Source organism: Brachybacterium phenoliresistens (genome assembly GCF_039530785.1).
In the GTDB taxonomy this organism is placed as follows: Bacteria; Actinomycetota; Actinomycetes; order Actinomycetales; family Dermabacteraceae; genus Brachybacterium; species Brachybacterium phenoliresistens.
In genome coordinates, this window is sequence record NZ_BAAAOW010000004.1 from 166866 (window position 1) to 221483 (window position 54618).

Consider the following 54618-nt stretch of genomic DNA (forward strand, 5'->3'; position numbering starts at 1 on the left):
CCTGACCATCGCCGTCGCCGAGGAGGCCGTCTACCGCGGCTACGCCCAGCCCCGCCTCGCCCGCCGCACCGGGACCCTGCTGGCCGTGCTCGCCGTCGCGGTGGTCTTCGCCCTACAGCACGCGGGCTTCGCCCTCACCTCCCCGACCGATGTCGCCGCGAAGCTCCTGGCGACCCTCTTCGCCGGGCTGATCCTCGGCGCCCTCATGCTGTGGATGCGGCGCATCGACCCGCTGATCCTGGGCCACTGGGGCCTGGACCTCCTGCTGCTGGGCCTGCCGACCCTCGCCATCGCCCTGTCCTGACCCGTCCTGTCCCGAGCCGTCCCGTCCCGACCCGGCCCGACCCGTCCCGTCCCGTCCCGTCCTGTCCCGAGCCGCCCTGCGGCATCGTCTCCGAAAGGCCCCTCATGAGCACCGACCCCGCCCCCGGCCCCGCCTCCGGCGCCGCACCCGACCGTCCGACCCGCCGCCGGCAGGCGATGACGCCCGGCGCCCGCTACGGCATGCGCTTCGGCTGGGGGATGGGCCTGTACGCCGTGACCCTTGTGCTCGCGCTGATCCTGCGCAACCACGGCGTCGAGGGATGGCTGCCGATGCTGCTGACCCTCCCCTCGGTCGGCATCATCACCTGGGCGCTGGTGGCCTACTACCGGGAGTCCGACGAGTTCGCGCAGCGCAAGCTGGGGGAGTCCTTCGTCTTCGCCTTCGCCATCGGCGTGCCGATCCTGCTGGTCCTCGGGCTGCTGGAGGCCTTCGGCGGCCCGCACCTGAGCGGCATGATCGCCTTCGTGGTCATGATGGCCGCGTGGATGATCGGCTCCATCGTCTCCGCGATCCGCTACCGCTGAGGGGCCGACCATGCGCAACGACATCAAGGCGCGCCGCACCGAGCTGCGCTGGTCCCAGGCCGAGCTCGCCGGCCGGCTCGGGGTCTCCCGGCAGACGGTCATCGCTATCGAGAACGGGAAGTACGACCCCTCGCTGCCGCTGGCCTTCAAGCTCGCCGCCACCTTCGGCGTCCCCCTCGAGGAGCTGTTCCACCCCGACCCCGAGTGACCGCGGCGCCCCGGCCGCGGTCGACGGAGTGCGCCGGACGTGCAACGATGCGAGAGCCCCCACCGACCCCCGCAAGGAGTCGCCCGATGACCGCCCCGCGCCCCGACCGCCCGAACATCGTCCTCATCCAGGCCGACCAGATGGCCCCGCAGATGCTGGGCTGCTACGGCGACGCGGCGGCGCTCACCCCGCGCATGGATGCCCTCGCCGCCGGCGGCGCCGTCTTCGACCGGGCCTACTGCACCACCCCGCTGTGCGCTCCGTCCCGGGCCTCGATGATGACGGGCCGGATGCCCTCCGCGATGGGCTGCGTCGACAACGGCGACGACTTCGCCGCCTCCACCCCCACCTTCGCGCACCGCCTGCGCATGGCGGGCTACCACACGGCGCTCGTGGGGCGGATGCACTTCATCGGCCCCGACCAGCATCACGGCTTCGAGCAGCGGCTGACCACGGACGTGTATCCCGCCGATCTCGACATGGTCCCCGACTGGGGCCGCGACCTGCACGACCGCCTGCAGTGGTACCACGACGCCGATGCCGTCCTCACGGCCGGGGTCTCCACGGCGACCGTGCAGCAGGACTTCGACGACGAGGTCGGGTTCCGCGCCCTGCGCCACCTCAACGACCGGGTCCGCGCCAACCGGGCGGCGGGGGAGGAGATCCCCTTCCTCATGGTCGCCTCCTTCATCCACCCCCACGACCCCTACGAGCCCCCGCGCGAGCACTGGGACCGGTTCGACGGGGTGGACATCCCGCCGCCCGCGCACCCCGAGGTGCCCGATCCGGCGCAGGACCCGCACTCCCATCGGCTGCGCGCCATGAGCGGCTTCGACCGCCGCGAGCCGACGGCCGAGCAGACCGCCCGCGCCCGCCGCGCCTACTACGCGGCCGTGAGCTACATCGACGACCACGTCGGGCGGATCCTCGACCGCCTCGAGCTGCTGGGCCTGGCCGAGAGCACCGTGGTGATCGTGACCAGCGACCACGGCGACATGCTCGGCGAGAAGGGCCTCTGGTACAAGATGTCGCCCTACGAGCAGTCCGCGCGGGTGCCCCTGATCATGTCCGGCCCCGAGCACCTGGTGCCGCGCGGACGCTTCGCGAACCCGGTGTCCCTGCTGGACATCGCCCCGACGCTGTGCGACCTCGCCGGCGCTCCGGGCCCCGCCGCGGACGCCTCGGCCGCCGGGCCGACGGCCGAGGTCGAGGGCCTGTCCCTGCGCGACAGCGCGGCGCGCGAACGCCGCGACGACGCCGCCCCGGAGGACCGCGACCTGTATCTCGAGTACCTGGCCGAGGGGACGTACCACCCGCAGGTCACGCTGGTGCGCGGCCGATGGAAGCTGGTGGTGTGCCCGGGCGACCCGGACCAGCTCTTCGACCTCGAGGCCGATCCGGACGAGCTGGTGAACCTCGCCCAGGACCCGGCCTGCGCCGAGCAGCTCGCCGCGCTGCGCGAGGCGGTCGATGCCCGGTACGACCTCGAGGCCCTCGAGCGCAGCGTCACCGACAGCCAGGCACGCCGGCGCCTGGTTGCCGGGGCCCTCGGTCGCGGCCGGCGCCGCCCCTGGGACCTCGTGCCCGAGGAGGAGCAGCGCTACGTGCGCGGAGACTTCTGGGGCGCCCTCGAGCACGGGAAGATCCCCGACCCCCAGCGCTGACACCGCCGGGCGCCTCCGCTCGGCGCGCCTCCGCTGGGCGCGCCTCCGCTGGGTGCGCTTCCGCTCGGCGCGCTTCCGCTGGGCGCGCTTCCGCTGGGCGCGGCGTGAGGCGGCCCGGCCGAGACGCACGGGACTAATACGGGGACATGGGCTCTATAGGGGCCTGTGTCCCCGTATTGGTCCCGCGAACATCTGCGTGGACCCGCGAGCACCTGCGTGGTCCCGCGAGCATCTGCAGCACCAGACGTCCCATTCCGCCCGGTACTCACTATTGCCGAGTACCGGTACTCAGTGTTACGGTCTAGCGGTAGTCAACGTCACCGAGTAGCGACCCCTGCTCGGGCCGGCCGCAGCGCACGCAGAGGAGGGCCGCCCATGCCCAGCCCCATGACCGAGATGCTCAAGGGCACGCTCGAAGGGATCGTGCTGGCGATCCTCGCCGCAGGCCCCGCCTACGGGTACGAGATCACCGCTCGCCTGCGGGAGCAGGGCTTCGAGGACCTCGCCGAGGGCACCATCTACGCCCTGCTGGTGCGCATCGAGCAGAAGGGCCTGGTGGACGTCGAGAAGGTCCCCTCCCAGAAGGGCCCGCCCCGCAAGGTCTTCACCCTCAACCCCCAGGGCTCCGCCTCCCTCGCGGAGTTCTGGACCACCTGGGACTTCCTCGCCGGCAGCATCGAGCGCCTGCGAGAGCCCGCCCCGGCCCCCATCGGCCCCGAGACCGCCCTCGGCTCCGAGACCGCCATCGGCCCCAAGGCCGCCCTCGGCGGGGCCTCCGAGAACCCGCAGGCCCCTCACCCCCGCGACGACAGGACACGATCATGACCGCCAAGTGGATCGAAGCGATCACCGGCTCTCTCGAGCAGAAGAAGCAGTACCGCCAGGACATGGCCCGCATCGCGGCCCTCCCGCCCGCCTATCGGGAGGCCGCCACGGCCGTGAACCGCTACCTCACCTACTCCAGCGGCTTCACCGACGGGGAGACGCTGGCCCGCATGGTCACCGACCACGCCGACCTGTGGGAGCGCGCCGCGCTGGACGGCACCCCCGTGCGGGACGTCGTGGGGGAGGACCCCGTGGCCTTCGCCGAGGACTTCGCCCGCGCCTACGCCGGCAAGGAGTGGATCGACAAGGAGCGCGCCCGCCTGCGCGCCGCCATCGACGACGCCTCCCGCAGGGGCGGCACGTCATGACCGCGGCGCCCGCCCTCGCCCCACCGGCTCTCCGCGTGCGCGGGGTGACCAAGTCCTTCGGGGACCTCGCGGTGCTGCGCGGAGTCGACCTCGAGGTCGCCCGCGGCAGCATCCTCGCCCTGCTCGGCTCCAACGGCGCCGGCAAGACGACGCTGGTGCGGATCCTCGCCACCCTGCTCGCGGCCGATGCCGGCACCGCCGAGGTCGACGGCCACGACGTCGCGGCCGAGGCCCCGCAGGTGCGGGAGTCCCTCAGCCTGACCGGCCAGTTCGCCGCGGTCGACGAGGTGCTCACCGGGCGGGAGAACCTGATCCTCGTCGCCCGGCTGCGGCACCTGCCCCGTCCCGCGGCCGTGGCCGATGCGATGCTCGAGCGCTTCGCGCTGGCCGCGGCGGGCCGGCGCCGCGCCGGCACCTACTCCGGCGGCATGCGGCGCCGGCTGGACATCGCCATGAGCCTGGTCGGCGACCCGCCGGTGATCGTCCTGGACGAGCCGACCACGGGACTGGACCCGCAGTCCCGCCTGGAGGTGTGGCGGACCATCCGCGAGCTCGCCACCGGCGGGACGACCGTGCTGCTGACCACCCAGTACCTCGACGAGGCCGAGCAGCTCGCCGACCGCATCGCGATCCTCCACGAGGGCCGCATCGTGCACACCGGCACCCTCGCCGAGCTGCGCGCCCTGCTCCCCGCCGCCCCCGTAGAGATGGTGCAGAAGCAGCCCTCCCTCGAGGACGTGTTCCTCGCCCTCATCGGCCATGACGGCCCGCCCGCCACGGCCCCGTCCGGCCCCGCCGCGCAGGAGACCGCGTCATGACCGCCGCCGCCCATGCCCTCGCCGACACCCGCATCCTCGCCGGCCGCTCGCTGAAGCACATCCTGCGCAGCCCCGACACCATCATCACCACCGCGATCACCCCGATCGCCCTGCTGCTGCTGTTCGTCTTCGTGCTCGGCGGCGCGATCGACACCGGATCCGGCGGCTCATACATCGCGTACATGCTCCCCGGGATCCTGCTGATCACCATCGCCTCCGGGATCGCCTACACGGCCTACCGGCTGTTCATGGACAAGCAGGGCGGCGTCTTCGAGCGGCTGCGCTCGATGCCCATCGCCCGCTCCTCGGTGCTGTGGGCGCACGTGCTCACCTCCGTCGTCGCGAACCTCGCCTCCGTCGCGGTGGTCCTCGCCGTGGCGCTGCTGCTGGGCTTCCGCAGCGGCGCGGGGATCGGGGCATGGCTCGCGGTCGCCGGCATCCTCGCCCTGTTCACCCTGGCCCTGACCTGGGTCGCCGTGATCGCCGGGCTCACCGCCGGCAGCGTCGAGGGGGCCAGCGCCTTCAGCTACCCGCTCATCTTCCTGCCGTTCATCAGCTCCGCCTTCGTGCCCACGCAGTCGATGCCCGGCCCGGTCGCCTGGTTCGCGGAGCACCAGCCGGTGACCGCGATCGTCGACACGATCCGCGCGTTGCTGGCCCGGCAGAGCGTGGGCGGGGACATCTGGGTGGCCCTGGCCTGGATGGTGGGCGTGCTGGTCCTCGCCTGGATCGGCGCCGCCGCCGTCCAGCGCCGCGCGGCCCGCTGACGCGTCCGCGATCGCCGGCCCGCGCGCCGTCCGAGACCCGGATCCGGCGCGTCGGCCGGCGATCGTCAGGCCCGCTCCGCAATGCCGGGCGATGGCCCGGGCGAGGGGGGGGAGCGGGGTCGCCGCCTCCCCGGCCGCCGCGCAGCAGCGCGATGCCGAGGCCGATGAACCCGACGTGCACGATCACCTCGAGCCAGAGGGGCCCCGCGTAGTCACTCATGATGATCGTGAAGTCCGAGGCGGCATGGGTGAGCATGAGGGGCCAGATCCAGGAGAAGCGTGCCTGGTAGGCGGCCATCGCGAAGCCGGCGATCCCCGACAGCAGGACGTTGACCAGCACGTCGTCCACGGTGCGCGAGGTCGTCGCCAGGGCGGAGAGATGCTGCAGCCCGAACAGGGCCGCCGTGCCCAGCACCGCGCCGGTGCGGCCGAAGCCCCGGCGCAGCGTCCCCAGCACCGCGACCCGGCTGGTGAGCTCCTCGTTGATCCCCACCAGCAGCAGGGTCAGGCTCCACAGGCCCAGGCCCGGCGGCGGCACCGCGAGCCCGCCCGGGATCAGCGCCCAGATCCCCGCCTCGGCCACGAAGGGGATCAGCCACAGCGCCGCCCAGGGCGAGCGCCACAGCCGGCCGATGCCCGAGGACGACCACATGCGCAGCGCCGTGACCAGGACGATCGCGAAGACGACGCAGGCGAGGTTCGCGAACAGCCCCAGGTACCAGCCGCTGATCCCCAGCAGCGGCCCCAGCGCCAGGGCACCGAGGATCACGCCGAACCGGGCCGCATGGATCGCTGCGGCGATGGCCAGCGCAGCCGCGGGCGAGAGCGGCGCGGCGGGGTCTCGGGGCGCGGCAGGGTGCGGGGATCGGCTCACGCCTCGACCGTAGATCCCGGCCGGCGGCGCCGGAATCGGGAAAACCCGAGAGGCGACCCCCTGCTACCGTCGCAGCCATGGCCACGATCTTCGAGCATCTGCGCAGCGACGACGGCGAGCACGTCGGCTACATCGAGATCACCGAGGACGACGCGTTCATCCCCTACGACCTGCTGCGACGCCGCCGCGGCGAGCCGATGGACCTCGACGAGGCGGAGGCGGTGCTGGACGCCATCGGCCTGCGGCTGCTCGCCGAGGACTGGCTGCTGCTGGTGCCCGGCGAGGGCGAGGTGCCCGTGCGCATCCAGGAGGTCACCCGGGACGCGGTGACGGTGGCCCGCACCCTCGACGGCGGCTCGATCCACGTCGCGAAGACCGTCGACCTCACCACGACCACCCGCCTGGACCTGCCGACGGACCGCCTGCAGCCGCGTCTCTGACGGGGGCCGCTGCAGGCTCGTCGCTCAGCGCCCGCGGTTGCGGGGGTGCTGGCGGGCCTGCCGCTCGTTGCCATGCCGGTAGTTCCCGGTCAGGCGCGCCATCAGCTCCTGCGGATCCTCGGTCTCGACGTCCTCGAGGAAGTCGGCGGCACGGCGCCCGCGCAGGGTGGTGGCGGGGCGGCCGTGATGGGTGATCACCACGGCGTCCCCGCGCTCGACGTACTCGAACCCCTCCGGCGATCGCATGGGGCGAGGCTAGCCCGGCCCTCCCGCCGCCGCACCCGGATTTCCGGGCGGGACCGGACCCTCGCTCGCGTCCGCCGGCTCGACCGGCTGAGCGGGCTCGACGGGGTCGGCCGGGTCGGTGCGACGGGTGGAGTCGCCGGGGGCGGTGAGCTGGGTCGCCGCGTTCACGTGCCCGAGCTTCTCGGGGCTCATCACCCAGTGGATCTGCGCGATCCCTTCCTCGGAGGCCGTCACCGTGACCAGGGTCGTCACCCGGTCTCCCTCGCTCAGGGTGGCGGCGGCCTGGCCGTTCACCGTGATCCATCCGATCGCCTTGCCGGTCCAGAAGTGATGGGAGAACGCCGCCACGAACCGGGCGACGCGGGCGCGCCCGTGGACAGGGATCCTCGCGGCGAGCTTCACCCCGTTGCCGTCGGTGCGGCTGGCGACGTCCCGGGCCAGGAGGCCCTCCAGCTCCTGGACGTCGCCGCGGCGGGCCGCGGCGAGGAAGGCGTCGAGCAGCCGCCGCTGCTGCGCCGGCGCGACCGATGCCGGCCGCCCCGACGTCAGGTGCGCGCGGGCCCGGCGCACGAGCTGGCGGGCGTTCACCGCGCTCGTGGAGATGATCTCGGCGATGCGCGCGTAGGGGTAGTCGAACGCCTCCCGCAGGATGTACGCCGCCCGTTCCGTCGGCGTGAGCCGCTCCAGGGTGAGCAGCAGGGCGAGGTCGAGCGCCTCGCCGCGCTCGGCCCCGAGCGCGGGGTCGTCCTGCGTGGACACCGGTTCGGGGAGCCAGGGGCCGATGTACGTCTCCCGGCGGACCCGGGCGGACTGCAGCTGGGTGATCGCGAGCCGGGTGGTGATCGTCGCGAGGAAGGCCGGCGGGTCCTGCACCTGCGTGCGATCCGCGCCCTGCCAGCGGATCCACGTCTCCTGGAGGATGTCCTCGGCATCGGCCGCCGTGCCCAGCATCCGGTAGGCGATGCCGAACAGCCGCCGCCGCTGCGCGGCGAAGACCGCCGCCGCCGTCCCGAGATCGCCGTCCTCGCCCATCGTCGCCGCACCGCCCCTTCCGTGCTGCTGCGAACGTACCAGCATCCTCATCACCGTCCTTCCTGTCCGCGCGCCCTCCGGCCTCGCCCTCAGGGGGTGACCGGACCGGGCCCCGATCCGTGACAGGACGTGGCCGTTCTCACCGCGCTGTCACGGCAGCGGTCGCCGTCCGGTCCTTCCTCGTGGACGCCACCACCGGCATCCCCTCACGAAAGGCAGGGATATGGCACGGATCATCGTCATCGGAGGCACCGGCCTCATCGGATCGAAGGTCGTCGAGAAGCTGGCCGCGCACGGCCACGAGGCGGTCGCCGCATCGCCGCGCACCGGGGTCGACGCGTTCACCGGCGCGGGGCTGCGCGACGCGCTCGCCGGAGCGGACACCGTCGTGGACGTCTCGAACTCCCCCTCCTTCGCCCCGGCGGACGTGATGGAGTTCTTCACGACCTCGACCCGCCACCTCCTCGAGGCCGAGGCCGATGCGGGAGTGGCGCACCACGTCGCGCTCACCATCGTCGGCACGGACCGGCCGCAGGACATCGCGTACTTCGCGGCGAAGTCCGCGCAGGAGGCGCTGATCCGCGCCTCGGGCATCGGCTTCTCGCTCGTGCACGCCACGCAGTTCTTCGAGTTCGTCGGCGCGATCGCCGACATCGCGACCGAGGGGGACACGGTCACGCTCCCCGGCGCCCTCGTCCAGCCCATCGCCGCGGAGGACGTCGCCACCGCGGTCGCCCGCGCGGCCGCCGGCGCCCCCACGGGAGACCGGGAGATCGCAGGACCGGAGGCCTTCGGGATGGACGAGTTCGCGCGGCGCGCCCTCGCCTTCCGCGGGGACCGCCGCACGGTCGTCCGCGACGACAGCGCCCCGTACTACGGAGCGCAGATCGCCGAGCGCACCCTCGTCCCGGTAGAAGGGGCCGAGATCTTCCCGACCACCCTCGAGGAGTGGCTTCCGCGCAACCCCGCCCGCCCCTGAGGGGGACGGGGCGGGGCGCGGCCGAGCCACCGCGCCCCGCCCTGCCCTGCCCCGACCAGCCCCACCTCGCCTCGACCTGCCCCGCCCCGCCGGGCGGGAGCATCGGGGCCCGCTACCCTGCCAGGGTGAGCACTCCGCGCCCTCGCCGTCACGACCCGGACCGCCGGGACCGGATCATCGACGCCTGCCTGGACGTGATCGCCGAGCACGGCGTCGCCGGCACCTCGCACCGTCGCGTGGCCGCCGCGGCCGATGTCCCGCTGGGGTCGATGACCTACCACTTCGACGGCATGGACGCGCTGCTGCGGGAGGCGTTCACCCGCTTCGCCGACCAGGTCGCCACCCTCGCCGAGCGGCGCATGGCCGCCGCCGGCTCCCTCGAGGAGGCGCTGGACGCCTTCGCCGCGAACATCGAGGAGGACGTCTTCGGCACCCAGCGCGACCTCGTCATCACCCACGAGCTCTACACGCTGGCCGCACGGCGCCCCGAGTACCGCGACATCACCACCGCCTGGATGGCCCGCACCCGCGCCACCCTCGAGCCCTTCGTCGACAGCACCACCGCCGTGCTGCTGGACGCGATGAACGAGGGCCTCAGCATCCATCGGGCGCTGCATCAGCACAGCCCCCGCCCCGGCCTGGCCCGCGAGGCGATCGCCCGCCTGGTGCGGCCCGCCCCCTGACCTGCAGCCCCGACGCCCCCGCCCCGTTCTGGCCGGCGCGCCCGACCCACGCGGGTTGCCCGATGCGCCTGATGCGCACGGCGGCACCGGCTCGGCCGCGGCTGACCCGTCCTCCGCACTGCCCAGGGCCGGTCGACACCGGCTACCGTTCGCGGGCGCGCCGGCCCCTCGACCGCAGGGCCAGGACGAGCGCCGTCGCGGCGAGGTAGACGGATCCCGTGAGCACCCAGTCGGCCGGTCCGAACGAGCCGGAGAGCTCGGAAGGCAGCAGCGCGGATGCCAGGGCGATGGCGATGTGGAACCCGCCGTGCACACCGGCGGCCACCCACATCGAGCCCGTGACCAGGACGAGCGCGCCCGCGAACGCGCCGAAGCCGAGCGGGATCGTCAGGTACAGGACGAAGTCCAGCGCGCTCTGCTGCCCGCCGGAGGACACGAGGTGGATGATCGTGAAGGCGAGCGTCGTCCACAGCAGCGTCACCATCGGCCGGGCGCGGGTGACCGAGAACAGCCACCCGCGGTACAGCACCTCCTCCGGGATGCCCTGCAGCAGGTAGGCCTGTGCCACGGTGACCAGCACCAGGAGCCACGCGGCCGTGCGGGGCGCCGCGCCGCCGTCGGCGCCGGCCGCGCCGGGGTCGGGGTCGGAGCCGGGCGAGCCGCCCAGGAGCAGCGCGCCGATGCCGAGCACCACGGCCATCACGACCACGCTCGCGAGCGTCCCCGCGGCGAGGCCCCGCACCGCCGCAGCCCATCGCGCACCGCGCCGCGCCCGGGACGCAGGGGCGCCGGCCGCCGCGGGCTCGTCGGGGTCCAGCGGCCGCAGCACCACGTGCAGCGGGCGGCGCTCGACAGTCCGCATCCACAGCCCGACCAGCAGCACGACGCCGAGGCAGACCAGGGCGCACATCGCGACGGCCAGCAGACCCTGCGGCATGCTGTTCGGCGCGAAGCGCAGGGCGAGCGGGGTCAGCGCCGCCGCGGCGGCGAGGTTGGCGCCCAGCAGGATCGCGAGCGCCGCGACCGCCCGCACGAGCAGACCCCACCAGGCGATCGGGATCCGGGGCGCGGTGCGGCCGGGGCGGGACCCCTGGTCAGGGCCATCCCCGGCCCGTTCGGCGCGCGGCGGGCCGGAGTCGTCGGCGGACGGGGAGCGGGGCGGGGTCGGCGAGGCGGAGCCGGCGGCGGTATCCATGTCGTCGACGCTAGGGTCCGGTCCCGGCGGCCCCCAGCACCCGGGGTCATGACCGCCATGACGCAGGGCATCGGTGGGGCCGCGGGAGTCATGACCCCGGTCACGCGCGGCGGCCGCCGACCGCGGATACGGTGGGCGCATGCCAGTCCCGGCCCCGATCCCGACGCGCGTGCCCGCCGGACCGTCCCGGCCCGAAGCGGCCGTGACCCGGCGGCGCGTGCATCACCCGGCCCTGCTGGACGTGGTCCTCGGGATGGCCGTCGTGCTGTTCCTGAGCCGGTTCCTCCTCGACCTCTCCGGGAGGACGCCTCCGGGGGTGGCGGCGCTCGGGTGCGTGACGGCTGCGGCGATCATCGGCACGTGGATGCTCTGGCGGCGTCGACGCGAAGCGGGCACGGCCTCGTCCCGCCGGGTGGCGATCGCCTTCGCCGTGGTCGCGGCCGCGGCATACCTGCTGTCCAACAGCCTCTCGAGCATCGGCGTGCAGTGGGTCGCCACGCTCGTGCTCACCCTCGAGCTCGGGGTGCTGGCCAGCCTCGCCTACGCCGCGCTGATCGCGACGACGACCGTGGCGATCCACGCCCTCCTCGGCACGGGCCTCGCCCAGGGCATGCTCGAGGGTATCGGGGTGACGCTGCTGCTCGTGGTCGGCATCGAGTTCGCGGTGCTGCTGCGCAGCGCCGAACGGCTGGATGCCGACCGTCTGGCGGCGCTCGATGCCGCCGAGCGGGCCAATGCCGATCTGGCCGCGGCGAACGCCCAGCTGCGGGAGGCCAACGCCGATCTCGAGGACGCCAACATGCAGCTGCGCCGCGAACGGGGGCATGCGCAGGATCTCGCCCTCGCGGAGGAGCGGGCCCGCATCGCGACCGCGCTGCACGACGGCCTGGGCCATCGGCTCACCGCCATCGGGCTGAGCCTGGACTACAGCGCCCGGATGCGCGAGCGCGAGCCCGAGCGGGCGGCTGCCGAGGTCCGCCTCGCCCGGGCGACCGCCTCCGACGCCCTCGAGGAGATGCGGCGCGTCGTGCGTGCCATGCACCCCGTCACGACCGACGCGGACGACATCGCGGGGTCCCTCGCCGCCCTCGCCCAGTCCTTCGCCTCCACCGGGCTCGAGGTCGCGTTCCGGCGCGAGGGGACCGGGGGCATCGGCCGGGAGCAGGGCCTGCTCCTGCTGCGCGTCGCGCAGGAGGGGCTCACGAACGTCGTACGGCACGCGGGCGCCTCGCGCGCCGAGCTGCGGCTCGAGCACGAGGGTCCTGCCGTGCGGCTCCTCGTGCTCGACGACGGGAGGGGCGCGGACGTCCCCGGCGGCCCGGACGCCCCGCCCGGCATCACCCGGGGGTTCGGCCTGCGCTCGATGGGGGAGCGGGCCCAGCTCCACGGAGGTCAGGTCGGGATCGCCGTCGGCGCGGGCCTGGAGCGGGCCGATGGCGGCGCCGGCGTCGCGCTGCGCCTCGACCTGCCCGCCGCCGCGGACCGCGAGCGCGCGGCATGAGCAGCGCGGAGGGCCCGGCCCCGTGGCGCGTCGTGGTCGTCGACGACCATGAGCTGCTGCGGCGCGGACTGCGTCTCGTGCTCGAGACGATCGACGACCTCGCCGTCGTGGGCGAGGCCGCCGACGGGCACGAGGCGCTCGCCGTCATCGCGGCCCGGGCGCCGGACGTCGTGATCACCGATGCGCGCATGCCGGGTCTCGACGGACTGGGGCTGGTGCGGGCCTGCACGACGGCGCATCCCGGGCTGCCGCTGCTCGTCCTGACGACCTTCGAGGACGCCGCGCTCGTGCGGGCCCTCGTCGACGCCGGCGCCGCCGGGTACCTGCTCAAGGACATCGCCCCGGACCGGCTGGCCGAGTCGGTGCGCGCCGTCGCCGAGGGCGGTCTCGTGCTCGACCCCCGCATCGCCCGGCACGCCCGCTCCCCGGGACCGGAGGACGATGCCGCTGCCGCGCCGCTCGCGATCCTCACCCGCAGCGAGCGCGCGGTCGCCGGCGGCGTCGCGCAGGGTCGCACCAACGGCGAGATCGCGGCGTCCCTGCACCTGGCCGAGGGCACGGTGAAGAACCACGTGTCCGCGCTGCTGCGCAAGCTCGAGGCCCGGGACCGGACGGCGCTCGCGCTGCAGCTGGCGAAGGCGCTCGGCCGCGAGCTGCCCTGACGCCGGGACCGGCACCGTCCCGGTGCCATCCGCCGGGCCGGGGCGGACGGCCGCGCCGGCTCGCGCCGCAGGTGAGCCCCGATACCTGCACGGGTAGCCACATGTTGGGCGGGTGCGTCCCGCGGGGCGGACCCGTCGCTACCGTGGGCGGGCAACCCCCGCCACGGAAAGGGCCCCCTATGTCGGATTCCCATCTCACGTCCACCTTCGAGCAGGTGCTCCGGCGGAACCCCGGCGAGCCCGAGTTCCACCAGGCCGTGCGCGAGGTCTTCGACTCCCTCGAGGTCCTCGAGGAGGCCGGCAGCGAGTACGCCGACCTCAGCATCCTGTCCCGCCTGTGCGAGCCCGAGCGGCAGATCATCTTCCGCGTCCCGTGGGTGGACGACACCGGCACGGTCCGCGTCAACCGCGGCTTCCGCGTCGAGTACAACTCGGCGCTCGGCCCGTACAAGGGCGGCCTGCGCTTCCACCCGAGCGTGAACCTCGGCATCGTGAAGTTCCTCGGCTTCGAGCAGATCTTCAAGAACTCCCTGACCGGCCTGCCCATCGGCGGCGGCAAGGGCGGCTCCGACTTCAACCCGCGCGGCCGCAGCGACGGCGAGGTCATGCGCTTCTGCCAGTCGTTCATGACCGAGCTGCACCGCCACATCGGCGAGTACACCGACGTCCCCGCCGGCGACATCGGCGTGGGCGGCCGCGAGATCGGCTTCCTCTTCGGCCAGTACAAGCGCCTGACCAACCGCTACGAGGCGGGCGTCCTCACCGGCAAGGGCCTCAGCTGGGGCGGCTCCCTGGTGCGCACCGAGGCCACCGGCTACGGCGCGACCATCTTCGCCGACGAAATGCTCAAGGCCCGTGGCTCCTCCCTCGAGGGCCGCCGCGTCGCCGTCTCCGGCTCCGGCAACGTCGCGATCTACGCGATCGAGAAGACCCACCAGCTGGGCGGCACCGCGATCACCGCCTCCGACTCGAGCGGCTACGTCGTGGACGAGGCCGGCATCGACCTGGAGCTGCTCAAGCAGATCAAGGAGGTCGAGCGCGGCCGCATCGCCGAGTACGCCGAGCGCCGCGGCGACTCCGCGCGCTTCGTGGCCGGCGGCAGCGTCTGGGACGTGCCGGTGGACATCGCCCTGCCCTCGGCCACCCAGAACGAGCTCGACGCCGAGGCCGCGCGCACCCTCGTGCGCAACGGCGTCCAGGCGGTCTCCGAGGGCGCCAACATGCCCGCGACCCCCGAGGCGATCGGCATCTTCCGCGAGGCCGGCGTCGCCTTCGGCCCGGGCAAGGCGGCCAACGCCGGCGGCGTGGCGACCTCCGCGCTGGAGATGCAGCAGAACGCCGCCCGCGACGCGTGGAGCTTCGAGCACACCGAGGAGCGTCTCACGCAGATCATGCGCGACATCCACGCCACCTGCCTGGAGACCGCCGAGCTCGTCGGCCGGCCGGGCGACTACGTCGTCGGCGCCAACGTCGCCGGCTTCAAGAAGGTGGCCGATGCGATGGCCGCCTTCGGCGTGATCTGATCCGCTGCCGGCCCGAGGGTCGATGACGCGAAGGGCCGATGACCGTGCTGGTCATCGGCCCTTCCGTGTTCCGAGCTATGCGGATGCGGCATCGATGCGGGCGTAGGTCGTCCCCCGACGCCCTTGGCCTCCGTCGCGCCGGACCAGTCCTCGCTCCATCAGGCTCGTCAGGGCGTAGCGGACCTGCCGGACGGAAAGCCCTGTCGTGGCTTCGAGCTCCCGGACCGTGAGAGCGTCTTGTCCCAAGGCGTCGAGGATCAATGGACCGTTGTGCACGGGGATCGGTCCGGAGGCCAGTTCGAGCGGCATTGGCGAAGCCTGAGCCGTCCCGTCGGGTGCGAGGGTCATCGGCGGCGACGCCTCGATGTCCACATCCGCCAGATTCCAGCGGCTGAGCTGAGAGATCTGGTCGACGGCCTCCTGAGCCGACATCGGCGAGAACGCGTCTCGGAGCGAATCGATGTCCCACGGTTCGCCATCGCGAGTCATGATCAGCACTTGTTTCTGCAGGTGGGTGAGTGCGCGGTCTCCAGCGGCGCGGCGGAGCCAGGCGCGGTCCTCCGTCGAGAAGGCAGAGCCTCTCCAGAGCAAGGCTCTGAACTGGACCCCGGTGTCGACGAGCTTCGGCCGATGCAGGTCCGATTCGACGGCAGAACGGAGGATCTCGGAGACCCCGCCCCCCTCGCCCTCGATGATGTTCTGTCCGTCGTCCGTGCGAAGGAGCCGGGCGATCGCGTACAGGCGTTGGTTCACGGCCGCGCGGGCGAAGCCTCCACTGGTGATCTGCGACAGCGTCACGCCTCGGAGGCCTCCTGGGCTTGCGATGATCAGGGCCTGATCGGTGATCCGGACGTCGACCGACAGCCCGGCCCCCAGCGAGTCCGGACCCAGGTCTCGATGCACGAGGGCATTGGCGAGTGCTTCACGCACGGCGCGCAACGGCAGCTCGGGGACATTGCGCATATGACCGTCCGGTTGATACTCCTGCCGGGTCGTCAGATTCGATGAGACCCAGCTCAGGAGTCCCTCCAGCAGATCTGGAAGCGGGCCGTCGAAATGCCGCAGGTTCTGGGTGCGAGCAGGTCCTCCGTCGCGTGGGAGCCTTACGGCCGCCGTCACCTCGAAGGCGGGGAACTTGCCCTGTGGGTAGTTGCCCAGGGCGTACAAGCCGGCCACTGTCAGATCCGCCGCTGAAGTGGCGACTCCCATCTGCCGCAGGATCGCCAGGTCCGTCTGGTCGCGCAGTCGTCTCGATGAAGCTCGCGCCCTGCGGAGAAAGGCGTGCAGCAGGTCCTCGTCCAGGTCGTCGAGGCTGCTCCCTGGCACCGCTGCCAGGTCGTACTGGGTGCGTTCTGTCGTATGGAGCTTCTCCACCTCGAGCATGTGCAGTGCTGCAGGGCTCATCGCATAGTCGCCGTCGGCCTGCCGGAGGTAGGCGATCCCGCGGTACCGAGCGGGCTTCATCGACGGGGGAAGGCCGGTGACGCGGACGGTGACGACCTGGATCCCGTCATAGTCGATCGTCGCTGTCCTCAGATGGGGTGATGGAACGACCGCGTTCTGAGCCACGCTGGCGAGGCCGGATTCGATGGCCGCGGAGTCAGGGACGCCGGTGATCGAGAAGTCCCCTGCTTCACTGACGCCGAGTACGACGAGTCCGCCATCAGGCATGTTCGCGAAGGCGCAGAGAGTCTCGCCGATGCTCTCCGGCAGTCCTCCTGCGGCACGCTTCACCTCGACATCGGTGCTGTCGCCACGATGTATCCGCAGCTCGTCCAGGACGGCGTCCAACTGCTCACGCGTGATCGACATACATACAAACATACAGAGTGACATTGGCAGCGTGCAAGTGATGGATGTATGTGTGTGTCAGATGCGCAGGGACACCTCCCGTGCCCTTGTCGGGGCGGCAGGGGTGCCGCCTCTGCGAGCTCGCGTCCACGGGCGCGTCCATCGGGGCGCGAGTCGGTGGATGCTCCCGATGCTGGCGGCTCGACTCGATCCGGTCTCGCTGACGCGTCGATCGCGGCTCACGCCACCCCCAGCATCGCGGCGAGCGTGCCGCGCAGCTGCGGCAGCACCCGCGCGTGCAGCGCGCTGTGCTCGGCGCGCCCGGCCACGTGCACGAGCATGGCGGTGCGCTCGTAGGCGGTCCAGGCCCGCATCCGCGAGCGCAGGGCCGAGGTCTCCTCCACGAGGCCGCCCAGCTTGGCGCAGCGGGCGCGGTACTCCTGGACGAAGCCGGCCGCCTGCTCCTCGGTCATCGGCACGTACCAGGGGCCGGCATGGACGGGCCCGCCGATGATCGCGAGGTCGCGGGCCGGGTCGTCGGCCATCGCCCATTCGAAGTCGATGTACGCGCAGCGCCCGTCCTCCCAGACGATGTTGGTCGCGCACAGGTCCCCGTGGCAGAGCGTCCACCGCGGGGCGGCGTCGATCTCCTCCGCGGCGGCGGCGCACTCCTGACCGGCGGCCGCGATCAGCGGGGCCAGGCCGTGCGGATCGCCGGGCGCGAGCTGCGCGGGCCACTGCGCGAACAGCGCCCCGGTCTCCTCGGCCCAGGACGGCGCCCGCCACGGCTCATCGGTGCGGTGCAGCTCCGCCAGGCGCCGGGCGTGCGCGCGCAGGTGCGCCGGCGTCCACACCTCGGGCGCGAGGATGCGTCCGGGCATGTGGGTGGTGACCAGGCACGGGCGGCCGATGGGGCTGCGGGCGGCGTCCTCGTGCAGCGCCAGCGGCTGGGGGCCTAGGCCCTCGGGGATGCGCTCGAGGGCGAGGACCTCGCCCGCCATCGCCGGGGCGTGGAGGGCCTCGTCCTGCCAGGGGATGCGGACGGTGAGCACGGGCCCGGCCTCGGGGCGGATCTCCCAGGCCTCGAAGGACTCGCCCCGTCCCATCCGGGTGACGTGGACGACGGCGGCGGGGTCGGGGGCCGGTGCGGCGGGGACGAGGGCGCCGCAGCGCCAGGCCTCCGCGAGGCGGTGCCCGAGCGCGGCATGCTCGGCGTCGGTCGCCGCTGCGGTGCTGATCACCGGCTCATCCTACGGCCGCCGGGGCGGATGTTGCAGTGGTCACATCTGCGGCGTCGAGGACCGTCGGCGCGGTCGGTGGGAGCCGGCAAAAGGCCTGTGACCTGCGATGACGGGCGGCGAACGCTTAATGCAGATGATTCTCAGTACATGCTAGGTTCTTCCTATGCATCTGATGAGAACCGTTGTCACGAAACGATCGGCCCTGATCCTCACGGGCGTCCTCGCGCTCGCCGCCTGCGGAGGGCCCTCGACCGACGCGGGGACCACCACGGGAGCCTCCGACGCGGGCGGCGCCACGGCGACCGCCGAGCGCGCGGATCCCGTCGAGGTCGGCGCCCTCACTCCCCGCATCACGCTCGCCCACGACGGCGGCGTGACCACCATCGACTCCGCCGACGGCGCGGTCCTCGGCAGCGCCGAGCTCGAGGGCTACCTGCGCCTGGGCCCGGCCGGCGACGGCCGCCACGTCATGGTCGCCGGCAGCGGAGGCTTCAGCGCCTTCGACACCGGCCTGTACGAGCAGGCCCACGGCGACCACTCGCACTTCTACACCGTGGAGCCGGCGCTGACCGGGCTCCAGGTCGAGGCCTCCGAGCCCGGCCACGTCGTCCCCCACGGCGACCGCACCGCCCTGTTCGCCGACGGCACCGGCGAGATCACGATCTTCGACCCGGCGGGCCTGGCCGAGGGCACCCTCGGCGACGTCGTCACCGTCGAGTCCGACGCCCCGCACCACGGCGTCGCCGTGCCGCTGTCCGACGGCGGCGTGCTGCGCACCGAGGGCACCGCCGACGCCCGCACCACCGTCCTCGTCGAGGACGCCGACGGCCACGAGATCGCCCGCACCGACGACTGCCCCGGCGTCCACGGCGAGGCCACCGCCCAGCCCACCGACTCCGGCGACGTCGTCACCCTGGGCTGCGAGAACGGGCCGGTCGTCTACCGCGACGGCGCCTTCCACAAGGTCCCGGTCACCACCGACTACCAGCGCTCGGGCAACCAGAAGGGCTCCGAGGCCTCGCCGATCGTCCTGGCCGACAACAAGGTCGAGGCCGAGCCCGCCGGCGGCACCGAGCACCCCACCTCGATCGCCCTGATCGACACCCGCACCGACACCATGAAGACCGTCGAGCTCGGCTCGACCTACTGGTTCCGGTCCATCGACCGCGGCGAGAACGGCGAGGCCCTGGTCCTCACCGCCGACGGCGAGCTCAACATCATCGACCCCGAGTCCGGCGAGATGCTGCACGAGGTCCCCGTGATCGGCGAGTGGTCCGAGCCGGAGGAGTGGCAGACCGCCGGCCCGATGATGGCCGTCGCCGACGGCACCGCCTTCGTCGTGGACCCGCAGGCCAAGAAGCTGCACATGGTCGACATCGCCAGCGGCGAGATCTACCGCGAGCTGGACCTGCCCGTCATCCCCCACGAGATCCAGGTGACCACCGGCACCCCCTCCGGCGAGGTCCACGTCGCCGGGGCCGGCTCCGAGGACTCCCATGAGGGCCACGATCACGCCGAGGGCGAGCACGAGGACCACGCCTCCGACGCCGGCGGCGCCGAGGACTCCCACGAGGGCCACGACCACGCCGAGGGCGAGGGCCACTGATCCGGTCCGCCTGACGCGCTGCGTCCCACCCCGCACCGCCGCCCCGGTCCTGATCGGGGCAGCACTCCCTGCCCGCCGCCCCGGTCCCCATCGGGGCGGCGCGTGCACGGAAGGGTCTGTGAGGGCCGCCGACATGGTCACCGCCCAGTCGGCGGCCCTCGCGGGCCCTCTTCTGCATGCCCGGGCCCTTCTGCATGCCCGGGCCGCGCCCGTCAGGCGGTGCGGACCTCCCACTCCTCGACGTCCCCGGGCACCACCGTCAGCAGCGGATGCGCCGGGATCGCACCGCCGCCCTCGTCCTCGCCGGGCGGCAGCTGCGGCAGCCATTCCGGGGCCCGCGCCGCGACCTTCCTCCGCAGGTGCTCGAGCTCGTAGGCCAGCTGGCCTGCGGTGACGGGGATCGGATCGAGATCCGATACGGGGGCCGGCCGCAGGATCCGGCTCGCGTCGAAGCGGTAGCCGCGCGCCGTCGCCTCCTCCTGCAGGCCGCGCAGGTACGCCCCGATCGCCGACTCCGGATCCGGGTGCGCCCGCAGCCGCGTCAGCTGCGGGTGCCGGGTGTAGCCGCGGGTGCCGCCGGCCAGCACCTTCTGCGCGAGCAGCCCCTCGCGCCAGCACGCGACCAGGGCCGCGCGGTCGAGGATCGAGGGGTGCAGGCTCCACAGTCGCATGCGCCGATCATGCCCGATGGCGCCGCCGCGGGCGTCGTCGCTGTCGCCTCCATCGCTCCCGCTCTCGAGGCCGAGCCCTCTCGCCGTCGCCCCCGTCGGCGGCGCTGTGACCTGCATCGCGGCCTGGGCGCTTCGGCATCGGATGCCGCCGGAGGTTCATGACGAGTTCATCGGACCTGTCTAGGCTGTGGGAAAGCCCTATCCGCCGTCGGTCCGTCCCCGGGGCCGACCCCTTCCCGAAAGGCTGCGATGTCCCCTCGCACCCGCCTGTACTCCGTGCTGACCAGCGGCACCCTCCTCGGCGTCTCCTGCATGGGTGCGGCGATGCCCGCCCTGGCCGATCCCGGACGGAACCTCCTGGACGAGTCCGCGATCGCCCCGCACGCCGGCGCCTACGGCTACTACGTCGACGTGTGGGACACCAACACCGACGCGGACCTGGACCCCACCCGCAACGCCGCCGTCGGGGTGCTCTCGCCGATGCTCGAGGTGTGGCAGCCGGGCACGGAGTGGGACAACGGCACGAAGATCGACCCGGGGATCGCCGACTCCAACATCGCCCAGGCCATCGAGATCTCCCAGGACGCCAGCGACCCCGAGCAGCAGCGGGCGTACGTGATCGACCGCCGCCACCAGAACTACACGGCCACCGAGGGCCTGGGCCCGTACACCGGGGCCTACCGCGAGAGCGTCAACGCCGGCACCACCATCCCCGACGAGATCCCGGCCGATGCCACCACGGTCAAGTACTCCGACGGCAGCAACGAGAATGGCGTCTGGGCGGATCGCGACGGAGAGCTGGGGGCGACGGTCCAGCTCGTCGACGACATCCGCAACCATTCGGCGACCTCGAACAACGCCAAGAAGTACTACCAGTACCCGCGCCCCTACCGCTGGTCCGACGAGGTCGACGTGCCCGAGTACGCGGATCCGCTGCGCAAGCCCGTCGAGGAGGCCGCCAACGACGGCGGGTTCCCCTCGGGGCACACCAACGCCGGCGGCATGGCCACGCTCGGCCTGGCGTACTCCTTCCCGCAGGAGTACGACGACATGCTGCTGACCGCGAGCGAGATCGGGACCAGCCGGATCCAGCTGGGCATGCACTCGCCGCTGGACGTGATGGGCGGGCGCACCCTGTCCACCGCGATCACGGCCGGCGCGCTGAACGACCCCGCGCTCGCGGACGTGAAGCAGGAGGCCTCGGAGCAGGGCACCGCATGGCTCTCCCAGCAGCAGGAGGCCGGGGTCCTCGACGAGGACGACGACTACGACGCGGACCTCGCGCAGTACACGGAGTACATGACCTTCGGCTTCGAGCAGACGGGGGACCCGGATCAGGCGATGCGCGTGCCCAAGGGCGCCGAGGTCCTCCTCGAGACCCGCTTCCCCTACCTCGACGCCGAGCAGCGCCGCTGGGTCCTGCACTCCACCGGCCTCGCCTCCGGCTATCCGGTGCTGGACGATGCGGAGGGCTGGGGCCGCCTGAACCTGTTCGCCGCCCAGGGCGGCTACGGCGCCTTCGACACCGACGTGGCCGTGAGCATGGACGCCGAGGCCGGAGGGTTCTCCGCCGAGGACGACTGGCGCAACGACATCGCGGGCGCCGGGGCGCTGACTCTCTCCGGCTCCGGCGAGCTGACCCTGTCCGGGGACAACGCCTACACCGGCGGCACCCGGATCGAGGGCGGCACGCTCCGGGCCGCGACGGACAGCGCCCTCGGCACGGGCGACGTCGTCCTCACGAGCGGAACCCTGGCCGTGCCGGAGAAGCTCGAGATCGGCGGCGGCTTCGTGCAGGAGGACGGCGGCGTCCTCGCCCTGCAGGCCGGCGACTCCGGCCGGCCGGTCCTCGAGGTGCAGGGCACCGCGGTGCTGGGCGGGACCCTGCAGGTCACGCTGCCCGAGGGCACGCAGTTGGGCGAGGAGCTGACCCTGCTCGAGGCGAGGTCGATCTCCGGCGGATTCTCCACGGTGCAGGTCGAGGGCCTGCCGGCGGGCGTCGAGGCCGAGGTCCAGGTCGAGGGCGGCGAGCTCCGCCTCGTCCCCGCCGAGCAGGACGCGCCCGCCCCCTCCGAGCCCACCGCCCCGGCGGAGCCGACCGCTCCGGCCGAGCCGCCCGCCCCCTCCGAGCCCACCGCTCCGGCCGAGCCGACCGCTCCGGCGGAGCCGGGTGCGCCCACGGAGCCGACGGTCCCCGCCGAGCCCAGCGTCCCCGCGGCACAGCCGGAGCCCAGCTCTGCTCCCACCGCAGGAGCTCCCGTGGATCCGGCAGACTCCCAGGTCACGGGCGCGGGCGGCCCCGGCTCGGACGGCGGCGACGCGCTGGCGCGGACCGGTGTGGAGGCCACCACGATCGCCGTGGTCGCCGCCGGCTTCCTGGCGCTGGGTCTGGCCGCGCTGCAGGTGGCACGCCGCCGCGGCTGAGCCCGCCGCGGGCCGCGCAGCCGGCCGGCCCCGCGGCTGGTCGGACGTCCCCCTGCCCGACCTGCGGTCGATGGGTCGATCGCCCCGGGGACCGTTCCTGCCGGACGGGGGCGTGCACGAAGGGCTGTCCCACGTCCTCGAGCCAGGCAATCGCCTGGCTCGAGGACCTCAGGCAGCCGTTCGTACTCGCCCCGCCGACGTCGGTGCCCGGCGATCCCGGGGCCCGTCCCCGCCCGTCGGCCCGCCTCGCGGTGCTGCCCGGAACGCTCTCAGAGCGCCGGTGTCGCGAATCCGCCGTTGGAGTAGAGCAGCTGTCCGCGGATCCAGGCGCCCTGCGCGGAGACGAGGAACCGCACCAGGTCGGCGACCGTCTCGGTGCCGCCGAGGCGACCGCCGGGGGTCTGCGCCGCGCCGGCCTCCCGGATCGCGTCGTCCATCCAGCCGGTGTCGATGGGGCCGGGGTTGATGACGTTGGTGCGGATGCCGCGGCCGGCGAGCTCGTGCGTGCCGGCCAGGACGAGGCGGTCCAGGGCGCCCTTCGTCGCGCCGTAGGGCAGGTTGTGCACGGTGTGGTCGCTGGTCAGTGCGATGGCGCTGCCGCCGGGGGTGTCCGTGCCCTCCTCCACCTGCTCGGCGAAGGCCTTCAGCAGCAGCCAGGTCGCGCGCACGTTCACGGCGTAGTGCGCATCGAAGCTCTCGACGGTGGTGTCCAGGATCGAGGAGTCCACCGATTCGCAGTGCGCCATCACCAGCGCGCCGAGCGGGCCGAGGGCCTCGCGGGCCTGGCCGGTCAGCTGGGCGGGGACGGCGGGGTCGGCGAGGTCCCCGGGCAGCAGCTCGACGCGGCGGCCCAGGCCGCGCAGCTCCTCGGCGAGCTGCTCGACGTCGGAGGTCTCCCCGTTGACCCGCTCGTCGTAGGCGGGGGAATAGGACAGGGCGAGGTCGAAGCCGTCCTCGGCGAGGCCGCGGGCGATCGCGGCGCCGATCCCGCGGCGTCGGCCCACGCCGGTGAGCAGGGCGGCGCGGGGCAGGGTGGTGTCTGGGTGCATGGCCTCGACCGTAGGCGGCGCCCTCCCGGCGGGCAACGGAATACTCCGGCGCCCTCGCCCGGCGGCCCGTCCGGGCGAGGGCGCTACCCTGCCGGGGGCGGCGGCGCATCGGGCGCGGACCGCCGCAGAGAAGGAGTCCGTGATGCCGAGCGCCCCCGCCCCCCTCTGGTCCGGCCCGCTGGACGTCGACGGCCTCGCCCAGGGATCGGTCCGGGCCGCGGCCGATGCCGTCGTGCGCCTCGCCGCCGCCCGCGGCGCCCGCATCGCGGTGACGACATCGCCGCGCGCGGTGGGCCTGGCCTTCGCCGCGGTCGACCATCTGCGCATCGACGGGGAGCCCACGCATCCGTGGGCGCCGCTGTCGGGGTTCTTCGCGGCGGCCGACGGATGGGTGCGCCTGCACGGCAACTACCCCCATCACGCCGCGGCGATCCGGGGCGTCTTCGACCTGCCCGATGCCGAAGGCGACGCCCAGCAGGAGCGGCAGCGGATCGCGGAGCGGATCGGCTCCCTCCCGGCGCAGGAGGTCGAGGACCGCGTCGTCGCCGCCGGCGGGATCGCTGCGGCGGTCCGCACCCCGCAGCAGTGGCGCGAGCACCCGCAGTCCCGCGCCATGGCGGGCACGCCCTGGGTGGGCGTCGAGCCCGGAGGCCCCGCCCGGCCCCTGCCGTCGCTGCCCGTCGCCGCCGGCGGCCGCCCGCTCGCGGGACTGCGCGTGCTGGACCTGACCCGCGTGATCGCGGGCCCCACCGCCTCCCAGCTGCTGGGCTGCCTCGGGGCCGATGTGCTGCGCCTGGACCCGCCGCATCGGCCCGAGCTGCTGGATGCGCACCTGTCCACCGGTATGGGCAAGCGCTCGGGGCTGCTGGACCTGCGCCGCGATGCCGCCGTCCTCCACGAGGAGCTGCTGCCGGCGGCCGATGTGCTGCTGCTGGGATATCGGCCCGGCGCCCTGGACCGCTTCGGGCTCGAGCCTGCGGCGCTCGCCGCCGCGCATCCGGGGCTCGTGGTCGGGGCGCTGTCGGCATGGGGGAGCGTCGGCCCGTGGGGCGGGCGCGCCGGATTCGACTCGATCGTGCAGGCCGCGACGGGCATCGCCGTCGCCTCGGCCGCCGATCCGGCCCGGCCGGGCGCCCTGCCCGTCCAGGCGCTCGACCATGCGACCGGATTCCGGCTGGCCGCCGCGGTGATGGACCTGCTCGCCCAGGGGCGTGGCGGTCTGGTCCGCGCCAGCCTGCTGGGCGCCGCGCAGGAGCTGCTGAGCGCTCCTGCGGCCGATGACGGGCCCGGCTCGCCGTCCGGCATCGCGGCCGATGGTCCGCTCGGCACCCCGGCCGCGGCCGGCTCGCCGTCCGGCTCGACCGCCGCACCGGTCTTCGCGCCCGGCCCCGAGCCGGTCGAGGACGATCTGATCGAGCAGGGCACCCCGCACGGCCGCGTGCGCGCGGTCCCGCCGCCGCTGCGGGTCGACGGCGCCCGCGTCCACGGGCACATCGGCCGCAGCGGAGGGGCGGATATTCGCTGGTCGCAGCGCTGAGCGGCGGGCACACTGGCCCGATGGACACCACCACGCCCGTGCTCGCGCACCACGAGGACACCCGCCCGATGGGCCCGATGGTCGCCTCCGAGCGCGCCACCTGCGAGCGCTGGCTCGAGACGTACCGCGAGAGCGTGCTGCTGAAGGTCGCCGGCCTCACCGCCGAGCAGCTGTGCAGCCGCCCGATCCCGCCCTCGACCCTGAGCCTGATGGGCATCGTCCGTCACCTCACCGAGGTCGAGGCGTACTGGCTGCGCGAGGTCCTGCTCACGGAGGTGGTGCCGGAGTACTACTGCACGCCGGAGAGCCGCGACGGCGACTTCGACGACGCCTCCCCGCAGACGGCCGCGGCCGATCTCGCCGCCTACCGTGCCGAGATCGCCGTGACGCGGGAGGCCGCCGCGAGCTGGAGCGACCTCGACGGCCCGGTGCGCGGCCTGCGCCGCGGCGAACCGGTGAACCTGCGCTGGATCCTCACCCACCTCATCGAGGAGTACGCCCGCCACCTCGGGCACATGGACCTGCTGCGCGAGGCGATCGACGGGCGCACCGGGTACTGACGACCGGTCCCGCCCGGCAGCTCCGCGCCGTTGCACCGGCCGATGCCGTTGCGCCGGCCGATGCCGCAGCTCGAGGGGCGGCGGGAACGTCCTGAGCTGGACCGCGCAGCAGCCGGAGGGCTGGGGGAGCGCCGTCAGCCGGGCTCGCCGTGTCGCGCGGCGGCCTCGCGGGCCCGTTCGCCGAGGACGCCCGGCAGCTCCGCGACCGGCACCCAGCGAGGATCGGAGACCTCGTCCTCCTGCGGCCGGATCTCCAGCGGGCCCGCGGCGACCGCCGCGAACCGCAGGTCGTAGTGGAAGTGCGCGGGCTCGTGCCGCTCGGGCCGCGCCGCGATGTCGTGCACGTCCACGTGGAGGATCCGGAACCGGCCGGGCAGCAGCCGCACGGACCGGGGCGGGACGCCGACCTCCTCGTGCAGCTCGCGCAGGGCGGCCGCCTCGAGGCTCTGGTCCTCGGCGTCGATGTGGCCCCCGGGGAAGAGGTACCGCTGGTGCACCCGGTGGTGGATCTGCAGGACGTTCCTCCAGCCGGCGTCGAAGAGGACGACGCTGCCGGTGAGGTGCCCCGCGAGGGTCCCGCGGCTGGTCGGGTCGCCGTCCAGGGCGAGGCCGCGCAGCAGGGGGAGCAGATGGCGCTCGCCGTCCCACGCCGCGGAGTAATCCGCGATGGCCTGCTCGATGCGGGGGAGGGGGATGGTCATGCGCGGGCGTCCTCTGCTCGGGGCGTCGTCGTCGTCGCGGCGCCGGCGCCCATCATCCCCCGCGCACGGCGAGGATCGCCGCATGCGGGCGCGCGCCGGGATCGGTGCGCTGCTCGGAATGCTCGAGGGTGAAGCCGGCCCGCTGCAGCAGGTCGGCCATCGTCTCGGCAGGCCAGCGGTATGCCGTCGCGACCGCATGGGGGAACGGCTCGGGGCCCGGGGGTTCCGGGTCGTGCGCCGCTCCGCCCGCGGCGCGCTCGACCCGGGTCGCTCCGGCTACGGCCCGTTCGGCCCGGGCCGCTCCATCCGCGGCGCGCTCGGCCCGCGCCCGCGCGCTGTCATCGGCCGCGAAGAACCCGATCAGCGCCCGGCCGCCCGGCGCCAGGCAGGCGTGCATCCGTGCCAGGGCCGCCGGCACATCGGCCGGGTCCAGATGGATCAGCGAGTACCAGGCGAGGATCCCGCCCCAGGGCTCGGCGGGGTCGAGGTCCTCGACGCCCCCGTCGCGGAAGCGCACCGCAGGGTGCGCCCGCCGGGCGATCTCCAGGAACCCCGTCGCCGGGTCCATGCCCACCACGTCGTGGCCGCGCCCGGCCAGGTGCGCCGTCCACTGGCCGGGGCCGCAGCCCAGGTCCAGCAGCGGCCCGGCCGTCTGCGCCGCCCAGCGCTCCACGAGCGCCCGATCCGGCGGGGCGGTGGCCTCCATGGTGCCGACGGCCTGCACGTACTCGGCGGCGCGGGCCCCGTAGGCCGCGGCCGCCCGCGCTGTTCCCCGCCATGGCGCTCCCGGACCTGTCGTTCCCTGCCCCGCCCTTCCCTGCCCCGCGCTTCCCTGCCCTGCCGTCATGCGATCTCCTCCGCGCGGCGCACGATCCGCTGCGCGGTGCGGATCGCATCGGCCGCATAGCCGGTGCCGAACAGGTCCAGGTGCGCGAGCAGCGCGAAGAACAGGTGCGCGGGCAGGTCCTCGCGCCAACCCTCGGGCATCGGGTGCGCCTGCTCGTAGCCGGCGAGGATCTCCTCGAGGTGCGGCGCCCCGAACAGGGTCAGCAGCGCCAGGTCCTCGAGCCGATGCCCGCCATGGGCGGCCGGGTCGATGAGGGTCCCGCCCGCCGCCGTCCACAGGACGTTGCCCGACCACAGGTCCCCGTGCACCCGCGCCGGCTCCTCGCGGCCCTGGCCGGCGATGCCGTCGAAGACCCCTGCCGCGATCGCCGCGATCGCCGCCTCCACGGCGTCGGCGCCCTCATCGCCCAGCAGCGGGGCGGTCCGCTGGGCCAGCGGGCGCAGCCGGTCCTCCGCCCAGAAGACGGAGAACTCCGCGCGCGGCGCGGTCGGCACCGCGAACGGTGCCTCCAGCGGCCCGAACCAGGCCCGCGGCGCGGGCGCCCAGCCGAAGGCCGGCGCCCCGGCATCGTGCAGCCGCGCGAGCTGGCCGCCCAGACGGCGGGCCGCGGCGGCATCGGCCGGAACGGGCTCGAGGCGCTCGAGGTCCAGGCCGTGCTCATCGGCCGCGAGCACGCGGACCACCGGGACGGCATCCGGCTCCGCCAGCCAGGCCAGCCCGCGGCCTCCGCGGCGAAGAACCCGGGCGGGGCGCCGGGACGGGACTTGCGGTGGGTGCGCATGCCCCCACCGTCTCATCCCGCCCCGGCCGCTCCGCTCAGCGCACGCCGGCGGGGAAGGCGGCGGGCTCGCCGGGCTGGTAGCCGTCGGTGAGGTCGATGCCGTAGTCCCCGGCGAACACGGGCGCGGTGTCGACGGTGACGTCGCCATCCGCCTCGGCCAGGCGGAACACGCGGGCGCCGCGCAGGCGGTGGTTCTCCGCACCGCCCAGGCCGTAGGTGCCGAAGCCCGTGCCCGGGCCGTAGCCCAGCGTGATGCCGTAGTAGTCGCCCTGGTAGGTGTTCGTGTGGTCGTGGCCGACGAACAGCCCGCGGATGTCCCCGCGGTGGAGCATCGCGCTGAACAGGCCGGAGTTGAACGGCCCCGGGCACTCGTCCTCGTTGCGCTCGCCGATGATCCCGTGCTTCGCGACCGCCCGCTCGTGGTCGGCGTCGGTGCGCGAGTCGACGCTCGCGAACCACATGAAGCGGTGCTCCCACAGGGCGATGTGCTGGAACACCAGGCCCGGGACCAGGCCCTTGTTCTTCTTCTCGAGCTCCCGGGAGGTGCGGGCGTACCACTCGACCTGGTCGAAGCGCAGCCAGTCCCAGTGCGGGTAGCCCTCGAAGTCCTGGCCGGCGATCTCGGCCGGCGCGTAGCGGCCCGAGTCCAGCAGCCACAGGGCGAAGGCGTCGCGCTTCCCATCGGCCGAGCGCACGGGCAGGACCTGGTTGGCGGTGCCGGTGACGTCCGCCCCGAGGGTGGTGATCGAGTGCTCGTACTGGGACAGGAAGGCGACGTAGTCCGCCTCGGCCATGCCGGTCTTCTCGGTGGAGTCCTCGTCGTGGTTGCCGAAGGTGACCGCGAAGGGGATGCCGCGCCGCTCCATCGGCAGCACCACGTTGTTCAGGGCCTGCTTGACCTCGAGCTCGGTGGAGGGGCCGCCGTTGATGACGTCGCCGTTGATGATGACGACGTCCGGGGAGGCGTCATCCAGGACGGCCTCCTGCAGGGCGGTGGTGCGGACGTCGGTGGTGTGGCTGTCCTGCGTGTCGTTGAACTGCACGACGGTGAACGAGCCGTCGTCGCGGAAGGCGAGCGGGTTCTTCACGATGCCGTCCTTCGTGGTGGGGGTGGGGCCGGCCTGGGCGGGCGCGGGGCCGAGGCCGACCGCGGCGAGCCCTGCGGCGGCGGCTCCGGAGGCGGCGAGGACGCCGCGGCGGCTGGGGGCAGGGGTGTCGGAGGAGGGGAACATCGGGAGCTCCTGTCGTCGGGGGCGCCGGGAGGCGCGGGTCGGCGATGACCCTAGGCGGCGGTCGCGACCGCCAGGAGCACGCTATGCCAACACCGGTCGACGAGCAGGTCAACACGCCGTGAATGGATTTGCAATGCGCTCGTGGCCGACGCCGGCCGGGGCGCCCGGGTCACCGGTCCCGGGAGGTGTTGACGGTGTCGCCGTCCCACGTCAGGTCGGCATCGGCGTCCACCTCGAAGGCCTCGACGCGGTCGTCGGCGAGCACCGCGTCCACGAGCGCCCGCGGGCCCGCGACGATCGTCGAGTCCCAGTCGATCTCCGAGGCGAGAACCCATTCGTGCCCGGCGGGCCACAGCAGCTGCGGCGTGACCGGCGCCGGATCGCCCTCCCATCCGCCGAGCCCGGAGGTCTCGCCCCAGCCGGGGTCGGACAGCTCGGTGGCCCCGGTTTCCAGCAGGACCATCTCCCGGCCGGGCCAGAGGAAGTACGGGCCCCGATCCACCAGCGCGCGGACCGCCGCGCTGACCGGGTGCCGTCGCGGGGGCCGCGGCGGCGCCTCCCACCCCTCGCCGGATTCCTCCTCGGAGCTCAGCAGGATGTATGCAGTGCTGCTGTCGTTCAGCTCCCCGTGGCCGACCCAGAACGCGGCGACGAGATCCTCCGGCGTCGCGGTCGCCGCTGCCAGATGCCCGGTCAGGGCCGCCAGGAGGTCCGGGGCCAGCCGCCCCTCCTCCGACTGGCCGGCCTGCCAGCCGTCCGCGAACTCCAGGGACCGCTCCTGATCGGTGATCGCCTGCCACTGCACCAGCGGGTGCATCACGCGGTCATTGCGCCGGGCGACCTCGGCCCAGGTCCATCGGGCGGTCTCCCGCTCCGGGTGGATCCCCCACTCGTCCTGGACCGAGAGGTCCACCCGGCGGGCGGCGACGGGATGCAGGATCCGGGCGTAGGCCTCGAACCCGGTCCCGGCGACGCCGCCCACCCGCGCCCACGCGCCGGCGCGGCGCAGCAGCCAGTCGCCGCAGCCGACGTCGTGCAGGGGCCTCACGCGCGCGCGGTCGGGAACATCGCGGCGCGGGCGTCGTCGGAGGAGACGACCTCCTTGCCGAAGGGGAAGCAGGTCACGGGGATCAGCTTGAGGTTCGCCCACGCCAGCGGGAGGCCGATGATCGTGACCGCCTGGGCGAGCGCGGTGACCACATGGCCCAGCGCCAGCCACCAGCCCGCGACCACGAACCAGATGACGTTGCCGATCGTGCCCACGGCGGTGGGCCGGCCCACGTCGATGACCTCGCGGCCGAAGGGCCACAGCACGAAGCCGGCGATGCGGAAGGAGGCCACGCCGAAGGGGATCGTGACGATGAAGATGCAGGCCAGGATGCCGGCGATGACGTAGGCCAGGAACAGCGACCAGCCCGCGGTCACCAGCCAGATGATGTTCAGGATCAGGGTGATGAGGGAGCGCATGCCTCGATGCTAGGACGGCGCGCGCCCCGGCTCCATGCAGGTTTCCCCCGGATCCGGCCCGGGGCGGGCGCCCGCGCGCGTCCGTCCGAGATTCCTCCGCCCGGCTGTCGATCCGGCGGGGCGGGGTTCGTCATAGTGGTGACCGGGCGCTCCGGCCCGGTCGCCACCGAGAAGCTGGACGAGGAGCTGAGGACGATGAAGTACGTGCTGCTGATGATGGGGGCCGTGGACGGCCCGAGCTGCGGGGAGGACGACGCGCCCGGCGTGGAGGATTTCATGGCCTTCGATGCCGAGCTGGAGAAGGCGGGGGTGCTCGCCGGCGGGTTCGCGCTCGAGGACCCGGAGACCGGCACCAGCGTCACCCGCGCCGGCCGGGACGCCGAGCCGGTGGTGACCGCGGGCCCGTACGTGGAGAGCCGGGAGTTCGTGGGCGGGACGATCGTGATCGACGTGCCAGACATCGACGAGGCCATCCGCTGGGCGGGCCGCTGCCCGGGGGCGATCGGCGGCCGGGTCGAGGTGCGGCCGATCGCGGAGTTCTGATCCGCCATGTCCGCCTCCGACGCCGGGGCCGCTCCCGCGGGCGCGGCCCCGGCCGACGAGCTCCTCGCCCGCCTGCACCGCGAGGAGCACACCCGCCTGATCGCGATCCTGGTGCGGCGCTTCGGGGACCTGGACCTCGCCGAGGACGCGGCCCAGGAGGCGATGGAGGCGGCGCTGCGCACCTGGCCGCGCGACGGCGTGCCGGATCGTCCGCTGGCCTGGCTGGTCCAGGCCGCGAAGAACCGCGCCCTGGATCGGGTGCGCGGCGATGCGGCCGCGGCGCGGCGCCTGGCCCGGCTGCGCATCGAGGAGGGGGAGCGCACGGCGCCCCCGGCCGATGCCGCCGCGCTCGAGGCCGGCGACCTGCCCGACGACCGCCTGGCCATGCTCATGGGCACCTGCCATCCGGCGATCGCCCCGGCGGACCGGATCGCGCTCATGCTGCGCTTCGTCGGCGGGCTGAGCAGCGCGGAGGTCGCCGAGGCCCTGCTGCTGCCCCTGCCCACGCTGCAGGCGCGCATCACCCGCGCCAAGAAGCGGATCCGCGTCAGCGGGATCCCGCTGCGCGTCCCCGAGGACGAGGGCGAGCGCCGCGCCCGCCTGCCGCTCGTGCTCACGGCGATCTCCCTGGTGTTCACCGAGGGCTACGCCGCGACCTCCGGTGCGTCGCCGCTGCGGGCCGAGCTCACCGTGGAGGCGATCCGCCTGGGCCGCATCCTGCACCGGCTGGACCCGGCATCGGCCGAGGCCACCGGCCTGCTGGCGCTCATGCTGCTGACCCAGTCCCGGGCCCCGGCACGCCTGGAGGACGGCGTGCCCGTCCCCCTCGAGCAGCAGGACCGCGGCCGATGGGACGCGGATCTGCGCACCGAGGGCATCGCCCTGGCCGAGCAGGCGGCCGCCGCGCCCGGCGCGGGCCGATGGGCGATCCAGGCCGCGATCGCCGCCGTCCACGCCGAGGCGCCCGCCTTCGAGGCCACCGACTGGCCGCAGATCGCCGCGCTGTACGACCTGCTGCTGCGCCACGATCCGGGGCCGGTGGTGCGGATGAACCGCGCCATCGCCGTGGGGCGCCGTGACGGCCTCGAGCACGGCCTCGCGCTGCTGGACGGCCTCGCCGGGGAGGCGGAGCTCGCCGCGCACCAGCCGTACCATCTGGCACGGGCGATCACCCTCGAGGAGCTGGGCCGTCCGGCCGAGGCCCGCGCCGCCTACGCCCGGGCGCTCGAGCTCACCGGCACGGCGGGGGAGAGGCGGTTCGTCGCGCGGCGGCTGCGCGGCGTCGAGGACCCCTGAGCGATGAGACGCTGGTCACATCGGCCGCGGAGTGGGATCATCGGGAGGTATGAGACCACGGCTGCGATGGAGCGACCTGCCCGAGTCCGTCCGCCTGCGCGTCCAGCACCGGCTGGGCGCGGAGGTGTCCTGGACCATCCCCTGCACGGGGGGATTCTCCCCGTCCACCGCGGAGATCGTCGCCGCGGACACCGGCAGACGCCTGTTCGTGAAGGCGGTCCGCGCCGAGGACAATCCCGACTCCCCGCGCATGAACCGCGCCGAGGCCCACGCCCTCGCGCACATCCCCAGCAGCGCCCCGGTGCCCGCCTTCGTCGACGCCTTCACGGACGGCGACTGGTTCGTGCTGGTCACCGAGGTCGGGCCGGGTCAGACCCCCGCCCAGCCCTGGACGGGCGATGACCTCGACCATGTGCTCGACGCCCTGGATCACCTGCAGTCGGTCTGCACCCCGAACCCGGTGCCGGACCTCCCGCGGGCGGCCGATGCGCTCGCCGAGGACTTCCTGGGCTTCTCCCGCATCGCTGAGGACCGGCCGCCGGGGCTGGACCCATGGATCCTCGAGCACCTGCGCGACCTCGAGCTGGCCGAGGAGCGGGGCCTGGCGGCCATCGACGGGGAGACCCTGTGCCACCTCGACGTGCGGGCCGACAACCTCCTCATCGCCCCCGGCGGCGGGGTGAGCGTCGTGGACTGGGCCCATGCCTGCCGCGGCCCGCGCTGGCTGGACGCCCTGCTGTTCCTCGGCACGGTCGAGGACCGGCACGGGGAGCTGGCGGTCTCCGCCCGGATCGACGAGCTGATGACCCATCACGGGCTGCCGCGGCGCACCGGCACCGATGTGCTGTGCGCGTTCCTCGGCTTCTTCGTCGACGCCGCCCGGCGCCCCGACCCGGAGTCCGTCCCGGGCCTGGGGGCGCACCGCGCCCGCTACGCCGAGTGGCTGGTGCCGCTCATCCGCCTGCGCCGGCGCACGGAGATGCGCGCCTGACCCTCAGCCCCGCCTCAGCCCCGCCTCCGCCCCGCCTCCGCCCCGCCCGTCGAGTGCCGGTCTACGAGCCAATTTGCTGCGGATTCGGCTCGTAGATCGGCACTCGCCGGGTTCGCGCCTCAGCGGTGCTGGTCTGCTGAGCTCGTCGGCACGGGCCTGCGGCGCCGCTCGTTCCTCGCCGCGCCTGCGGCCCGAGCCTTCCTCGCCTCAGCGGAAGCGCGCGACGGCGATCGGGGCGGCGGAGGCGAGCTCCGCGAGCTCGGGGTGCTCGGGATCGCGCAGCACCTCGCGCAGCGGCGCCGCCGGCAGCACCGTGCCGCCGACCAGGGCGTGCACGGTCGGGCACAGGCGCTCGACGAGCTCGAGGTCGTGGGAGGCCAGCAGCACGCCGACGCCCAGACGCTCGATGAGCTCGCGAAGGTGCGCGGTCATGGCGCTGCGGCTGTGCGGGTCCAGGGCGGTCAGCGGCTCGTCCAGCAGCAGGATCTCGGGCCGGGTCGCCAGCGCCGTGGCCAGCGCGACCCGCTGGCGCTCCCCGCCGGACAGCGTGGCCATCGGCCGGGTGCCCGCGCTCATGTCCAGGCCGACGGCGTCGAGCATCGTCTCGATGCTGGTGCCGTGGCTGCGACCGCCCTTGCGCGCCACCTTCAGGGCCTCGCGCAGGCGGATCTGCGCGGTCACCCGCGGATCCGAGATGGTCATGGAGTACTGGGAGACCGCCCGCACCCGCGCCGAGAACTCGCTCTTGGAGCGCAGCCGCAGCCGCGAGACCGGCCGCCCGTCGAAGGTCACCGTGCCGCGCAGCACCTTCTGCGCCCCGGAGAGCACGCCCACCAGCGTCGTCTTGCCGCCGCCGGAGGGGCCGACGAGGCCCACGGGAGCGGAGCCGCTGGTCACCTCGATGTCGAGGTCGGAGAGCACATCGGGCCCTCCGTAGGAGAGGGAGACTCCGCTGGCCTTCAGGATCGACACGCTGGCTCCTCGGGGACGATGGGCGGTCCGGGCGGCGGCCCGGGATGCGGGACCACGGTACCGGCGAAGCCTGGGGGATCGCGGCTCAGATCATCCCGAGGCGCTCGAAGGCGGCGACGATGCCGTGGCCCGACGGTCCCGGGACCACGAAGGTCGCGGCCTCGAGCACAGCGGGGGCCGCGCCCTCGATGCCGACCGCGGTGCCGGTCGCCCGCAGCATGCCCACGTCGTTCATGCCGTCGCCGATGCCGACGGTCGCCTCGATCCCGAAGCCCAGGTGCGCCGCGACCTGCCGCACCCCGTCGGCCTTGTCGATCGCGGCCAGGTGCAGCTCCCCGGAATGCAGGCCATCGGCCGAGATCGAGTTGGGCAGCGCCCCGATCGCCGCGCCCAGCTGCGCGGCCACCTGCTCCACGGGCACCGGCGACTCCCACACGGACACCTTCGCGAACGAACGGTCCGGCAGGTCATCGGGGGTGCGGACGGCGTCGAGGATGTCCTGCGGGCCGCGGCCGATGCTCCCGGACGCGGGCGCCTCGGCGGCGCGGACGTGCTCGCGGATGCTCTCGGCGAGGCCGGGCGTGCAGTACATCGCCTCGGGGGCCTCGAGGGCGAAGACCGCCCGGGCCTCCAGCAGCAGCTCCGTGGTGCGGCGGGCGAGGTCCTCGGGGAAGCGGTCATCGCGCAGCACCTCCTCGCCCACCCGCACGTGGGCGCCGGCGGAGGTGACCACGCCGTCGAACAGCGCCGCGACCTCGGGGGCGACGATGGAGGCGGGCCGGCCCGTGCACAGCAGCACCACGTGCCCGTTCTCCCGCGCCCGGCGCACCGCCTCCGCGTGGGCGCCCGGGGCGATCCCGTGGTCGGCGAAGGTGCCGTCGAAGTCGATGAACACGCAGCGGCGGCCGGTCTCGGGGCGAACAGTCACAGGGGCCTCTTTCCTGGGGCGGACGACCGGCCCAGCCTATCGGCCGCGTCGCGTCCCGGCCCGCCGCCGGGTGGGACGATGGGCCGATGAGCACGCCCCCGTCCCGTCCCCGGCCCGAGTCCGTGTCCCTGCGCCCGCTGCGCCGCGAGGACGCCGCCCGCCTCGCCGAGCTCGAGCTGCGCAACCGGGAGGAGCTGCTGGTCGGGGCCCCGCTGCGGGAGGACGCCTGGTTCACCGAGGAGGCCCAGCGGGCGATGCTCGACGAGGCCCTCGCCGCGGCGGAGGAGGGGCGCGGCGTCCCGCTGGGGATCGTCCTCGGCGGGGAGCAGCTGGTGGGCCGCCTCAGCATCAACGGCATCGTCCGCGGGGCCTTCGAATCGGCGTCGCTGGGCTACTGGGTGGACCGCGAGGCGACGGGGCAGGGCGTGGCGACCCGGGCGGTGCGCGCCGCGATCGGCGTCGCCTTCGGGGCGCTGCGCCTGCACCGCCTGCAGGCGGAGGTGCAGGTCGGCAACGACGCCTCCGCGCGCGTGCTCGAGAACTGCGGCTTCGTCGAGTACGGCCTCGCCCCGCAGTACCTGCGCCTGGGCGGAGACTGGCGCGACTGCCGGCTGTTCCAGCTCGTCCACGCCGACTGGACCCCGCCGGGCCCGTGACCGGCGACCCCTGGTCCCGCGCGGCCGATGGGCATAGCGTGGCGGCCATGGACATCGCGGTGCTGGGATCGACGGGGACCATCGGCCGGTCCCTCAGCGGGAAGCTCGAGGAGGCCGGGCACACGGTGCGGCGCCTGAGCCGGTCCGCGGGGGTGGATGCGCGCAGCGGCGGGGGACTGGATGCGGCGCTCGAGGGGGCCGAGGTGGTGGTCGATGCCGTGAACGTGCAGGCGATCCGCGGGGACCGGGCCGTCTCCTTCTTCACCCGGGCCGCGCAGAACATCGCCCGCTCGGCGGAGCGCGCCGGGGCGCGGCGGGTGGTGTGCGTGTCGATCGCCGGGGCCGCCCGGCCGGAGGTCCGCGGGGCCTTCGGCTACTACCGGGGCAAGGCCGCGCAGGAGCGCGCCTATCAGGACGCCCGGATCCCGGCGACGATCATCCGGTCCACCCAGTGGTTCGAGCTGGCCGAGCAGATGGCCGCGCAGGCGAGCATCGGCCCGCTGGCCGTGCTGCCGACGATGCGCATGGCGCCGCTCTCGGCGCACCGCGCGGCCCGGCACATCGTCCCCGAGGTCGTGCGCGAGGACGTCGCCGGCGACCGGATCCTGGCGATCCGCGGCCCCGAGGAGATGACCACGGCGCAGCTGGTGCGCCGCATCCTCGCCGCGCGCGGGGAGATCGGCGGGCGCCGCCTGCGCGTCGTCACGGAGCTGCCCTACCTGGGGCGCGGCCTCGCCGGCGGCGGGCTGATCCCCCGCGACGGGATCGTCGACGACCTCACCCTGGGGGCCTGGCTCGACGGCGGCGGGGCGGCGGCTGCCGCCCGCTGACCTCAGGCCCCGGCGTCCAGAGCGACCCGGGCGGCCGTGTCGATGAGCCGGGCGGCGGTGCGGGCGGTGCGGGAATCGACGTCCAGCTGCGGGTTCAGCTCGACCACGTCCAGCAGGCCCAGCTTCCCGGTGTCGGCGGCGGCGCGCACGGCCGCCTCGATCAGCGGCACGGGAACTCCGTAGGCCGCGGGGGCGGAGACCCCGGGGGCCGCCGCGGCGGGCAGCACGTCCAGGTCGATGGTCAGGTACAGCACCTCGAGGTCCGCGGCGAACTCCTCGACGGCGGCGCGGATCCCCGCGGCGCCCGCCTCGATGCACTCCACGTCCGTCCACCAGCGCACGCCCAGCTGACGGGCGCGCTCGAACAGGACTCCCGTGTTGGAGGGCTCGGCGATCCCGAGCACCAGGTAGGCGAGCTCGCGCCCGGCCGCGGCCTCCGCCGCCGCCATCTGCGCGAAGGGCGTGCCGGAGGTGGGGCGCGGCTCCTCGCGCAGGTCGAAGTGCGCATCGAGGTTCAGCACCCCCCAGCGCTTGCCGGACAGGGACTGCGAGGCGACCAGCCCCTGGTAGGAGGCCCAGGCGGTCTCGTGCCCGCCGCCGAGGACCACGCCCAGCGCGCTGCCGGGGCGGTCGAGGGCCTCGGCGATCAGCGCCCCGGCCTCGGCCTGCCCGCGCTCGAGGTCCGTGCCCACGGTGACGGCGTCGCCGAGGTCGTGGATGCCGACCTCGCCGCGGGCGAGCGGGCCGTGCAGCGCCATCGGCGCCAGGGCGCGGCGCAGCGCGGCGGGGGCATCGGCCGCCCCGACCCGGCCGCGGTTGCGGCGCACGCCCTCGTCGGAGCGGAAGCCCAGCAGGGCCAGGTGCGCGGCGGAGGCATCGGCCTCCCCGGCGGGACGCACCACCTGGTGCCAGCGAGCATGCTCGGGGTCGTCGCCGTCGTGGCGGCCGGTCCAGGCGGCAGGGGCGGGAGCGGTCATGGGGCACCTCCGAGGAGCGGGCGGGTCTGCATCGGACCCTACGGCTCCACTCTCCCCGATCGGGGCGCGAGGCAGGCCCGCTGTCCGGTGCTCCGGACAGCGGGTGAGCTCAGCCCTCCCGGGCGATCAGCAGCCCGCCCGCGGAGATCGCGATGCAGCAGGTCATGACCAGGACCATGGGCAGGGCGCTGACGCCCCCGCCGAGGCTCACCAGCGGCGAGACCAGCGCGCCGAGGCCGAACTGCAGCGCGCCCAGCAGCGCCGAGGCGGTCCCGGCGGCCTGCGGCACGGCGCCCAGCGCGAGCGCGGTGGCGTTGCCGAAGATCAGCCCCATCGCGCCGACGGTCGTGAAGATCGGCAACATCAGCCAGATCGCGGGGGCCCCGGTCGCGGCGAGGACCAGGGCTGCGAGCACGGAGACGCCCGCGGCCGCCACGCCGGTCCGCAGCATGCGCTCGGGCGCGACCGTCGCCGCCCGCTGCGCGGAGACGGCGCTGACGACCATGAGCGCCAGGGCGTTCACGCCGAAGGCGATGCCGTAGCCGCCCGCGCCGAAGCCCATCAGCTCCTGGTAGAGGAACGGCGAGGCGGAGATGTACGCCATCATCACCGCGAAGGCGAAGCCGAAGGTCACGGTGCGGCCCACGAACGTGCGCGAGGAGAGCGGCCCGGGGGCGGCCCGGCGGGAGCGGCGCTCGGCGGCGAGCTCGGCGCGGCGCGCCGGGGAGAGGGTCTCGCGGGTCAGCGCGAGGACGGAGACGACCATGACGATCGCGAGGACCAGGATGATGCCGAGCAGGCCGCGCCAGCCCAGCGGGCCGGTGAGCGCGCCGCCGGCGACGGGCGCGATCACCGGGGCGACGCCGCCGACGATCATCATCAGGCTGAACGCCCGCGCCGCGGCGGGGCCGTGCGCGAGGTCGGAGATCATCGCGCGGCCGATGACCATCCCGGCGGCCCCGGCGAGGCCCTGCAGCATGCGGGCGGCGATGAGCACGCCGATGCTCGGTGCGAGGGCGGCGGCGGCCGATGCCAGCACGAACAGGACCGCGCCGACCAGCAGCGGGCCGCGGCGACCCAGGCGGTCCGAGAGCGGCCCGAAGGCGAGCTGACCGAGGGTCAGGCCGGCGAGGAAGGCGGTCAGCGTCAGCTGCACCTGCGTGGAGCCGGTGCCGAGGTCCGCGGCCATGGCGGGGAAGGCGGGCAGGTAGAGGTCGGTCGCCAGCGGGGCGACGGCGCTCAGCAGGCCCAGCACGAGCAGCAGGGGCACGGTGACGGGGGAGCGGAGGTCCGCGTCGGGCGCGGCGGTCGTGGGGGAGGCGGGGATGCTCATGATGGTTATGCAAACATAACGAAAGCGGCGTGTCGATAGGATCCGTGCGTGACCTCCCCGACGTCGACGCCGCCCTCGGACGCGCAGGATCCCGACGATCCCCTGCTCGCCCAGCTCGGCGACGCCGTCGTGACCCTCGCCCGGGCGCTGCAGCACGGCGTCCACGAACGGGACGACGTGGTCCCTCTGACCGGCACCGAGGTGATGGTGCTGCGCTGGGTGGACCGCCATCCCGGCGCCACGCCCAGCAGCACGGCCGAGGGCGTGGGCCTGCGCCGCTCGAACCTCTCCGCCGCGGTGCGGGGACTGGTCGCCAAGGGGATGCTCACCCGCGAGGCCGATCCCGCCGACTCCCGCAGCGTCCACCTCGCCCCGACCGACCGCGCCCGCGAGTCCAGCCGCGCGATCCGCGCCCACTGGGGCCGCGAGCTCGCCGCCCGCCTCCCGGACCTCACCGCCGCGGACCGCGAGGTCCTCGCCCGGGCCGTCCGGCTCCTCGACCGCGACGAGGGGTCCGCGCCATGAGCGGGCGGGCGAAGGTCCCCGCGGCCGATGCCACGCTGCGCCTGCTCACCTTCCTCGCCGCGCAGCGCGCCCCGGTCGCCGCGGCCCGCATCGCCGAGGCCCTCGAGCTGCCCCGCTCGAGCGTGTACGACCTGCTGGCGACCCTGGTCGCCCACGGCTACGCCCTGCACCTGCCCGAGGAGCGCCGCTACGCGCTGGGCCCGGCGGCCTACGAGCTCGCCGCCGGCTACGCCCGCCACGACCCCCTGGCACGGATCGGCCGCCGGGCGATCGCCCGGATGGTCGACGCCGTCGGGGAGTCCGGCCATCTCGCCGTGCTGCACGGGCGCGATGCGCTGTACCTCGTCGAGGAGCGCGCCCGTATGCGCCCCAGCCTCGTCACCGACGCGGGCGTGCGCCTGCCCGCGCACCTCACCGCGAGCGGGCGGGCGATGCTCGCCGTGCTCACCCCGGTCCAGCTGCGCAGCCTCTACCCCTCCCGCACCCCGTTCGAGCGCCGCACCGAGGCGCCCTCGGTGACCTCCCGCGCGGACCTCGTGGCCGAGCTCGCCCGGGTGCGCCGCGAGGGCGTGGCCTGGGAGGACGGCGAGGTCACCGAGGGCTTCGCCTCCGTCGCCGCGGCGGTCGTGGACCGCGCCGGGTGGCCCGTCGCCGGGGTGGCGCTCACCTGGCCCGAGGTCGGCTCGACCCCCGAGCTCGCCGAGCGCTGCGCCCGCGCCGTGCGCGAGGTCGCCGCCGAGATCACCCGCGCCCTCCGCTGAGTGCCCCGGGGAGGAGGGCAGATCCGAAGGGCGCGCTGCGGTAGCGTCGAGCGGGTGGACTTCGTGGAGATGAGCGACGGCGCACGCCTGGCGACGCGGACCGTGCCCGGACCGGCGGGCGCCCCCGCCGTGATCCTCGTGCACGGCGGCCCCGGCCTGTGGGACTACCTGGCACCGCTCGGCGAGCTGCTCTCCGGCCGATGCACGGTGCACAGCTACGACCAGCGCGGATGCGGGGACTCCACCGCTGCTCTCGAGACACCGGCGGATCTCACCCTCGAGCGCTCCGTCGCCGACCTCGAGGAGCTGCGCATCGCCTTCGGGCACGAGCACGTGGTGCTGGTGGGCCATTCCTTCGGGGCGACCCTCGCCCTCGCCTACGCCGGCGCGCACCCGGACCGGGTGATCGGCCTGGGGTACCTCGACGGGGTCGGCATCGGCGACTGGCGCAGCGCCTACCGGCCCGAGCGGGCCCGGCGCCTGGAGCCCTGGGCGCAGCGGCTCGCCGCGCTCGACGCCCGGGAGCGCACCCGCGAGGAGGAGACGGAGTGGCGCCGCATCCAGTGGGCGGCCGACTACGCCGACCCGGCCGCCGGCTACGACCTGGCGCTGCCGATGGCCTCCAGCCCGCACGCCATCAACCTCGCGGCCAACCGCTCCCTCATGGCCTTCGACGACATGGACCAGATCACCTGGGCCACCGCCGCGCGCTGCCCCATCACCTTCATCCACGGCACCGCCGACCCGCGGCCCGTCGGCCCCGTGATGGCGCTCGCCGCCCACGCCCGAGCTCCCCGCAAGCGCGCCGTCACCGGCGCCGGGCACCTGCCGTGGGTCGAGCAGCCCGAGCAGATGCGCGAGATCCTCGCCGAGATCGTGGTCTCCGCCCGCACGCGCGACTGAGCGCATCGTCCGGAATCCGCATCGTCCGGTATCCCGGACGCCGATGCGCGGCGGCCCGTTCCCCGCGGCGGACGGGCGTGGTGTCCTGGCATCACGTCGCGGTCATGGCCGAGCGCGACGGACCACCCCAGCAGAGCAGGAGCCCTCGATGACCCTCCCCGGAGCCCGCCCCGTCCGCGCCGCGCGCGGCACCGACCTCAGCGCCAAGTCCTGGCAGACCGAGGCGCCGCTGCGCATGCTCATGAACAACCTCGACCCCGAGGTCGCCGAGCGCCCCGACGACCTCGTCGTCTACGGCGGCACCGGCCGCGCCGCCCGCTCCTGGGAGGCCTTCGACGCGATCGTCGAGACCCTGCAGGACCTCGAGGACGACGAGACGCTGCTGGTCCAGTCCGGCAAGCCCGTCGGCGTGCTGCGCACGAACGAGTGGGCTCCGCGCGTGCTCATCGCCAACTCCAACCTCGTCGGCGACTGGGCGACCTGGCCCGAGTTCCGCAAGCTCGAGGCCGAGGGCCTGACCATGTACGGGCAGATGACCGCCGGCTCCTGGATCTACATCGCCACCCAGGGCATCCTCCAGGGCACCTTCGAGACCTTCGCGGCCGTGGCCCGCAAGCGCTTCGGCGGCACCCTGAAGGGCACCATCACCCTCACCGGCGGCTGCGGCGGCATGGGCGGCGCCCAGCCCCTGGCCGTCACCCTCAACGACGGCGTGTGCCTCATCGCGGACGTGGACCGCACCCGCCTCGAGCGCCGCGTCGCCAAGCGCTACCTCACCGAGATCGCCGAGGACCTCGAGGACGCGATCACCCGCGCCAACGCCGCCAAGGAGGAGGGCCGCGCCGTCTCCATCGGCATCGTCGGCAACGCCGCCGAGGTCTTCCCGGCGCTGCTGGATCGCCACCGCGCCGGCGACATCACCATCGACGTCGTCACCGACCAGACCAGCGCCCACGACCCGCTGTCCTACCTCCCGCTCGAGCACACCATGGAGGACTGGCACGCCGAGGCGGAGGCCGACGCCGAGGGCTTCACCAAGAAGTCCCGCGAGTCCATGGCCGCGCAGGTCCGCGCCATGGTCGAGTTCCAGGACGAGGGCGCCGAGGTCTTCGACTACGGCAACTCGATCCGCGACGAGGCCCGCCACGCCGGCTACGAGCGCGCCTTCGCGTTCCCCGGCTTCGTGCCCGCCTACATCCGCCCCCTGTTCTGCGAGGGCCTCGGCCCGTTCCGCTGGGTCGCGCTCTCGGGCGACCCGGAGGACATCGCCGTCACCGACGCCGCGCTGAAGGAGCTCTTCCCCGAGAACGAGCACCTGCACCGCTGGCTGGACGCCGCCGGCGAGCACGTCGAGTTCGAGGGCCTGCCCGCGCGCATCTGCTGGCTCGGCTACGGCGAGCGCCACCAGGCCGGCCTGCTGTTCAACCGCCTCGTCGCCGAGGGCAAGGTCAAGGCCCCCATCGTCATCGGCCGCGACCACCTCGACTCCGGCTCCGTGGCCTCGCCCTACCGCGAGACCGAGGCGATGCTCGACGGCTCCGACGCGATCGCCGACTGGCCGCTGCTGAACGCCCTCACCGCGACCTCCTCCGGCGCGACCTGGGTGTCCATCCACCACGGCGGCGGCGTCGGCATCGGCCGCTCGATCCACGCCGGCCAGGTGGGCCTGGCCGACGGCACCGAGCTCGCGGCCCGCAAGCTCGAGCGCCTGCTCACCAACGACCCGGGCATGGGCGTGATCCGTCACGTCGACGCCGGCTACTCCCGGGCCGATGAGGTCGCGCGCGAGCGCGGCGTCCGGATCCCCGTCGCGCCCACCCTGCGCGACGGTCAGGGCGCATGACGAGCGCCCCGCACGCGGCGGCCGCGGGAGCCCATCCGGCTCCTGCGGCCGCCGCCGCATCCCCGGCGAGCACGCTGATCACCGACATCGGCGAGCTGTGGACGCTGGACCCGGCTCTGGACGACGCCCCCGAGCGGCAGGTGCTGCACGACGCCGCCCTGGTCCTCGAGGGCGGGCGCGTGGCCTGGTACGGCCCGGCCGCCGACGCTCCCGCCGCCGATGAGCGGGTGGACGCCGCCGGCCGCGCCGTGCTGCCCGGCTGGGTCGACTCCCACTCCCACCTCATCTTCGACGGCGACCGCTCCGCCGAGTTCGAGGCCCGCATGGCCGGCCGCGCCTACGCCGCCGGCGGCATCCAGGTCACCACCGACGCCACCCGGGCGGCCTTGGACGCCTCCGACGGCGACCGCCTCGAGCAGCTGGTCCGCGCCCGCATCGCCGAGGCCGTCGCCGGCGGCACCACCTGCCTGGAGACGAAGACCGGATACGGCCTCACCCTCGAGGACGAGGCCCGCTCCGCCGCGCTCGCCGCCCGCCTCGTCGCCGACGGCACCCTGGACGAGGCCACCTACCTCGGAGCCCACCTGGTGCCGCTCGAGTTCGACGGCGCGCACGGCCGCCCCGGCGCCGGCGCATACGTGGACCTCGCCGCCGGGCCGATGCTCGAGGCCGTCCGCGAGCAGGCCGGCGACCTCCTGCGCTGGGCCGATGTCTTCTGCGAGGACGGCGCCTTCGACGTCGCGCAGTCCCGCCGGGTGCTCCGCGCCGCCCGCGCGGCGGGCCTGGGCCTGCGCGTGCACGGCCACCAGCTGGCCCGCAGCGGGGGAGTGGCCCTCGCCGTCGAGCTGGGCGCCGCGAGCGTGGACCACCTCAACCACATGTCCGCCGAGGACGTCGACGCGCTCGCCGCGACCGCCGCCCTCCCGGTGCGCGAGGACGCCGACGGCCGGCTCGCCATGGACGCCGGCCCCACGGTCGCGACGGTCCTGCCGGCCTGCGACCTGTCCACCCGCGCCCCGCTCGCCCCCGCCCGGGCCCTGCTGGACGCGGGCGCCGTCGTGGCCCTGGCCAGCAACTGCAACCCCGGCACCAGCTACACCAGCTCCATGAGCTTCTGCGTGGCCACCGCCGTGCTGCAGATGCGCCTCAGCCTCGCCGAGGCGATCCGCGCCGCCACCCGCGGCGGGGCGCTCGCCCTGCGCCGCGCGGACGTCGGCCACCTGGCCGTCGGCGCCCGCGCCGACGTGCACCTGCTGGCCGCCCCGGCGGCGATCCACCTGGCCTACCGGCCGGGCATGCCCATGACGGCGGCGGTGTGGCGGCGCGGGCAGCGCCTCCACCCGGCCGCCTGACCGCCGCCCCGGCCCCGGGGCGACCCGCCGTCCCACTCCGGCCGGGGAGCCGCCCGTTCCTCCGGCCGGAGGAGACCTCACCCCTCCGTGCGGCGTCCCGCCGCCCTACCCCTGGAGCGCATCGATGACGACCCGCGCCGACTCCGTCCCCACCACCGCGCCGCACCCGCCGGCCCGCTGGCGCTTCTTCGTGTACAGCGCCATCGGCCTGGCGATGTTCTTCGTCTCCGTCGAGATCGGCGGGAAGAGCACCATCGGCGTGGACCACGTCCTCACCCTGGTGCGCACCCTCCTGGGGCCGGCCGTGCCCTTCGTGGTGCTCGCCCTGGTGGCCTTCGGCACCGCCCGGCCCTTCGTCACCGGCACCTGGCGCCGCAGCCCGCTGCGCACCGCCTTCGCGATCCTCAACGTGCTGGGCCTGCTCGTCGCCGCCTGCGCCGCCTTCGGCTCCTACCCGGGCCCGCTCGCGAACCCGGACATCGGCCCCTTCCTGTGGGAGAAGCTCGCCATCCCCGTCGGCCTGATCGTGCCCGTCGGCGCGATCTTCCTGGCGCTGCTCATCGGCTACGGGCTGATGGAGTTCATCGGCGTGCTGGTGCGGCCGATCATGCGGCCCGTGTGGCGGGTGCCCGGCCGGGCCGCCGTCGACGCCGTCGCGAGCTTCGTGGGCTTCTACTCGCTGGCGCTGCTGATCACCGACCGCGTCTACCGCGAGGGCCGGTACACCGGCCGGGAGGCCGCGATCATCGCGACCGGCTTCTCCACGGTCTCGGCCACCTTCATGGTCATCGTCGCCTCGACCCTGGACCTCATGGACCGCTGGGCGCTCTACTTCGTCGTGACCCTCGTGGTGACGTTCCTGGTCACCGCCATCACGGTGCGGATCCCGCCGCTGCGCGGCATCCCCGAGGAGACCTTCGAGGGCGTGGCCCACCAGCCCGAGCCCACCGGCGGCGGCCGCCTGCTGCCCACCGCCTGGGCCGAGGCGATGCGCGCCCTCGCGGCGGCCCCTGGCCTGGCCCGCGGCACCTGGTCCACGCTCAAGGACGGGGTGCTGATGGCCTCCGCGATCGTCCCCTCGATCCTCTCGGTCGGGCTCATCGGCCTGCTGGTGGCGACCTACACCCCGCTGTTCGACCTGTTCGGCTACGTGTTCGCGCCCGTCGCCCTGCTGGTGGGCCTGCCGGAGCCCCTGCTCGCCGGCAAGGCGTTCTCGATGGGCATCGCCGAGATGTTCCTGCCGGCGACCGTCGTCGCCGGCCACCCCTCGGAGGTTCTGCGCTTCACCGTCGGCGTCACCGCGATCTCGCAGATCGTGTTCTTCTCCGCCCTGGTGCCCTCGATCCTCGCGACCTCGATCCCGATCAGCGTGCCGCGCCTGATCGTGCTCTGGTTCGAGCGGGTCGTCCTCACCGTGCTGATCGCCGCACCGATCGCGCACCTCGTCCTCTGAGGCGTTCCCGCTCGGGCGGGGCGCCCAGATCGCGGCCCGGGAGGAATTGTCACCCTGTATGTCATCGAAGGCCCCGAGACGACATACAGGGTGACGATTCTCTGTCGCGAGGCGAGGCGAGGCGAGGCGACGCGGGGCGAGGCGAGGCGACGCGAGGCGACGCGGGGCGAGGCGGGGCCGGCTCCGGGACGCCCCCGCTTGTCCGGGATCCCGGACGGCGACCGCTCCGACCCCCTGGGAGCGGGGCCGCCCGATCCGTAGCCTCGAGGTCATGACCACCACCGTCACCCTCTCCAGCTCCGGCCTCACCCCGGCCGATGTCCTCGCCGTCGCCCGCGGCGGCGCACCGCTGCGCCTGGATCCCGCGGCCCGCGAGGAGATCGCCCGCGTGCGCGCCCACATCGATGCGCTCGCCGGCGGCAGCACCCCGGTCTACGGCGTCTCCACCGGCTTCGGCGCCCTCGCCGACACCTCCATCCCGCCGAGCATGCGCCACGCCCTGCAGCGCTCCCTGATCCGCTCGCACGCCGCCGGCGCGGGCCCCGAGGTCGAGCCCGAGGTGGTGCGCGCCCTCATGCTGCTGCGCGCGAAGACCCTCGCCTCCGGCCGCACGGGCGTGCGCCCCCTGGTCGTCGAGACGATGATCGCGCTGCTGAACGCGGGCATCACCCCGATCGTCCACGAGTTCGGCTCGCTGGGCTGCTCCGGCGACCTCGCGCCGCTGTCCCACTGCGCGATCGTGCTGATGGGCGAGGGCCGGGCCCGCGACCGCGACGGCGTCGAGCGCCCCGTGCCGGAGCTGCTGGCCGAGGCGGGCATCGAGCCCGTGCTGCTGGAGGAGAAGGAGGGCCTGGCCCTCATCAACGGCACCGACGGCATGCTGGGCATGCTGCTCATCGCGCTCGCCGACCTCGAGCAGCTGGTCCGCGTCGCCGACCTCACCACCGCCCTGACGGTGCAGGGCCTGCGCGGCCGCGACAGCGTGTTCCGCCCCGAGCTGCACATGCCGCTGCGCCCGCACCCCGGCCAGGCGGACTCCGCCGCGAACATCTTCGCCCTGCTCGAGGGCTCCGCCATCGTGGCCGATGTCGCCGCGGAGGGCTCCCGCGTCCAGGACGCCTACTCGCTGCGCTGCGCCCCGCAGGTCGCCGGCGGCGTGCGCGACACCATCGCCCACGCCCGCACCGTCGCCGAGCGCGAGCTCGCCGCGGCCATCGACAACCCCGTCGTCCTGGAGGACGGCACCGTCACCTCCAACGGCAACTTCCACGGCGCGCCGGTCGCCTACGTGCTGGACTTCCTCGCGGTGGTCGCCGCGGACCTCGCCTCCATCGCCGAGCGCCGCACCGACCGCATGCTCGACAAGTCCCGCTCCCACGGCCTGCCGCCGTTCCTGGCCGACGACCCGGGCGTCGACTCCGGCTTCATGATCGCCCAGTACACCCAGGCCGGCCTGGTCTCGGAGATGAAGCGCCTGGCCGCTCCCGCGAGCGTCGACTCGATCCCCTCGAGCGCCATGCAGGAGGACCACGTGTCCATGGGCTGGCACGCCGCCCGCAAGCTGCGCACCGCCGTGGACTGCCTGCGCCGCGTCCTGGCGATCGAGCTGATCACCTCCACCCGGGCGATCGACCTGCGGGCGCCGCTGGCGCCGTCGGCCGCGAGCGCTGCCGCGATCGCCGTGCTGCGCGAGCGGGTCGAGGGCCCCGGGCCGGACCGCTTCCTGGCCCCGGACATCGCCGCCGCCGAGGAGCTGCTGCGCGACGGCACGATCCTCGCCGCCGTCGAGGAGGTCGCCGGGCCGCTCGCCTGAGCCGTCCGCGTCGCCCGAGACGCCCGGGGCGCCCGAGGTGCACGCGTCGCCCGGGGCGCCGGCATCGGCCGCGACGCCCGCGTCGTCTGAGACGCCCGCGACCGGTCCTGCGCCGGGCTCGTAGGCTCGGTGGATGATCCCCCTGAGCGCGACGGCCCGGCGCATGACCTCCAGCGCCATCCGCGAGATCCTCAAGGTCACGCAGCAGCCCGAGGTGATCTCCTTCGCCGGCGGGCTGCCCGCCCCGGAGCTGTTCCCCCTCGAGGAGGTCCGTGCCGCGAGCGACCGGATCCTCGCCGCCCGCGGGCGGGAGGCGCTGCAGTACTCCACCACCGAGGGCGACCCGGGGCTGCGGGAGTGGATCGGCGCCCGCGCGGGCATCGGCGCGGACCACGTGCAGATCACCAGCGGCAGCCAGCAGGGCCTGGACCTGCTGGCCCGCGTGCTGCTGGATCCCGGCGACGTGGTGCTCGTCGAGCAGCCCACCTACCTCGGGGCCCTGCAGGCGATGGCGCCGTACGGGGCGCGCTTCGTCGAGGTCCTCACCGACGAGGACGGCATCGTCCCCGAGGCCCTGGCCGAGCAGCTCGCGCACACGGAGGCCCGGGCGCTGTACACCACGCCGTCCTTCCAGAACCCCACGGGCCGCACCCTGCCCCGGGAGCGCCGCCGCGCCCTGCTCGAGGTGACGCGGCGCCACGGCGTCACCGTGATCGAGGACGGCCCCTACAACGACCTGCGCTTCCGCGGCGAGACCCTGCCCACCCTGTTCGACCTGGCCCTGGCGCAGGCCGATGATCCCGAGGAGGTGCACGTCGTCCACCTCGGCAGCTTCTCGAAGGTCCTCGCCCCCGGGCTGCGGGACGCCTGGGTGCAGGCCCCGCGGCACGTCATCGAGCGTCTCGTGCTCGCCAAGCAGGCGGCCGATCTCCACTCCCCGACCCTGAACCAGATGATCGTCCTCGCCCTCGTGGAGGATGTGCTGCCGCGACAGGTGGAGCGGCTGCGGGAGGTCTACGGCCATCGCGCCGGGGTGATGGGCCGGGCCCTGCGGGAGCATCTGCCCGCGGGGGCGCGCGTGAGCGATCCCGACGGCGGCATGTTCTGCTGGGTCGAGCTGCCCGGCGACGTGGACACCGGCGCCCTGCTGCCGGCGGCCGTCGCGCGGAAGGTCGCCTACGTCCCCGGTCAGCCGTTCTTCGCCCACGGCGACGGGCGCCGCACGCTCCGTCTGAGCTTCACCAGCGCGACCGATGCGCAGATCCGCAGCGGCGTCGCCGCCCTCGGGGAGGTCCTCGCCGCCGCCGTCGGCTGAGGCGTCGGTGCGCCGGCGCATGCTGGGGGCATGGACACCACACGCATGCACGCCGGGATCGTCCCGCCCCATCTGCTCGAGCAGATCGCCCGCCTCGCCTCCGACGGGCCGGCCGATGCGGCGCAACGCACCCTCGCCATCGGCCGGCGGGTCGCCGGCTCCCGCGAGGTGCGCGCGGCCCGCAGCAGCCGCCCCGGGTACTCCGGGACGGCGACCGGTCTCATCCCTCCCCACCTGCAGGAACGCGTCCCCGAGACGCGGCCGCCGCGGACCGCCGCTGCGATGGAGGCGGCCGTCCTGCGCCGCCGGATCCACGACGCGCAGCACGGCACCGCCCTGCCCGGGGTGCTGGTCCGCGCCGAGGGCGCCCCGGCGACCGGGGACGAGTCCGCCGACGAGGCCTACACCGGCCTCGGCGCCACCTGGACGCTGTTCCGGGAGGTCTTCGGGCGGGACTCGCTGGACGATGCGGGCATGGAGCTGGTGGCCACCGTCCATTACGGCCAGGACTTCGAGAACGCCTTCTGGGACGGCGAGCAGATGATCTTCGGCGACGGGGACGGCGTGTACTTCCAGTCCTTCACCAACGCCGTCGACGTGATCGGCCACGAGCTCACCCACGGGGTCGTCCAGTTCACCGCCGGGTTCGTGTACGTCGGCCAGTCCGGGGCGCTGCACGAGTCCGTCGCCGATGCCTTCGGGTCGATGACCAAGCAGCGCATGCTGGGCCAGAGCGCCGCGGAGGCGGACTGGCTGATCGGCGAGGGCGTCTTCACCGACGCCGTCCGGGGCCGGGCCCTGCGGTCGATGATGGATCCCGGCACCGCCTACGACGACCCGGTCCTGGGCCGCGACCCCCAGCCCGGATCGATGGCCGACTACCAGGACCTCCCGCACGACGAGCAGCACGACAACGGCGGCGTCCACATCAACTCCGGCATCCCCAACCGGGCGTTCGTGCTGGCCGCGACCGGGATCGGCGGAGCGTCCTGGGAGGGCGCCGGGCCGATCTGGTACCGCGCCCTCACCCGGGGCGGCCTGCCCAAGGACGCCGGCTTCGCGGCCTTCGCCCGCGCCACCCTCGCGGCCGCCGAGCAGCTCCACGGCCCCGGGTCGTCGCAGCGGGTCGCCGTTCAGGAGGCGTGGCGCAGCGTCGGAGTGACCCCTGAGCAGGCGTGAGAAGCTGGGGCGATGACGACCTCCGAGGACTATTTCGAGATCCAGGATGCATGGGAGGCCGAGAGGATCCGCGATCTGGTGGCGCGACGGGATTGGGCGACGCTGCTCCCGGAGACGACCGTGCCGGTCTGGATCCACGCCCCTGGTGCGGGTCCGGCCCGGGCCGGGGCGGCTCTGGACCGCATCCGCCGCGCGAGCGAGACCGTGGGCACCGCCCCCGAGCCCGAGCACGGGCTGCTCGTGCGGATCCTCAGCGCCCGGGCGCGCCGCGAGCACCGCGAGCGCATCGCGGCGTGGACGGCCCCGTACACCGAGGCCTGCGAGCAGGCGCGGAGCGTCGTGCGGCCCGTGGCGGAGGCCGACGACCTCGTCACGGCCGCCGTGATCCTCGACCTCGACCCGGCCTGCGAGGCCCGGATCCATGAGCTGCTGTGGCGGATGGCCGACCATGACGACGCCCGCCGGGACCAGGACGGCGGGGAGGGCGACGTGGCGCATTCGCAGTGGCTCGAGCTCGCCCTCTCCTACGAGGAGAGCGATCCCGACGCCTTCGACGCGCACGCCGGGCGATGAGCCCCGCACCTGAGGCAGAATGCAGGATGGCCACCTCCGCGCGCATCGCCTATCTCCGGGACTCCTCGGCCGGTCTGGACCTCGCCCGTCAGCGCGAGCTGATCGGTCCGGCCGATCGCACCTGGACGGAGCTGCAGCCGCCGGGCACCTCGCACGACCGCCCCGTGCTGCGCGAGGCCCTCGACGCCCTGCGAAGCGGGGACACGCTGGCCGTCGCCTCCGCGGATCGCCTCGCCCGGTCCCTGCGCGACCTGCAGGACCTCGTCGAGCAGATCATCGGCGCCGGGGCGCGCCTCGAGCTGTGCGCGGCCGGCATCACCCTGGGCCCGGAGGACGCGCGCCTGGTCGCCGCCGTCGTCGCGGCCGATGCGGCGATGGCGGCGGAACGGCAGGCCGAGGCCGTCGTGCACGTGCCCGCCTACGCCCGGGTGAGCATCGAGCGCCCCCGCGAGCTGTCCGACGGCGAGCTGCACGACGTCCGCCTGCAGCTCGAGGCCGGGATGCCCTCGCGGCAGGTCGCACGGGAGCACGGCGTCCCCTGGGAGATGCTGCGGCGGCTGCTCGAGCAGCCCGAGCTGCCGTTGGACTGACGGCGGACCGACGCCGCTTCAGCGCCGCTTCAGCGCGGCGCGGGCAGACTGGGGTCATGCGGATCCTGCTCGTGGACGATGAGGTGCGGCTGGCCGACGGCGTGCGCCGCGGCCTGGAGGCCGAGGGGATGGTCGTCGACGTCGCCCATGACGGGCTGCGCGGCCTGGCGCTGGCCGAGGACCACGACTACGACGTGATCGTCCTGGACATCATGATGCCGGGGATGAACGGCTACCGGGTGTGCCGTGAGCTGCGGGCGCACGGCGATGCGACCCCCGTCCTGTTCCTCACCGCGAAGGACGGCGAATGGGACGAGGTCGAGGGGCTGGACACCGGCGGCGACGACTGGATGACCAAGCCGTTCTCCTCCGCGGTGCTCGTGGCGCGGCTGCGGGCGCTGGCGCGCCGCGGCGGCCGGGAACGCCCGGCCCTCCTCGAAGCCGGGGACCTGCGGCTGGACCCGGCCGCGCGCCGCGTCCTGCGCGGCGACACGGAGATCACGCTCACCGCCCGGGAGATGTCCGTGCTCGACTTCCTGCTGCGCCGGCGCGGCGAGGTCGTCACCAAGCGCGAGGTGATCGCGAACGTGTGGGGCGAGGACTTCGAGGGCGACCCCAACATCGTCGAGGTCTACATCGGGCACCTGCGCCGGAAGATCGACCGGCCCTTCGGGCGCGCGGCCCTCGAGACGGTGCGCGGCACCGGCTATCGCCTGTCCGCCACGGGCGGCTGAGATGCCCCGCGCCGTGTTCTCCCGATCGATCCGCGCCCGCATCACCGCCGGAGCGCTGCTCGTGCTGGCCCTCGCCCTGGGCCTCGGCTCCGTGGCCGCCGTGCAGATCCTCTCCCGCACCCTGACCGCCGGGATCGCGACCTCCCTCGAACAGGACCTCGACTTCTACGCCGACCTGGCCGAGTCCGATCCGGCCGCGATCCGCGACGTCGACGACGACGTCCTCGTCCAGCTCGAGGGCTCCGGATCGAACCTCGAGGACGGAACCGCCCTCCCGGCCGTCCCCGAGGACAGCACCGCCCGGATCGTGGTGGACGGCGAGGCCTACCTCGCCGCCTCGGAGAGCACCGATTCCGGCATGCTCACCGTCGCCCGTCCGCTCGAGGGGGCCGATGAGGCGACCCGCGCGGCAGGCGTCCTGCTCGCGGTCGCCGTGCCGATCGTGCTCCTGCTCATCGGCGTCGTCCTCTGGGTGGTGACGGGTCGGGCCCTCGCCCCGGTCGAACGCCTGCGACGGCAGGTCGAGACGGTCGACGCCGCGGATCCCGCCCAGCGGGTCGATGCGGGCCAGGACGAGCTCGGGGACCTCGCCGCGACCATGAACGACCTCCTGGACCGCATCCAGCAGGCGCAGGTCCTGCAGAGGCGCTTCGTCAGCGACGCGTCCCACGAGCTGCGTTCGCCGCTGGCGACCCTGCACCAGCACGCCGAGCTCGCCCGCGACCACCCGCAGGCGACCTCCCTCGCCGCGCTCGGCGATGTCGTCCTGGGCGAGGGCGCGAGGATGCAGGAGCTGGTCGAGTCGCTGCTGCTGATGGCGCGCCTGGACGAGGGACAGGGCCGCGTCACGGCCGAGGTCGACCTCGACGACCTGGCCCTGGAGGAGGCCGCGCGGCTCCGCGGTCTGGGCGTGGCGGTCGATGCGCGCGGGATCGGCCCGGCGCGGGTGCAGGGGGACCCGGCGATGCTGGCGCGTGCCCTGCGCAACCTCACGGACAACGCCGCCCGCCACGCCGCGGGGACCGTGACCCTGCGCGTGGCCGAGCATGCCGGCCGCGTGCGCGTCCAGGTCGAGGACGACGGCGCGGGGATCCCGGCCGACCAGCGCGAGCTGGTCTTCGAGCGCTTCGCCCGTCTCGACGAGGGCCGTGCCCGGGACGCGGGGGGCAGCGGGCTGGGACTGGCCATCGTCCGGCAGATCGCGCGGGCGCACGGCGGCACCGTCACCGCCGGTCAGGGGACCGCAGGGGGTGCGCTGTTCACCCTCGACCTCCCGGCGGCGGACCGCGGCGCATGAGGCGTCGCGGCTGATCGGACCGGCGCGTCCGCGGCCGGGTCGCCGGGCGGCGGGCGGCGGGCGGCGGCTGCCACGCCGTGCGCCCACAGGCAGATCGGGCACGGTGGCGGACACGGAAGGCGGGCCCAGGTCCTCGAGCCAGGCGATTGCCCGGTTCGCGGCCCTCCGGCGGCCGTTCGTGTCCGCCGCGATCGGCCGCCGCACCGCCCCGCGCAGCACGCCGGCGCCTGCCGCCGCACCGCCCCGCTCCGGGAGAACCCTTCGACTCGCCTCCCTGAATAATCCTTCAGCTCGCTTCAGGGCCGCTTCAGCGCCTGCTCGGCATGGTGGAGACATGACCGAGAACATGAACCCCAGCACCCCTGAGACCTCCGAGACCACCGGGGCCGCCGCGTCCGCCGTCGGCACCCGCCCCCGCCGCGGCCGCGCCCTCATGATGGGTTCGGCCGCCGCGGCCGTGCTGATCCTGGGCGGCGGCACCGCCTACGCCCTGGGTGGCCCGGGCATGGACGGCGACGACCTCGGTGGCGTCACCGCCGAGAGCGGCTCCGATGACGGGGACCGCGATGCGGACGACCAGGACGGCACGGATGACCGGGATGATGCCGATGACGCGGACGACCGGGACGATGCAGACGACCGGGATGATGCCGATGACGCGGACGACCGGGATGATGCGGATGACGCGGACGATCGGGATGATGCGGATGACGCGGACGCCCGGCCCGCCGACCTCCCCGCGCGCGATGCCGCCTCGATGCGGACCGTCGCCGACCAGGCCATCGCCGAGACCGGCGCCGAGGGCGTCACGACGATCGAGGTCGTCAGCGGCGGCTACGAGATCGAGGTGCGCCTGAGCGACGGCACCGAGAGCGACGTGCACATCGCCGCCGACGGCACCGTCACGGTCCGCGCCGAGGACGACACCGAGGCGGACGACGACGCCGAGCCGCTGCTCGACCTCGCCCAGCTGCCGGCGATCGAGACCGCCGCCCTGGACGCGGCCTCCGCCGAGGGCGTCGCGGACGGCGTCGTCACCGAGATCTCCAGCTCCGACGATCCCGGGACCGCGATCGAGGCCGAGGTCCTGGCCGGGGACGGCACCGGGGCGGACGTCGAGCTCGACGCGGCCCTCACCGTCCTCTCCACGGACGTCGACGAGGACTGACACCATCACGAGAACGCGGGGCGCTCGTCTTCGGACGGGCGCCCC

The 54618-nt window shown here is 74.4% G+C and carries 53 protein-coding genes and 2 pseudogenes (1 of these 55 cut by a window edge); 37 read left to right on the top strand and 18 right to left on the bottom strand.

The window, feature by feature from the left end; all coding sequences use genetic code 11:
* From ABD234_RS11070 to ABD234_RS11105, 8 genes and pseudogenes are all read left to right on the top strand, one after another.
* On the top strand, positions 1 to 304 hold the end of the coding sequence (locus ABD234_RS11070; protein ID WP_344356108.1) for a CPBP family glutamic-type intramembrane protease. It extends 431 nt beyond the left edge of the window; the window shows 304 of its 735 coding nt (coding positions 432–735); its start codon lies beyond the left edge, outside the window; its stop codon occupies positions 302 to 304.
* 104 nt (positions 305 to 408) lie between these two features.
* Positions 409 to 849 carry a hypothetical protein gene (locus ABD234_RS11075; protein WP_344356110.1) on the top strand — a complete coding sequence of 147 codons (441 nt, stop codon included), beginning with the start codon at positions 409 to 411 and terminating at the stop codon, positions 847 to 849.
* 10 nt (positions 850 to 859) lie between these two features.
* Positions 860 to 1057: a helix-turn-helix transcriptional regulator gene (locus ABD234_RS11080; RefSeq protein ID WP_344356112.1), complete on the top strand. Its 198-nt coding sequence runs from the start codon at positions 860 to 862 to the stop codon at positions 1055 to 1057.
* A gap of 86 nt (positions 1058 to 1143) precedes the next feature.
* The gene (gene betC, locus ABD234_RS11085; protein ID WP_344356115.1) at positions 1144 to 2721 is read left to right on the top strand and encodes a choline-sulfatase; all 1578 of its coding nucleotides are present in this window, start codon (positions 1144 to 1146) and stop codon (positions 2719 to 2721) included.
* A 375-nt stretch (positions 2722 to 3096) separates the two neighbouring features.
* Positions 3097 to 3414, top strand: a pseudogene (locus tag ABD234_RS11090) (PadR family transcriptional regulator); the annotation flags it as partial.
* A 128-nt stretch (positions 3415 to 3542) separates the two neighbouring features.
* Complete coding sequence (locus ABD234_RS11095; RefSeq protein ID WP_344356117.1) at positions 3543 to 3914, top strand: DUF1048 domain-containing protein; 372 nt, start codon at positions 3543 to 3545, stop codon at positions 3912 to 3914.
* Complete coding sequence (locus ABD234_RS11100; protein WP_344356119.1) at positions 3911 to 4732, top strand: ABC transporter ATP-binding protein; 822 nt, start codon at positions 3911 to 3913, stop codon at positions 4730 to 4732. Before ABD234_RS11095 ends, ABD234_RS11100 begins: the two co-directional genes overlap by 4 nt.
* Positions 4729 to 5499 carry an ABC transporter permease gene (locus ABD234_RS11105; RefSeq protein ID WP_344356122.1) on the top strand — a complete coding sequence of 257 codons (771 nt, stop codon included), beginning with the start codon at positions 4729 to 4731 and terminating at the stop codon, positions 5497 to 5499. Before ABD234_RS11100 ends, ABD234_RS11105 begins: the two co-directional genes overlap by 4 nt.
* A 241-nt stretch (positions 5500 to 5740) precedes the next feature.
* Here ABD234_RS11105 and ABD234_RS19190 read toward each other — a convergent pair.
* A pseudogene (locus ABD234_RS19190) lies at positions 5741 to 6151 on the bottom strand (CPBP family intramembrane glutamic endopeptidase); the annotation flags it as partial.
* A gap of 299 nt (positions 6152 to 6450) precedes the next feature.
* Here ABD234_RS19190 and ABD234_RS11110 point away from each other — a divergent pair.
* On the top strand, positions 6451 to 6813 hold the full coding sequence (locus ABD234_RS11110; protein WP_038372700.1) for a hypothetical protein: 363 nt from the start codon (positions 6451 to 6453) through the stop codon (positions 6811 to 6813).
* Positions 6814 to 6837: 24 nt separating this feature from the next.
* Here the strand turns inward: ABD234_RS11110 and ABD234_RS11115 are convergent, their stop codons facing one another.
* Positions 6838 to 7059: a hypothetical protein gene (locus ABD234_RS11115; RefSeq protein WP_038372699.1), complete on the bottom strand. Its 222-nt coding sequence runs from the start codon at positions 7057 to 7059 to the stop codon at positions 6838 to 6840.
* A gap of 9 nt (positions 7060 to 7068) precedes the next feature.
* A complete protein-coding gene (locus ABD234_RS11120) occupies positions 7069 to 8142 on the bottom strand; it encodes an RNA polymerase sigma-70 factor (RefSeq protein ID WP_344356128.1) in 1074 nt (357 codons plus the stop codon).
* A 172-nt stretch (positions 8143 to 8314) separates the two neighbouring features.
* Here ABD234_RS11120 and ABD234_RS11125 point away from each other — a divergent pair, with 172 nt between their 5' ends.
* Both ABD234_RS11125 and ABD234_RS11130 read left to right on the top strand, forming a co-directional pair.
* Positions 8315 to 9070, top strand: a complete 756-nt coding sequence (locus ABD234_RS11125; protein WP_344356131.1) for an SDR family oxidoreductase — start codon at positions 8315 to 8317, stop codon at positions 9068 to 9070.
* A 125-nt stretch (positions 9071 to 9195) separates the two neighbouring features.
* A complete protein-coding gene (locus tag ABD234_RS11130) occupies positions 9196 to 9753 on the top strand; it encodes a TetR/AcrR family transcriptional regulator (RefSeq protein WP_344356135.1) in 558 nt (185 codons plus the stop codon).
* A 142-nt stretch (positions 9754 to 9895) separates the two neighbouring features.
* Here the strand turns inward: ABD234_RS11130 and ABD234_RS11135 are convergent, their stop codons facing one another.
* Positions 9896 to 10948, bottom strand: a complete 1053-nt coding sequence (locus ABD234_RS11135; protein ID WP_344356137.1) for a CPBP family intramembrane glutamic endopeptidase — start codon at positions 10946 to 10948, stop codon at positions 9896 to 9898.
* Between the two features lie 139 nt (positions 10949 to 11087).
* Here ABD234_RS11135 and ABD234_RS11140 point away from each other — a divergent pair, with 139 nt between their 5' ends.
* The 3 genes from ABD234_RS11140 to gdhA all read left to right on the top strand — a co-directional run bounded on the left by ABD234_RS11140 (position 11088) and on the right by gdhA (position 14634).
* Positions 11088 to 12449, top strand: a complete 1362-nt coding sequence (locus tag ABD234_RS11140) for a sensor histidine kinase (protein ID WP_344356139.1) — start codon at positions 11088 to 11090, stop codon at positions 12447 to 12449.
* Positions 12446 to 13111, top strand: coding sequence for a response regulator (locus ABD234_RS11145; RefSeq protein WP_344356141.1), 666 nt, complete (start codon positions 12446 to 12448; stop codon positions 13109 to 13111). The genes ABD234_RS11140 and ABD234_RS11145 overlap by 4 nt, the downstream gene beginning before the upstream one ends.
* Before the next feature lie 179 nt (positions 13112 to 13290).
* Positions 13291 to 14634 (top strand): NADP-specific glutamate dehydrogenase, encoded by a 1344-nt coding sequence (gdhA, locus tag ABD234_RS11150; RefSeq protein ID WP_344356144.1) that lies wholly within the window; start codon positions 13291 to 13293, stop codon positions 14632 to 14634.
* A 75-nt stretch (positions 14635 to 14709) separates the two neighbouring features.
* On the opposite strand, the gene ABD234_RS11155 is transcribed toward gdhA, so the two are convergent.
* Positions 14710 to 16446: an ATP-binding protein gene (locus tag ABD234_RS11155; protein WP_344356147.1), complete on the bottom strand. Its 1737-nt coding sequence runs from the start codon at positions 16444 to 16446 to the stop codon at positions 14710 to 14712.
* A 218-nt stretch (positions 16447 to 16664) separates the two neighbouring features.
* The gene (locus ABD234_RS11160) at positions 16665 to 17666 is read right to left on the bottom strand and encodes an aminoglycoside phosphotransferase family protein (protein WP_344356150.1); all 1002 of its coding nucleotides are present in this window, start codon (positions 17664 to 17666) and stop codon (positions 16665 to 16667) included.
* A 172-nt stretch (positions 17667 to 17838) separates the two neighbouring features.
* Here ABD234_RS11160 and ABD234_RS11165 point away from each other — a divergent pair, with 172 nt between their 5' ends.
* Positions 17839 to 19272, top strand: coding sequence for a hypothetical protein (locus tag ABD234_RS11165; protein WP_344356153.1), 1434 nt, complete (start codon positions 17839 to 17841; stop codon positions 19270 to 19272).
* Between the two features lie 212 nt (positions 19273 to 19484).
* Here ABD234_RS11165 and ABD234_RS11170 read toward each other — a convergent pair whose 3' ends face one another.
* On the bottom strand, positions 19485 to 19943 hold the full coding sequence (locus tag ABD234_RS11170; protein ID WP_344356155.1) for a pyrimidine dimer DNA glycosylase/endonuclease V: 459 nt from the start codon (positions 19941 to 19943) through the stop codon (positions 19485 to 19487).
* Positions 19944 to 20192: 249 nt separating this feature from the next.
* Here ABD234_RS11170 and ABD234_RS11175 point away from each other — a divergent pair, with 249 nt between their 5' ends.
* Positions 20193 to 22367 (top strand): phosphatase PAP2 family protein, encoded by a 2175-nt coding sequence (locus ABD234_RS11175; RefSeq protein ID WP_344356158.1) that lies wholly within the window; start codon positions 20193 to 20195, stop codon positions 22365 to 22367.
* A gap of 269 nt (positions 22368 to 22636) precedes the next feature.
* Here ABD234_RS11175 and ABD234_RS11180 read toward each other — a convergent pair whose 3' ends face one another.
* Positions 22637 to 23416 (bottom strand): SDR family oxidoreductase, encoded by a 780-nt coding sequence (locus ABD234_RS11180; RefSeq protein ID WP_344356161.1) that lies wholly within the window; start codon positions 23414 to 23416, stop codon positions 22637 to 22639.
* Positions 23417 to 23558: 142 nt separating this feature from the next.
* Here ABD234_RS11180 and ABD234_RS11185 point away from each other — a divergent pair, with 142 nt between their 5' ends.
* Complete coding sequence (locus tag ABD234_RS11185) at positions 23559 to 24953, top strand: CoA transferase (protein ID WP_344356164.1); 1395 nt, start codon at positions 23559 to 23561, stop codon at positions 24951 to 24953.
* A gap of 20 nt (positions 24954 to 24973) precedes the next feature.
* Complete coding sequence (locus tag ABD234_RS11190; RefSeq protein ID WP_344356167.1) at positions 24974 to 25513, top strand: DinB family protein; 540 nt, start codon at positions 24974 to 24976, stop codon at positions 25511 to 25513.
* 134 nt (positions 25514 to 25647) lie between these two features.
* Here ABD234_RS11190 and ABD234_RS11195 read toward each other — a convergent pair whose 3' ends face one another.
* From ABD234_RS11195 to ABD234_RS11220, 6 genes are all read right to left on the bottom strand, one after another.
* Positions 25648 to 26214, bottom strand: a complete 567-nt coding sequence (locus tag ABD234_RS11195; protein WP_344356170.1) for an NUDIX hydrolase — start codon at positions 26212 to 26214, stop codon at positions 25648 to 25650.
* A 52-nt stretch (positions 26215 to 26266) separates the two neighbouring features.
* Complete coding sequence (locus tag ABD234_RS11200; RefSeq protein ID WP_344356173.1) at positions 26267 to 27061, bottom strand: class I SAM-dependent methyltransferase; 795 nt, start codon at positions 27059 to 27061, stop codon at positions 26267 to 26269.
* Positions 27058 to 27990 (bottom strand): fructosamine kinase family protein, encoded by a 933-nt coding sequence (locus tag ABD234_RS11205; RefSeq protein WP_344356174.1) that lies wholly within the window; start codon positions 27988 to 27990, stop codon positions 27058 to 27060. The genes ABD234_RS11200 and ABD234_RS11205 overlap by 4 nt, the downstream gene beginning before the upstream one ends.
* Positions 27878 to 29074 carry a metallophosphoesterase family protein gene (locus tag ABD234_RS11210; RefSeq protein WP_344356177.1) on the bottom strand — a complete coding sequence of 399 codons (1197 nt, stop codon included), beginning with the start codon at positions 29072 to 29074 and terminating at the stop codon, positions 27878 to 27880. The genes ABD234_RS11205 and ABD234_RS11210 overlap by 113 nt, the downstream gene beginning before the upstream one ends.
* Before the next feature lie 169 nt (positions 29075 to 29243).
* Positions 29244 to 30122, bottom strand: a complete 879-nt coding sequence (locus tag ABD234_RS11215; RefSeq protein WP_344356179.1) for a hypothetical protein — start codon at positions 30120 to 30122, stop codon at positions 29244 to 29246.
* Complete coding sequence (locus tag ABD234_RS11220) at positions 30119 to 30541, bottom strand: YccF domain-containing protein (RefSeq protein ID WP_038372676.1); 423 nt, start codon at positions 30539 to 30541, stop codon at positions 30119 to 30121. The genes ABD234_RS11215 and ABD234_RS11220 overlap by 4 nt, the downstream gene beginning before the upstream one ends.
* A gap of 138 nt (positions 30542 to 30679) precedes the next feature.
* Here ABD234_RS11220 and ABD234_RS11225 point away from each other — a divergent pair, with 138 nt between their 5' ends.
* Genes ABD234_RS11225 through ABD234_RS11235 form a run of 3 tightly spaced genes read left to right on the top strand, consistent with a single transcriptional unit; the run spans position 30680 to position 33371 of the window.
* A complete protein-coding gene (locus tag ABD234_RS11225; protein ID WP_344356182.1) occupies positions 30680 to 31084 on the top strand; it encodes a YciI family protein in 405 nt (134 codons plus the stop codon).
* 6 nt (positions 31085 to 31090) lie between these two features.
* Positions 31091 to 32380 (top strand): RNA polymerase sigma factor, encoded by a 1290-nt coding sequence (locus ABD234_RS11230; protein ID WP_344356186.1) that lies wholly within the window; start codon positions 31091 to 31093, stop codon positions 32378 to 32380.
* A gap of 49 nt (positions 32381 to 32429) precedes the next feature.
* Positions 32430 to 33371, top strand: a complete 942-nt coding sequence (locus ABD234_RS11235; protein ID WP_344356189.1) for an aminoglycoside phosphotransferase family protein — start codon at positions 32430 to 32432, stop codon at positions 33369 to 33371.
* A 207-nt stretch (positions 33372 to 33578) separates the two neighbouring features.
* On the opposite strand, the gene ABD234_RS11240 is transcribed toward ABD234_RS11235, so the two are convergent.
* Both ABD234_RS11240 and ABD234_RS11245 read right to left on the bottom strand, forming a co-directional pair.
* Positions 33579 to 34343, bottom strand: coding sequence for an ABC transporter ATP-binding protein (locus ABD234_RS11240; RefSeq protein WP_344356192.1), 765 nt, complete (start codon positions 34341 to 34343; stop codon positions 33579 to 33581).
* Between the two features lie 85 nt (positions 34344 to 34428).
* A complete protein-coding gene (locus ABD234_RS11245) occupies positions 34429 to 35271 on the bottom strand; it encodes an HAD-IIB family hydrolase (RefSeq protein ID WP_344356195.1) in 843 nt (280 codons plus the stop codon).
* 86 nt (positions 35272 to 35357) lie between these two features.
* On the opposite strand from ABD234_RS11245, the gene ABD234_RS11250 reads away from it, so the two are divergent.
* The gene (locus ABD234_RS11250; protein ID WP_344356197.1) at positions 35358 to 35927 is read left to right on the top strand and encodes a GNAT family N-acetyltransferase; all 570 of its coding nucleotides are present in this window, start codon (positions 35358 to 35360) and stop codon (positions 35925 to 35927) included.
* A 47-nt stretch (positions 35928 to 35974) separates the two neighbouring features.
* Positions 35975 to 36757 carry an SDR family oxidoreductase gene (locus tag ABD234_RS11255; protein ID WP_344356199.1) on the top strand — a complete coding sequence of 261 codons (783 nt, stop codon included), beginning with the start codon at positions 35975 to 35977 and terminating at the stop codon, positions 36755 to 36757.
* A 2-nt stretch (positions 36758 to 36759) separates the two neighbouring features.
* Here the strand turns inward: ABD234_RS11255 and hutG are convergent, their stop codons facing one another.
* Together hutG and ABD234_RS11265 are read right to left on the bottom strand one after the other, a co-directional pair.
* Positions 36760 to 37734, bottom strand: a complete 975-nt coding sequence (hutG, locus tag ABD234_RS11260; protein WP_344356201.1) for a formimidoylglutamase — start codon at positions 37732 to 37734, stop codon at positions 36760 to 36762.
* Positions 37735 to 37843: 109 nt separating this feature from the next.
* Positions 37844 to 39067 carry a multidrug effflux MFS transporter gene (locus ABD234_RS11265; protein ID WP_344356203.1) on the bottom strand — a complete coding sequence of 408 codons (1224 nt, stop codon included), beginning with the start codon at positions 39065 to 39067 and terminating at the stop codon, positions 37844 to 37846.
* A 48-nt stretch (positions 39068 to 39115) separates the two neighbouring features.
* Here ABD234_RS11265 and ABD234_RS11270 point away from each other — a divergent pair, with 48 nt between their 5' ends.
* The 14 genes from ABD234_RS11270 (at position 39116) to ABD234_RS11335 (ending at position 54573) form a co-directional block, all read left to right on the top strand.
* A complete protein-coding gene (locus tag ABD234_RS11270; protein ID WP_051486853.1) occupies positions 39116 to 39592 on the top strand; it encodes a MarR family winged helix-turn-helix transcriptional regulator in 477 nt (158 codons plus the stop codon).
* Complete coding sequence (locus tag ABD234_RS11275; protein WP_344356207.1) at positions 39589 to 40353, top strand: IclR family transcriptional regulator; 765 nt, start codon at positions 39589 to 39591, stop codon at positions 40351 to 40353. The genes ABD234_RS11270 and ABD234_RS11275 overlap by 4 nt, the downstream gene beginning before the upstream one ends.
* Positions 40354 to 40407: 54 nt before the next feature.
* Positions 40408 to 41256 (top strand): alpha/beta fold hydrolase, encoded by an 849-nt coding sequence (locus ABD234_RS11280; RefSeq protein WP_344356210.1) that lies wholly within the window; start codon positions 40408 to 40410, stop codon positions 41254 to 41256.
* Positions 41257 to 41404: 148 nt separating this feature from the next.
* Complete coding sequence (gene hutU, locus ABD234_RS11285) at positions 41405 to 43099, top strand: urocanate hydratase (RefSeq protein ID WP_344356213.1); 1695 nt, start codon at positions 41405 to 41407, stop codon at positions 43097 to 43099.
* A complete protein-coding gene (locus ABD234_RS11290; RefSeq protein ID WP_344356215.1) occupies positions 43096 to 44451 on the top strand; it encodes an amidohydrolase family protein in 1356 nt (451 codons plus the stop codon). The genes hutU and ABD234_RS11290 overlap by 4 nt, the downstream gene beginning before the upstream one ends.
* A gap of 124 nt (positions 44452 to 44575) precedes the next feature.
* Positions 44576 to 45904 carry a YjiH family protein gene (locus ABD234_RS11295; RefSeq protein ID WP_344356216.1) on the top strand — a complete coding sequence of 443 codons (1329 nt, stop codon included), beginning with the start codon at positions 44576 to 44578 and terminating at the stop codon, positions 45902 to 45904.
* 271 nt (positions 45905 to 46175) lie between these two features.
* Positions 46176 to 47717, top strand: coding sequence for a histidine ammonia-lyase (gene hutH, locus ABD234_RS11300; protein ID WP_344356218.1), 1542 nt, complete (start codon positions 46176 to 46178; stop codon positions 47715 to 47717).
* A gap of 133 nt (positions 47718 to 47850) precedes the next feature.
* Positions 47851 to 49032, top strand: coding sequence for an aminotransferase-like domain-containing protein (locus ABD234_RS11305; protein WP_344356220.1), 1182 nt, complete (start codon positions 47851 to 47853; stop codon positions 49030 to 49032).
* Positions 49033 to 49062: 30 nt separating this feature from the next.
* A complete protein-coding gene (locus ABD234_RS11310; RefSeq protein ID WP_344356222.1) occupies positions 49063 to 50211 on the top strand; it encodes a M4 family metallopeptidase in 1149 nt (382 codons plus the stop codon).
* Between the two features lie 12 nt (positions 50212 to 50223).
* Complete coding sequence (locus tag ABD234_RS11315; protein ID WP_344356224.1) at positions 50224 to 50784, top strand: hypothetical protein; 561 nt, start codon at positions 50224 to 50226, stop codon at positions 50782 to 50784.
* A 26-nt stretch (positions 50785 to 50810) separates the two neighbouring features.
* Positions 50811 to 51374, top strand: coding sequence for a recombinase family protein (locus tag ABD234_RS11320; RefSeq protein ID WP_344356226.1), 564 nt, complete (start codon positions 50811 to 50813; stop codon positions 51372 to 51374).
* A 56-nt stretch (positions 51375 to 51430) separates the two neighbouring features.
* The gene (locus ABD234_RS11325) at positions 51431 to 52108 is read left to right on the top strand and encodes a response regulator transcription factor (RefSeq protein WP_344356228.1); all 678 of its coding nucleotides are present in this window, start codon (positions 51431 to 51433) and stop codon (positions 52106 to 52108) included.
* Between the two features lies 1 nt (position 52109).
* Positions 52110 to 53405, top strand: a complete 1296-nt coding sequence (locus ABD234_RS11330; RefSeq protein ID WP_344356230.1) for a sensor histidine kinase — start codon at positions 52110 to 52112, stop codon at positions 53403 to 53405.
* Positions 53406 to 53739: 334 nt separating this feature from the next.
* A complete protein-coding gene (locus ABD234_RS11335) occupies positions 53740 to 54573 on the top strand; it encodes a hypothetical protein (protein WP_344356232.1) in 834 nt (277 codons plus the stop codon).
* The last annotated feature ends 45 nt before the right edge of the window (positions 54574 to 54618 follow it).

Excerpts from the sequence above, each read along its gene's own strand:
- ABD234_RS11075 (WP_344356110.1), top strand. The coding sequence starts at position 409 with ATGAGCACCGACCCCGCCCCCGGCCCCGCCTCCGGCGCCGCACCCGAC.
- ABD234_RS11080 (WP_344356112.1), top strand. The coding sequence starts at position 860 with ATGCGCAACGACATCAAGGCGCGCCGCACCGAGCTGCGCTGGTCCCAG.
- betC (WP_344356115.1), top strand. The coding sequence starts at position 1,144 with ATGACCGCCCCGCGCCCCGACCGCCCGAACATCGTCCTCATCCAGGCC.
- ABD234_RS11095 (WP_344356117.1), top strand. The coding sequence starts at position 3,543 with ATGACCGCCAAGTGGATCGAAGCGATCACCGGCTCTCTCGAGCAGAAG.
- ABD234_RS11100 (WP_344356119.1), top strand. The coding sequence starts at position 3,911 with ATGACCGCGGCGCCCGCCCTCGCCCCACCGGCTCTCCGCGTGCGCGGG.
- ABD234_RS11105 (WP_344356122.1), top strand. The coding sequence starts at position 4,729 with ATGACCGCCGCCGCCCATGCCCTCGCCGACACCCGCATCCTCGCCGGC.
- ABD234_RS11110 (WP_038372700.1), top strand. The coding sequence starts at position 6,451 with ATGGCCACGATCTTCGAGCATCTGCGCAGCGACGACGGCGAGCACGTC.
- ABD234_RS11115 (WP_038372699.1), bottom strand. The coding sequence starts at position 7,059 with ATGCGATCGCCGGAGGGGTTCGAGTACGTCGAGCGCGGGGACGCCGTG.
- ABD234_RS11120 (WP_344356128.1), bottom strand. The coding sequence starts at position 8,142 with ATGAGGATGCTGGTACGTTCGCAGCAGCACGGAAGGGGCGGTGCGGCG.
- ABD234_RS11125 (WP_344356131.1), top strand. The coding sequence starts at position 8,315 with ATGGCACGGATCATCGTCATCGGAGGCACCGGCCTCATCGGATCGAAG.
- ABD234_RS11135 (WP_344356137.1), bottom strand. The coding sequence starts at position 10,948 with ATGGATACCGCCGCCGGCTCCGCCTCGCCGACCCCGCCCCGCTCCCCG.
- ABD234_RS11140 (WP_344356139.1), top strand. The coding sequence starts at position 11,088 with ATGCCAGTCCCGGCCCCGATCCCGACGCGCGTGCCCGCCGGACCGTCC.
- ABD234_RS11145 (WP_344356141.1), top strand. The coding sequence starts at position 12,446 with ATGAGCAGCGCGGAGGGCCCGGCCCCGTGGCGCGTCGTGGTCGTCGAC.
- gdhA (WP_344356144.1), top strand. The coding sequence starts at position 13,291 with ATGTCGGATTCCCATCTCACGTCCACCTTCGAGCAGGTGCTCCGGCGG.
- ABD234_RS11155 (WP_344356147.1), bottom strand. The coding sequence starts at position 16,446 with ATGTCGATCACGCGTGAGCAGTTGGACGCCGTCCTGGACGAGCTGCGG.
- ABD234_RS11165 (WP_344356153.1), top strand. The coding sequence starts at position 17,839 with ATGAGAACCGTTGTCACGAAACGATCGGCCCTGATCCTCACGGGCGTC.
- ABD234_RS11170 (WP_344356155.1), bottom strand. The coding sequence starts at position 19,943 with ATGCGACTGTGGAGCCTGCACCCCTCGATCCTCGACCGCGCGGCCCTG.
- ABD234_RS11175 (WP_344356158.1), top strand. The coding sequence starts at position 20,193 with ATGTCCCCTCGCACCCGCCTGTACTCCGTGCTGACCAGCGGCACCCTC.
- ABD234_RS11180 (WP_344356161.1), bottom strand. The coding sequence starts at position 23,416 with ATGCACCCAGACACCACCCTGCCCCGCGCCGCCCTGCTCACCGGCGTG.
- ABD234_RS11185 (WP_344356164.1), top strand. The coding sequence starts at position 23,559 with ATGCCGAGCGCCCCCGCCCCCCTCTGGTCCGGCCCGCTGGACGTCGAC.
- ABD234_RS11190 (WP_344356167.1), top strand. The coding sequence starts at position 24,974 with ATGGACACCACCACGCCCGTGCTCGCGCACCACGAGGACACCCGCCCG.
- ABD234_RS11195 (WP_344356170.1), bottom strand. The coding sequence starts at position 26,214 with ATGACCATCCCCCTCCCCCGCATCGAGCAGGCCATCGCGGATTACTCC.
- ABD234_RS11200 (WP_344356173.1), bottom strand. The coding sequence starts at position 27,061 with ATGACGGCAGGGCAGGGAAGCGCGGGGCAGGGAAGGGCGGGGCAGGGA.
- ABD234_RS11205 (WP_344356174.1), bottom strand. The coding sequence starts at position 27,990 with ATGGCGACGTCACCGTCGACACCGCGCCCGTGTTCGCCGGGGACTACG.
- ABD234_RS11210 (WP_344356177.1), bottom strand. The coding sequence starts at position 29,074 with ATGTTCCCCTCCTCCGACACCCCTGCCCCCAGCCGCCGCGGCGTCCTC.
- ABD234_RS11220 (WP_038372676.1), bottom strand. The coding sequence starts at position 30,541 with ATGCGCTCCCTCATCACCCTGATCCTGAACATCATCTGGCTGGTGACC.
- ABD234_RS11230 (WP_344356186.1), top strand. The coding sequence starts at position 31,091 with ATGTCCGCCTCCGACGCCGGGGCCGCTCCCGCGGGCGCGGCCCCGGCC.
- ABD234_RS11235 (WP_344356189.1), top strand. The coding sequence starts at position 32,430 with ATGAGACCACGGCTGCGATGGAGCGACCTGCCCGAGTCCGTCCGCCTG.
- ABD234_RS11250 (WP_344356197.1), top strand. The coding sequence starts at position 35,358 with ATGAGCACGCCCCCGTCCCGTCCCCGGCCCGAGTCCGTGTCCCTGCGC.
- ABD234_RS11255 (WP_344356199.1), top strand. The coding sequence starts at position 35,975 with ATGGACATCGCGGTGCTGGGATCGACGGGGACCATCGGCCGGTCCCTC.
- hutG (WP_344356201.1), bottom strand. The coding sequence starts at position 37,734 with ATGACCGCTCCCGCCCCTGCCGCCTGGACCGGCCGCCACGACGGCGAC.
- ABD234_RS11265 (WP_344356203.1), bottom strand. The coding sequence starts at position 39,067 with ATGAGCATCCCCGCCTCCCCCACGACCGCCGCGCCCGACGCGGACCTC.
- ABD234_RS11275 (WP_344356207.1), top strand. The coding sequence starts at position 39,589 with ATGAGCGGGCGGGCGAAGGTCCCCGCGGCCGATGCCACGCTGCGCCTG.
- hutU (WP_344356213.1), top strand. The coding sequence starts at position 41,405 with ATGACCCTCCCCGGAGCCCGCCCCGTCCGCGCCGCGCGCGGCACCGAC.
- ABD234_RS11290 (WP_344356215.1), top strand. The coding sequence starts at position 43,096 with ATGACGAGCGCCCCGCACGCGGCGGCCGCGGGAGCCCATCCGGCTCCT.
- ABD234_RS11295 (WP_344356216.1), top strand. The coding sequence starts at position 44,576 with ATGACGACCCGCGCCGACTCCGTCCCCACCACCGCGCCGCACCCGCCG.
- hutH (WP_344356218.1), top strand. The coding sequence starts at position 46,176 with ATGACCACCACCGTCACCCTCTCCAGCTCCGGCCTCACCCCGGCCGAT.
- ABD234_RS11305 (WP_344356220.1), top strand. The coding sequence starts at position 47,851 with ATGATCCCCCTGAGCGCGACGGCCCGGCGCATGACCTCCAGCGCCATC.
- ABD234_RS11310 (WP_344356222.1), top strand. The coding sequence starts at position 49,063 with ATGGACACCACACGCATGCACGCCGGGATCGTCCCGCCCCATCTGCTC.
- ABD234_RS11315 (WP_344356224.1), top strand. The coding sequence starts at position 50,224 with ATGACGACCTCCGAGGACTATTTCGAGATCCAGGATGCATGGGAGGCC.
- ABD234_RS11320 (WP_344356226.1), top strand. The coding sequence starts at position 50,811 with ATGGCCACCTCCGCGCGCATCGCCTATCTCCGGGACTCCTCGGCCGGT.
- ABD234_RS11325 (WP_344356228.1), top strand. The coding sequence starts at position 51,431 with ATGCGGATCCTGCTCGTGGACGATGAGGTGCGGCTGGCCGACGGCGTG.
- ABD234_RS11330 (WP_344356230.1), top strand. The coding sequence starts at position 52,110 with ATGCCCCGCGCCGTGTTCTCCCGATCGATCCGCGCCCGCATCACCGCC.
- ABD234_RS11335 (WP_344356232.1), top strand. The coding sequence starts at position 53,740 with ATGACCGAGAACATGAACCCCAGCACCCCTGAGACCTCCGAGACCACC.